38 protein-coding genes and 1 rRNA gene (1 of these 39 only partly in view) are annotated in these 45,864 nt (G+C 46.5%); 10 read left to right on the top strand and 29 right to left on the bottom strand.

Going from position 1 to position 45,864, the window contains the following annotated elements; translation table 11 throughout:
* From MMB75_RS20740 to MMB75_RS20685, 12 genes are all read right to left on the bottom strand, one after another.
* Window positions 1–108, bottom strand: a 16S ribosomal RNA gene (locus MMB75_RS20740); the annotation flags it as partial.
* Window positions 109–497: 389 nt separating this feature from the next.
* Entirely contained in the window at window positions 498–2,108 is a 1,611-nt protein-coding gene (locus MMB75_RS20735) for an FAD-dependent oxidoreductase (RefSeq protein ID WP_016820252.1), read from the bottom strand.
* 25 nt (window positions 2,109–2,133) lie between these two features.
* Window positions 2,134–3,075: an ROK family protein gene (locus MMB75_RS20730; RefSeq protein ID WP_100212681.1), complete on the bottom strand. Its 942-nt coding sequence runs from the start codon at window positions 3,073–3,075 to the stop codon at window positions 2,134–2,136.
* 116 nt (window positions 3,076–3,191) lie between these two features.
* Window positions 3,192–4,031, bottom strand: a complete 840-nt coding sequence (locus MMB75_RS20725; protein WP_016820250.1) for a MurR/RpiR family transcriptional regulator — start codon at window positions 4,029–4,031, stop codon at window positions 3,192–3,194.
* Window positions 4,009–4,728, bottom strand: a complete 720-nt coding sequence (locus MMB75_RS20720) for an N-acetylmannosamine-6-phosphate 2-epimerase (RefSeq protein ID WP_029514353.1) — start codon at window positions 4,726–4,728, stop codon at window positions 4,009–4,011. The genes MMB75_RS20725 and MMB75_RS20720 overlap by 23 nt, the downstream gene beginning before the upstream one ends.
* 5 nt (window positions 4,729–4,733) lie before the next feature.
* Window positions 4,734–6,275, bottom strand: coding sequence for a DUF4127 family protein (locus MMB75_RS20715; RefSeq protein WP_016820248.1), 1,542 nt, complete (start codon window positions 6,273–6,275; stop codon window positions 4,734–4,736).
* A 95-nt stretch (window positions 6,276–6,370) separates the two neighbouring features.
* Window positions 6,371–8,197 carry a protein O-GlcNAcase gene (locus tag MMB75_RS20710; protein WP_031462672.1) on the bottom strand — a complete coding sequence of 609 codons (1,827 nt, stop codon included), beginning with the start codon at window positions 8,195–8,197 and terminating at the stop codon, window positions 6,371–6,373.
* Window positions 8,198–8,247: 50 nt separating this feature from the next.
* Window positions 8,248–9,138 (bottom strand): carbohydrate ABC transporter permease, encoded by an 891-nt coding sequence (locus tag MMB75_RS20705; RefSeq protein ID WP_025363791.1) that lies wholly within the window; start codon window positions 9,136–9,138, stop codon window positions 8,248–8,250.
* Entirely contained in the window at window positions 9,138–10,019 is an 882-nt protein-coding gene (locus MMB75_RS20700; RefSeq protein ID WP_016820245.1) for a carbohydrate ABC transporter permease, read from the bottom strand. The genes MMB75_RS20705 and MMB75_RS20700 overlap by 1 nt, the downstream gene beginning before the upstream one ends.
* 64 nt (window positions 10,020–10,083) lie before the next feature.
* On the bottom strand, window positions 10,084–11,358 hold the full coding sequence (locus MMB75_RS20695) for an ABC transporter substrate-binding protein (RefSeq protein ID WP_016820244.1): 1,275 nt from the start codon (window positions 11,356–11,358) through the stop codon (window positions 10,084–10,086).
* Window positions 11,359–11,542: 184 nt separating this feature from the next.
* The gene (locus tag MMB75_RS20690; RefSeq protein ID WP_013369012.1) at window positions 11,543–12,109 is read right to left on the bottom strand and encodes a DUF420 domain-containing protein; all 567 of its coding nucleotides are present in this window, start codon (window positions 12,107–12,109) and stop codon (window positions 11,543–11,545) included.
* 288 nt (window positions 12,110–12,397) lie between these two features.
* Window positions 12,398–12,673, bottom strand: coding sequence for a GNAT family N-acetyltransferase (locus tag MMB75_RS20685; RefSeq protein ID WP_013369011.1), 276 nt, complete (start codon window positions 12,671–12,673; stop codon window positions 12,398–12,400).
* Window positions 12,674–12,865: 192 nt separating this feature from the next.
* Here MMB75_RS20685 and MMB75_RS20680 point away from each other — a divergent pair, with 192 nt between their 5' ends.
* The 3 genes from MMB75_RS20680 (at window position 12,866) to MMB75_RS20670 (ending at window position 15,398) form a co-directional block, all read left to right on the top strand.
* On the top strand, window positions 12,866–13,828 hold the full coding sequence (locus tag MMB75_RS20680) for an ATP-dependent DNA ligase (protein ID WP_019685886.1): 963 nt from the start codon (window positions 12,866–12,868) through the stop codon (window positions 13,826–13,828).
* Window positions 13,829–13,938: 110 nt separating this feature from the next.
* Complete coding sequence (locus tag MMB75_RS20675; RefSeq protein ID WP_016820242.1) at window positions 13,939–14,490, top strand: MarR family winged helix-turn-helix transcriptional regulator; 552 nt, start codon at window positions 13,939–13,941, stop codon at window positions 14,488–14,490.
* The gene (locus MMB75_RS20670; protein WP_019685885.1) at window positions 14,475–15,398 is read left to right on the top strand and encodes an alpha/beta hydrolase; all 924 of its coding nucleotides are present in this window, start codon (window positions 14,475–14,477) and stop codon (window positions 15,396–15,398) included. Before MMB75_RS20675 ends, MMB75_RS20670 begins: the two co-directional genes overlap by 16 nt.
* A gap of 74 nt (window positions 15,399–15,472) precedes the next feature.
* Here MMB75_RS20670 and MMB75_RS20665 read toward each other — a convergent pair whose 3' ends face one another.
* Window positions 15,473–16,408, bottom strand: coding sequence for a manganese-dependent inorganic pyrophosphatase (locus MMB75_RS20665; protein WP_016820240.1), 936 nt, complete (start codon window positions 16,406–16,408; stop codon window positions 15,473–15,475).
* Window positions 16,409–16,770: 362 nt separating this feature from the next.
* Between MMB75_RS20665 and MMB75_RS20660 the strand changes: the two genes are divergently transcribed.
* Window positions 16,771–21,063 (top strand): S8 family serine peptidase, encoded by a 4,293-nt coding sequence (locus tag MMB75_RS20660; RefSeq protein WP_019685884.1) that lies wholly within the window; start codon window positions 16,771–16,773, stop codon window positions 21,061–21,063.
* Window positions 21,064–21,147: 84 nt separating this feature from the next.
* Here MMB75_RS20660 and MMB75_RS20655 read toward each other — a convergent pair whose 3' ends face one another.
* On the bottom strand, window positions 21,148–22,644 hold the full coding sequence (locus MMB75_RS20655; protein ID WP_019685883.1) for a sensor histidine kinase: 1,497 nt from the start codon (window positions 22,642–22,644) through the stop codon (window positions 21,148–21,150).
* Window positions 22,641–23,327 (bottom strand): response regulator transcription factor, encoded by a 687-nt coding sequence (locus MMB75_RS20650; RefSeq protein WP_016820237.1) that lies wholly within the window; start codon window positions 23,325–23,327, stop codon window positions 22,641–22,643. The genes MMB75_RS20655 and MMB75_RS20650 overlap by 4 nt, the downstream gene beginning before the upstream one ends.
* A gap of 289 nt (window positions 23,328–23,616) precedes the next feature.
* On the opposite strand from MMB75_RS20650, the gene MMB75_RS20645 reads away from it, so the two are divergent.
* The 5 genes from MMB75_RS20645 (at window position 23,617) to MMB75_RS20625 (ending at window position 29,341) form a co-directional block, all read left to right on the top strand.
* Window positions 23,617–25,959, top strand: coding sequence for a glycosyltransferase family 39 protein (locus MMB75_RS20645; protein WP_019685882.1), 2,343 nt, complete (start codon window positions 23,617–23,619; stop codon window positions 25,957–25,959).
* 17 nt (window positions 25,960–25,976) lie between these two features.
* The gene (locus MMB75_RS20640; RefSeq protein ID WP_016820235.1) at window positions 25,977–27,068 is read left to right on the top strand and encodes a glycosyltransferase family 2 protein; all 1,092 of its coding nucleotides are present in this window, start codon (window positions 25,977–25,979) and stop codon (window positions 27,066–27,068) included.
* Window positions 27,069–27,071: 3 nt separating this feature from the next.
* On the top strand, window positions 27,072–27,473 hold the full coding sequence (locus MMB75_RS20635; RefSeq protein WP_019685881.1) for a GtrA family protein: 402 nt from the start codon (window positions 27,072–27,074) through the stop codon (window positions 27,471–27,473).
* Window positions 27,474–27,490: 17 nt separating this feature from the next.
* Entirely contained in the window at window positions 27,491–28,372 is an 882-nt protein-coding gene (galU, locus tag MMB75_RS20630) for a UTP--glucose-1-phosphate uridylyltransferase GalU (RefSeq protein ID WP_017425700.1), read from the top strand.
* Window positions 28,373–28,513: 141 nt separating this feature from the next.
* Window positions 28,514–29,341, top strand: a complete 828-nt coding sequence (locus MMB75_RS20625; RefSeq protein WP_016820232.1) for a class I SAM-dependent methyltransferase — start codon at window positions 28,514–28,516, stop codon at window positions 29,339–29,341.
* A 167-nt stretch (window positions 29,342–29,508) separates the two neighbouring features.
* Here the strand turns inward: MMB75_RS20625 and MMB75_RS20620 are convergent, their stop codons facing one another.
* The 11 genes from MMB75_RS20620 to MMB75_RS20570 all read right to left on the bottom strand — a co-directional run bounded on the left by MMB75_RS20620 (window position 29,509) and on the right by MMB75_RS20570 (window position 43,034).
* Window positions 29,509–30,255: a glycerophosphodiester phosphodiesterase gene (locus MMB75_RS20620; RefSeq protein WP_045244966.1), complete on the bottom strand. Its 747-nt coding sequence runs from the start codon at window positions 30,253–30,255 to the stop codon at window positions 29,509–29,511.
* 90 nt (window positions 30,256–30,345) lie between these two features.
* Complete coding sequence (locus MMB75_RS20615; RefSeq protein WP_045244965.1) at window positions 30,346–31,407, bottom strand: hypothetical protein; 1,062 nt, start codon at window positions 31,405–31,407, stop codon at window positions 30,346–30,348.
* 23 nt (window positions 31,408–31,430) lie between these two features.
* Window positions 31,431–33,326, bottom strand: coding sequence for an HSP90 family protein (locus MMB75_RS20610; RefSeq protein WP_019685878.1), 1,896 nt, complete (start codon window positions 33,324–33,326; stop codon window positions 31,431–31,433).
* A gap of 413 nt (window positions 33,327–33,739) precedes the next feature.
* Complete coding sequence (gene arfA / locus MMB75_RS20605; RefSeq protein ID WP_031462658.1) at window positions 33,740–35,254, bottom strand: arabinosylfuranosidase ArfA; 1,515 nt, start codon at window positions 35,252–35,254, stop codon at window positions 33,740–33,742.
* A gap of 182 nt (window positions 35,255–35,436) precedes the next feature.
* Window positions 35,437–37,020: a S8 family serine peptidase gene (locus tag MMB75_RS20600; RefSeq protein WP_257126573.1), complete on the bottom strand. Its 1,584-nt coding sequence runs from the start codon at window positions 37,018–37,020 to the stop codon at window positions 35,437–35,439.
* Window positions 37,021–37,166: 146 nt separating this feature from the next.
* On the bottom strand, window positions 37,167–37,949 hold the full coding sequence (locus MMB75_RS20595) for a muscle M-line assembly protein unc-89 Uncoordinated protein 89 (protein WP_117290289.1): 783 nt from the start codon (window positions 37,947–37,949) through the stop codon (window positions 37,167–37,169).
* Between the two features lie 97 nt (window positions 37,950–38,046).
* Window positions 38,047–38,322, bottom strand: a complete 276-nt coding sequence (locus tag MMB75_RS20590) for a peptide maturation system acyl carrier-related protein (RefSeq protein WP_257126572.1) — start codon at window positions 38,320–38,322, stop codon at window positions 38,047–38,049.
* Between the two features lie 13 nt (window positions 38,323–38,335).
* Window positions 38,336–39,460, bottom strand: a complete 1,125-nt coding sequence (locus tag MMB75_RS20585; RefSeq protein WP_019685873.1) for a TIGR04066 family peptide maturation system protein — start codon at window positions 39,458–39,460, stop codon at window positions 38,336–38,338.
* 11 nt (window positions 39,461–39,471) lie between these two features.
* A complete protein-coding gene (gene ccpM, locus MMB75_RS20580; RefSeq protein WP_257126571.1) occupies window positions 39,472–40,926 on the bottom strand; it encodes a Cys-rich peptide radical SAM maturase CcpM in 1,455 nt (484 codons plus the stop codon).
* A 73-nt stretch (window positions 40,927–40,999) separates the two neighbouring features.
* Window positions 41,000–41,185 carry a CLI_3235 family bacteriocin precursor gene (locus MMB75_RS20575; protein WP_080561119.1) on the bottom strand — a complete coding sequence of 62 codons (186 nt, stop codon included), beginning with the start codon at window positions 41,183–41,185 and terminating at the stop codon, window positions 41,000–41,002.
* A gap of 106 nt (window positions 41,186–41,291) precedes the next feature.
* Complete coding sequence (locus MMB75_RS20570; protein WP_019685871.1) at window positions 41,292–43,034, bottom strand: ABC transporter ATP-binding protein; 1,743 nt, start codon at window positions 43,032–43,034, stop codon at window positions 41,292–41,294.
* A 216-nt stretch (window positions 43,035–43,250) separates the two neighbouring features.
* Here MMB75_RS20570 and MMB75_RS20565 point away from each other — a divergent pair, with 216 nt between their 5' ends.
* Entirely contained in the window at window positions 43,251–43,838 is a 588-nt protein-coding gene (locus MMB75_RS20565) for an RNA polymerase sigma factor (protein ID WP_045244963.1), read from the top strand.
* 94 nt (window positions 43,839–43,932) lie between these two features.
* On the opposite strand, the gene MMB75_RS20560 is transcribed toward MMB75_RS20565, so the two are convergent.
* The 3 genes in view from MMB75_RS20560 to MMB75_RS20550 are tightly spaced (at most 36 nt apart) and all read right to left on the bottom strand, a layout consistent with a single transcriptional unit that may run on beyond the window.
* Window positions 43,933–44,787 (bottom strand): carbohydrate ABC transporter permease, encoded by an 855-nt coding sequence (locus tag MMB75_RS20560; protein WP_013368987.1) that lies wholly within the window; start codon window positions 44,785–44,787, stop codon window positions 43,933–43,935.
* Window positions 44,788–44,805: 18 nt separating this feature from the next.
* Window positions 44,806–45,690 (bottom strand): carbohydrate ABC transporter permease, encoded by an 885-nt coding sequence (locus MMB75_RS20555; RefSeq protein ID WP_025363776.1) that lies wholly within the window; start codon window positions 45,688–45,690, stop codon window positions 44,806–44,808.
* 36 nt (window positions 45,691–45,726) lie between these two features.
* Window positions 45,727–45,864 carry the final stretch of a sugar ABC transporter substrate-binding protein gene (locus tag MMB75_RS20550; protein WP_045244962.1) on the bottom strand. The gene runs 1,116 nt beyond the window's last position, so 138 of the gene's 1,254 nt are visible here — the last part of the coding sequence; its start codon lies beyond the right edge, outside the window; it ends in the stop codon at window positions 45,727–45,729.

The raw sequence follows: 45,864 nt of genomic DNA, 5'->3' as shown, positions 1-45,864 counted from the left end.
CCGCCGCTAGGTTAGTTAGAAGCAAGCTTCTAACTAACCCCGCTCGACTTGCATGTATTAGGCACGCCGCCAGCGTTCGTCCTGAGCCAGGATCAAACTCTCCATTAAAGACCAACCGAAGCTGGTTATAGAAAGAGCGATTAGCTCATTTTGAAACTGACGAGATAAAATATCTCATTGTTTTATTTTGCGAACAAAATCAATTTACTCACTCGTTGTTCAGTTTTCAAAGATCAAATTCTTTTTCACTGCGTTTTTCAGCAGCTATAAGATCATATCATGTTCATTCCAAAATTGCAAGGGTTATTTTTTTCTTTTTTTCGAAGATCATTTCACCCTGCTTATTCTCTTTTGAAACGGCTGTTTTGTTGTCAGCCCAAATAATATATCACATTTCCAAGCAACTTAGCAAGCACTTTCTTCATTTTTTTATTTTATGGATAAATCCACTCATTTTCTGCTCCGTTAAATCAGTCAAGGGGCTAGCTGCCCCCTCACTAGCTGGTGACTCCCTCTGGTTCGAACACCTCTGCTGGCCAGTGCAGCTCCACACCTTGGCGAAGAAGAATATTTTGAAAACGTCCAAGATGTTCTTCTGACCGACTCACTTCAAAAGGATATACTCCGTTGGAGACACAGTAAGCCGCCAAGCTTCCCGACGCTTCTCCTATATTCCATTCAGTAGGATGTAGCCGATAGCAACCATTGGCTATTTGAGTCATCCCTATATTTTTGCAAGCAGGAAGCAAATTACGTACTCTCACAGGAATCAGTGAACCCAATGGAATTTCATAAGGATAGTTAGGGATATAAAAGGTTCGCTGAGATACCGTAGTCGGATGAAGATCTAAATGGTAGCTGCCCACACCTACACTGTCTGAATAACGTTTGGGTCCCTCCTTACCCCGAAGCTCACGACTTACATCAAACTCTGAGATCGTATACTTGGCCTTAATCCTACGCGACTCGCGAATATAAGCCGTTTTAGCCAGCCCGTCAGAAGTCCCAAGAAAATCACCCCTTGGTCGAATTCCTGGATAGCCGAAACCTCCATCTAAGCGGGGAGCTTCAGTTTGAAGCCAATATATTAATGAACGGGTCAACTCACGCGCTCCTTCGCGATGTTTTGCCTGCTCCTGAGCGGTGACGCCGATCAATGGTCCTAGGTAATAATCATTTTGCGCCCAGTTTAAAAGAGTAACCTCGCCATCGTTTAGCGGTTCGCTCCATATGGAGGGATCTACGATACGACGATAATCCCATAAGGATACAATACCCTGATCGTTAGGGAATAATGTGAACTGTTTTAGCTTACTGGTATCATCTGCATCTGTAGCAAACCAGCTCAAAATCGGAAAACGGGAAAATGACGGGATATAATTTCTCCAGAAATCGTATTGCTGCGGTCGCTCTATAATGAAGCTTTCCTGGGGGATATAGTCTACAGCAGCCACATGTGTGATAGATTGCATATCAAGAGGATTAGCACACTCCAGTGCGTGAGGCTCCCCCGTTGCAGCCCGTGACTCCGCTCCACTCGTATGCTCCACACCCGCCATGGGAAGGAGATCACCACACTCTGTGGCATCCAGATAAAACGTTCCATGCAGCACTCTGAGGCCACTCTTATGATCAGGGTTATGCGAGGTACGGACGGTAACAGAAGTAATACAATCTCCATCTGTCTGAGCAGCAATAGGCACGGTGTGATAATATACACGAACGCGTCCCGTATTTAAGTAAGGAGCAAGCATATCCTCAAGCACCTGTAGAGCTACCCGTGGTTCATGGGCCAGACGACTTACCCAGCCGTTCCCAGGATTAAGAATCGGATCATTGTAGGCTTCTTCGGTTAACGGATAGTTCTGACGGTAATACTCGCGTACACGATTACGGAACTGACGATATGTTGCTGTGCAACCAAACTGTTCGATCCATCGGTGCTCATCTGGGGGAACAGCCTGTGAAGTTAATTGCCCTCCCAGCCAGTCCGTCTCCTCTGTCATGATGACTCTCATACCAGCTTTCGCCGCCGCAAGGGCTGCCGATGTCCCTCCCAGACCTCCGCCAATCACAACAACATCGGCATCAAGCCGTTTTTGCGTCATGGTTCGTTCCCCTTTCATTTTTGTACTAAGATTCCATCACTTCAAAAGCTAGTCTAGCAGCGCCGATGAATCCAGCGCGATTGCCCAACATTGCCCGACTTACTTCTGTTTGAACTCCCAGTTGGTACAAATGCTTTTCCAGCAAGGGCCACCATACCTCTCCCGCATCCGCTACTCCTCCCCCAACAATGATCAACTCAGGATCAAGGGTCACCGAAATATTAGCCAGAAGCAAAGCTAAATCTGCCGTGTAGTCATCCAGTGCCTGAATAGTCTTCAGATTGCCGTGAGCGGCCTCTGTCACAATCTCGTTCCCCGAACGGTACAGTTTTCCGGTGTATTCACTGCCTCGACGTAACAGGGCACTACCTGATACGTATTGCTCGGCACATCCCTTTTTCCCGCAATTACAAGAGTGACCTCCGGGAAATAAAATACTGTGCCCCCAATCGCCGCCGCTCCAGTGAGCCCCTCTACACAAGAGGCCATTTTCCATATACGCGCCTCCGACCCCTGTTCCCAAGGTGAGCATGACCAAGCACTGTTTGCCCTTCCCAGCTCCCTGCCACGCTTCTCCTAGTAACGCAGCGTTCGCATCATTATCTGCAACCGCACGTAGCGCCAACTTTTCTTTAGCCCACTCCACCAAGGATGTACCCTGCCAGCCAGGCAGGTTATCTGTGGCGTACACAACTTCACCGCTCTCCACGTTCACTCTGCCAGCAGTAGCAATGCCTAAAGCGCCTATGCCTATAGATGTACTCACACTGGTATCTCCAAAAGAACGCATCAGTCCGAATACAGCCTCAGACACACGCGACAACACCCATTCACGCCCACGTGAGGCATCTGTATCCATTCGAATTTCATCAAGTACCGATCCATCCCGCGCCACTATGGCGGCCTTTACGGAAGTTCCTCCAATGTCGATCCCAATGACTTTGTTCAATGCAACTGCCACCACCATATCCTCCTTGTTCCCCCACATAAAACCTTACGAGCTCTTAGCACAAACCTTCTATGGATAGAAAAACATGATGAACTGTCGGAGCGTGCCCTATTCCAATCCGCAATCGCAGAATTTCAATAACTTCGTTCAATCACCGCTCTCGCTGTTTTTTCCTTCATCTGTTTGGTGTGACTTGTGTGCTTGCGAGCAAGTCCTTCGCAGATGAGATCAATCACGAATAGCTGCGAGATTTTGGCGCCGATTGAACCGCCTTCTATCGGAGCTTCCTTCCCTGCGGTCAGTAAAACAATATCTGCAATGGAGGTAATAGGTGATTTTGCATAATTCGTAATTGCGATAACTGTTGCTCCGTTCTGCTTGGCCTTGTGCAGCATGTCGTTGGTATCCAGTGTACTTCCTGATACACTGATGCCAATAGCGACATCACCAGGACTCATGGACACGGCCATCATCGACTGAATATGTCCGTCTGCCACAGCCTCGGCGCGCCGCCCAATCCGCAAGAATCGGTTTTTAGCATCCTGTGCGGAAATTCCCGATGCACCTACACCGAAAAATTGAACATAACCCGCTTGATCGAGACACGCTATCGCACGACTAAGCTCCGAACGGTCCAAGAGCCCCATACTGGAGTGCAAAATATCGAGCATATTGTGATACACCGTGCGGGTAATATCATGTTCGTGATCTGGGTCGATGTTCTCCTCGCTCATATCGGTTTTTCGATAAGTCTGGTTTTGTGCCAGCGACAGTCGGAAATCCTGATACCCTTTAAAACCAATTTTCCGGCAAAAACGCATAACCGTCGTTTCGCCTGTACCTGCGAAGTCAGCTAGCTCCGTCACGGAGAAATATATGATGTCAGCGGGGCACTCCAGTACGCACAAAGCGACTTTTTGCTCCGATTTCGTTAATGAAGGATAATACGTGTTAATTCGGTCGTTCATCTCCATAGATGCATTTCACTGCCTTCCTTGCGGCATCGGCAAACCGCTGCGTAATCAATTGGGGTCTAGTAATCGCCGAGCCTACAACCACTGCATGTGCACCCAGCCGAAATGCTTCCTCTACTTGTGCCGGATCATGGATTCTGCCCTCTGCAATGACAGGAACAGGAACCAGCTCTGACGCTCTCCGCACCAATTCCAGATCCGGACCCTCTATCTGAGTAGAATATGACGTATAACCGGATAACGTCGTGGACACGCAGCCCACACCAAGGGAAGCCGCATGAAGCGCCTCCTCCAGTGTCGATATATCCGCCATGGAGGTGACTCCGTGCTCATGAGCGTAATCTATGAGTTGCTTCAGCTTGCCCCCCTCTGGGCGCGGTCGTAATGTGGCATCCAGCGCAATGATATCCGCACCTGCCTCCACTAGTTCCTCCATTTCACGGAGGGTAGGCGTAATGTAAATATCAGAATCATCATAATTCCGTTTAATCAAACCAATGACTGGTAGAGGGATCGCCTGTTTAATCGCACGTACATCCGATGCACCATTGGCACGAATCGCTACAGCTCCACCCTCCTGTGCAGCACGTGCCATTTTGACCATAAAATCTGTTCCATGCAACGGTTCGCCAGGTAGCGCCTGACAGGAAACGATTAGTCCATGCCGAACCTTGGATAATATAGCTTCCATCTCCATAGGAATCACTCCCTCTCCTCAGCATAATGCCGAACGGTCAATCCAACTTCAAAGGTACGGTTCCACGGCATGTAGCAATCTGTAATTTCCACGCGACCCTCCGGCCCGTTCACATATTCATCGAGCGCCTGCTCCAGCCGTCCGCGAATGACCGCAGCTACCGATCCTCTAGAGCCATCGAGCATAAACTTGTTAAAACCCATCTGCTCCACAATTCCATTATTCATAGCTGTACGTACCACAGCACAATAACAGGCATCCTCAGCGTAGCGCAGCCCCAGAAAATCCAGGTGTTCCTCCGTAGGACCATAGCGGACATAAAGCATGGACTGGGCAATGACGGTACCGAGCGTATTAGAACTGGTATTCCAGCCTGCATAGCCTGCCAGCTTAAAAAGCAGTCCTTTTTGCTTCAATAGTCTAAGCAGCTTGAGATCGGCGCCGTTGGCGTAAGCTACATCAGCAATTGCAATATGTTTATTGGCATCATGCTGCATATGAGCACCGTACTCCACCAGTTCTACCAGATTCCGATGTACATCATATCCGGCCATCGCATGCTGCTGGGATGAAGCTTCTGCCATCGTGTCACCAGGTGTGTTGGCCAGCAAAATCAAATCAGCCTCCGCTGCTGAGGAAGCAATCAGCCCACCTGCCGCTATAATCTGATACTTTAACGTTTCGTAAAAATAACGATCCTCAAAAAGCGGGACTACGAACGCCCCCTGCAAAGCAGATAATCGAGGATATACCAGTGGAACTACATGATTCGTCCGATTCACCCAACGAGCTAGCAACGTACAACCCACTTCGTCTGCCCCCGGATACATGTATACTTTCAAATCCAGCCCAAGCTCGGAAATACGACTTCTTAGTCGCTGTTGATCCTTGGCGGTATAGCCGTAGGGAGCCGAATCATCCTGTGGAATGATCAGAAAATCAATCACGCCTTCTGCTACCAGTTCCAGTGCTACTTGATTAGCTTCCAAATTCACACGGCGACGCCCTAGATAATCGTCCAAAATCTCTATAGGCAAACGCTTGTTGATGTCCGCTAATTCCAGCAACTCTTCTGCGGTAGCGATCGCTAGCTCCTGACGATGCTCAATGAAGCCTTTTCTAAATATTTCACGACCCCAATCAGCATAGTAGTCTGGTTCCTCATCAGCCAAAGAGTATTGCGGACAACGCATAATCAATTGAAAGGCATACAAAGTCAGTTGCGGGTATAGCTGCTTCAACCTGCGAAGACGATTAGCCCTGTCCCTGACCTGCTCACTCGACATTCCGTGTAGCCGGGAGGGTACGATTCCCCCGTACAGCAGCGTATCCATCGCAATAATCGCTCCATCAGCAGTCGCCGCACGTTCTTCGAGCCACGTCCATAGCCTGGTCGTATCGCCAGGGATTTTCTTTTGTCCCATCCATTCTAAAGGAGGGCGCTCCATTTCAAGGTCTGTGCCCTGTGCTAGTAAGTAAGGAAATTGATAATTGCAGGGCCGCTCATCCAGCGGTACAAAAAGTAATCGGGTATTTGGCTTCACCATACGCTCCACCTCTCCTGGAAATTACCGTTATTCTAACGGCAAATGGTAATTTTCAAGGCAGCTATGCTGTCTTGTTTCTTAACCATCACCAATTCTCACAAGATCAGTCGATATTTGCCTTGTTCATCCTGATCGACATAGCCCCACTGCACGGCGGCACGGATCGCTGGATTGCTCCCCAGTCGAGTCTCTGCTTCTAGGCAAGCCGTGATACCGCGTCGTAGTTCGTCCACGTCCTCGTCCGTCAGAGGCGGCGGCTTTTGTCCGCCAGTTGCTTCGCTCTGCATGAGGTTTCCTAGCGACTGCACATCGTTCTGGCGCTCGTTGCCTAGCGCAGCTTGGCGCAGCACTTGCCACAGGTCCACATCCAACTTGGCACGTTCCAGCCAAGGCGTAGCCTGTGCCACGAAGCCTGCCGCCGCATCATTGGCAGATATATTCTGTAGGACGCTCACAACGTGAAGCAGCCGCTCGAAGTAGATATCCAGCGCAGGGATATCGCGCATTTGCAAGGCAAGGTCCACGTCCTCATACGTGCTGCTGCCCAGTCGGCTGTTCTTGTTTTGGCGACAGAAAAACATCAGTTCATCTGCATGCTCCCCCGCTAACTCCCGCACAGCCCATTCCCAGGACAGCTCCGGCATATAACGCTCACTGTTCCACATATAGTGGGACATCGTAATAAGCGTCACCTTGGAGCACTCCCATTGGTTCATTGGGTTGGCCACCATGCCGGTATGTCCGCAAGCTGGAAGCCCGGAATACCGTCCGCGCAGCGGATCGAGGAATAACCGATCATGGTCACAATCATTCACCGGGATGTTATCCCATAACCACAGCTCATGCCCATAGAATGCATGGTTATCGGCAGCATGCTGGCGACCAATCTGTGGAGCAAATACAAAGTATCCCGTCCAGAATACCTTAATATCTGGATGCAATCGCTCCCGGAAATCCTTTTTGTATTCGGTATCCCAATAGGACCAATATTCCGATGGACAGACTGTCAGCGTAAATTCAGGCAGCCGCTCAGCCAACCATGTATGAACCTTGTTCGTCAAGAAGACATGAGCGTGACCCGAACGGCCCAGCAAATGCCGATTTTCCCCTTTAAGGACGTAGTCAATGTCATCCATTAATACAGAAAAATGACGTACTCCTATCGTTATCATGGCTGCCAGCTTCTCCGTCAATTTGAGAAAATCTTCAGCGCTACCAAAGTTCAGGTCATTCCCTGGACTAATACAATAGTGAAAATCAATCTCGTGCCGTTCACAGGCTTCCTTTAATTCGCGGATTTGGGCAAACATCTCCTCGGGGTACGGTTCCCTCCATAGCTCGCGATGATAGGGATCGTCCTTGGGAGCGTACATAAACGTGTTCATCCGATGCGCAGCCATAAAATGAACGGCATCCAGCCGATCCGCGAAACTCCACGGTTTCCCGTAGAAGCCTTCAATGATTCCTCTGACCGGAAAGGAGGGCTCATCCCGAATAGACATCACCGGTAGCGTACATCGTTCCTGTTCTACTTGAAGCAGGAGATGCAGGGCATCCATGCCGTATTTGAGCCCTCTTTTATTGGATGCATGGATTTCAATTCTCCCTTCCTTCTGAATGTCCAAACGATATCCATCGGCAGTAAGCGTTCCGTCATATTCGAGCATCAACTGCACGCTTCCCCTTGTTTCAGTCGGAACACCGGGCCCCGGAGGTGCAATGAGTCGGATCGGTCCCTCGGGGTCAAGCACACCTTCATACTCCTGATTCATTGCAAAGCGAGAGGACAGTTCACAGATCAGGTTCGGTTCAGCGATAACCAGTTTGTCCCCACTGTCATACACATCACGAAAATAATATTGAACCTCCTGTGGTATTAGCCCTACATCCGAATTAGGTCTCATTCTTTTGGACAGTTCCATGCTAATCGTCTCCTTCCATTTACGGGCTCTCCGTAGCCGAGACTTCTGACTTAGCCTTTTACGGCTCCCGCCAAGCCTTCCATATAATAGCGCTGTGTGAACAGGAACAATATAATGATCGGCAATACCGAAATCATTGTGCCTGCAGCAATCCAGCCAAAATTATAGGCAAACTGACCATTGAGATACGTAAGCGCAGCTGCCAGCGGGTAAAGCTCCGTATCGTTCAGAATAACGATAGGCCACAGGAAGCTGTTCCAGAACGACATGGCCTCCAACAGAGAAATCACAGCAAGCGCCGGCTTGACCAGTGGAAGCACCAGCTGCCACCAAATTCGAAACTCCGAAGCGCCATCCATTTTACCTGAATCACGCACATCGGCGGGGATATGAATAAACGTCTGCCGCATTAGAAAAATGTTGAACACAGAGACTGCCCCAGGCAACACCACACCCATATATGTATTGCCCAGATGAAGCCCTTGAATGGTCAGATAATGCACAATAAATGCCGTGTAAGAAGGAATAATCATTGTAGCAATCAGCAGCGTAAACACCACATTTTTACCCTTAAAACGAAATACAGCCAAGGGATATCCCGTCAAACTGGCCAGTACCACATTGAGCACAACGCCCAACACCGTAATGATGACTGTATTCAGCATATATTTAGGGAAATCCATGAACTGCCACACCTGAACATAGTTGTCGAAATCAATAAAGGTCGGGAAGATCGCAGGCGGCGTTGAAAAAATATTACGGCCTGGCATGAGGGATACACTAAGCAGCCATAGAAACGGTCCCATCAAAAAGAGGGCTAGCAGCACTAAAAGCACATACATTACCGTCATTCTGATCACTCGACCAAGACTACGCATGATGCGACTGCTTTCTTTTTTAGGAAGAGACGAGCGCAGCATTTTATCATTCTGTAGATTCATCAATAGGGATTGACACCGCCTTTCCTATTGAATCGGAATACAATAATACTAAGTACCGCAATCATTGCACCGACAATTAAGCCAAGTGCCGAAGCGTACCCAAAATTAAACTGCTCCATCCCCTTTTGAAAAATATACAAGCTGGATGTCAACGTGGCCGTTCCCGGTCCACCCTTGGTTAACACATATACCTCATCAAATACGCGAATAGCTGACATGAGCGATATGAGGGTACAAAACAGAACGTATGGCTTCAGCAGCGGAAGTGTAATATGAACAATCAGACGCCATCGACTGGCTCCATCCACCCTAGCGGCTTCGTACAGATCTTGAGGAATGTTTTGTAATCCTGCCAGATAGAGCATCATATAATACCCGAGTCCCTTCCACATCGTGATGAACATCAGTACATACAAGGCTAAATTGCTGTCCGATAACCAGTGTATGTCTTTGCTAATCAAACCGACTTGTATAAGCAAATAGTTCACTACGCTGTTATTGCCCAACAGCCAGCTCCAAATTAAGGCCACAGCTACCATCGAAGTCACAACAGGGATGTAGTAGGTCGTACGAAATATTTTAATTCCGGGGATACGACTGTTCACCAGCACAGCCATCAGGATAGAGAATATTTGAAGAAAGGGAACAATGAGCACGTACAACAATGAGTTCCAAATCGAAATAAGAAAGTTACGGTCCTTAAACGCTGCTTCAAAATTATCCAGGCCGACAAAATGGGTATCTGATATGACAGAGTAGTCCGTCAATGCCAGCGGAATGCTGTAAATAATAGGCCAAAATACAAAGACGGCAAGCAATAACAGTCCCGGCGTCATAAAGGCCCAGGCCGTAAAGGACTCCGACCTCAACCATTTGATCATGCTGCATCACCACCTGATTTTGATAAATGAACAGGGGAGTATTCGCATTACTCCCCTGTCATACCTATTGCTTTAAAATATCATTCACTTCCTGCTCCAAGGCAGTAAGCGTCTCCTTCGTATTACTTCCGTTCAATAAAATATTTTGCAAGGCTCGCGCGATCGCGCTGTTCACATCCTTGGCATTAGGCACACCGACCATATAATCTGTCGCCTTATCCAAGCTTTGTGCAGATACTACCTTGGCTTGTGCCTCTAATGATTGGTCAGACTGAGTAAAATACGGGTCTTTAATCGATTCTTTCGTGGAAGGTAGTGTATTGGCCTCTTTAGAAAATGCCGTTTGACTCTCTGCATTTGTTAAGAAAACAGCAAATTTCACCGCCTCGTCTATATGTGCAGACTTGGTAGGTACGACCAGGTCCATAGAGTTGGAAAGCCGCAAATCAGCTTTGCCGGTTGGGACGGGAACAGCAATCGTATTTTTATATACGTCCGGCGCTGCCGTTTTGATAAAATTAATGAACGTTGGGCCAGCCAGCTCGAAGGCAACCTGCTCTCCGGCATAATATTTCACTTGCTGTGAGAAGTCAGCATCTTCCTTGAGCACGACACCATCTTCCATCTGTTTTTTTAGATTATCAATCATGGTGACTGCGTCTGGTGTGTTGAATGCAGCTGCTGTCTTTTCTTTATTTAAGATAGGAATACCGTCAACCGCAAAAAGCTTGGATACAAGCTGCTGAGCATAGCCGGCCTTACCGATTTTTCTATTGATTTGGCGGCCCCATTCTGACAATTCCTCCCGCGTTTTGGGCGGATGGGCAGGGTCCAATCCAGCTGCTTTAACCAACTTAGTATTCATGTAAAGCACTTCCGTGCCTGTATACCAGGGGAGTGCATAAGCTTTACCGTTAATAACAGTCGAATTATAAATACCTTCGAAATAAGCAGCCTTTTCCTCAGGCGACAAGTGTTCATTCATATCAACAACAGCGCCCTTAGAGCCCATTTGGCTAGCAAATTCCGTATTGAGATTCACTACATCCGGACTGCTGTTGCTAGCGATACTCGTCAACAACTTATTGGTCACTGCATCATACGGGTAATCCTTCCAATCAATTTTGACATTAGGGTTCTTCTGCTCATAATCGGCAATGACCCGATTAAAATACGGGGTAAATGTAGGTTGTAGCGCAATGGTCCAAAATTGGAGTGTCACTTTCCCTCCGTCTACCTTTTCCGGCTTTGAGCCTCCGCCACCGCAGCCGCTCAGCAGTACAACCAGCGCCAGCATAGATACAAGCAACCGTAACCTGCCTTTCGCTTTCTTTGTCACATGGTGACCCCCTTGTTCTTAGTTGATTAAGGTAAATTATAACAGAAATACCGTTATAGAAGGAACATTTTTTCAATAAAATAAATTTAGAAGGAATAATTTTTCTTTTATTGGATACAAAAAAGACGCCTCTTCAATAGAGACGCCATGTTTGCCAAATCAACCCACAGAGGATTCATATCTATTAATAATATGGAGCCATGAAAACGTACACCAAAACTCCAGTCAAGCTCACATATAGCCAAATAGGCATCGTCCAACGGGCAATTTTACGATGTTTTGCTACCTGCATCGTCCATCCCCATACAACTGTGAATAGCGCCAACGGTACGATAATCGCCGCGAGTATACTATGCGAAATCAACAGCGTAAAGTAAATCGGCCGAAGGATACCCACACCGCCATATTTTGCAGTTTCCGGTGAAATGTAATGGAAGGTCAGATAGGAAAATAAAAACAAAACGGTACTGGCGAAGGCCAGCAGAATAAAGGTTTTATGCACCTTAATGTTTTTCTTGAAAATCGCAACCAATGCAGCCACCAAGAAAATAAATGTGAAGCTGTTAAAAATCGCATTCAACCTTGGGAAAATAGTGAGATCAAAACTAACACTCCCCTGGTATCCGATCGGCGAAAAGAACAACAGCAAAATAATCACATTGGCTATAATGGAAACGGTGATAATCAAGGCTGTAAAATTACGATTGCTCGTTGGAACGTACTGCTTGTCCTCACTCGCTTTATTCATCATGAGCGTCTCCTTCGTTTAAATTCAGGTTTTCGTTATTTTTGCGGTCATAACCATAATATATTATATAGAACTCATGGATAGCCTGTGAAGTGACAACAGTATGAACAATTTCACAGCCATTCTCCAGAAAATATGCTTCATCGATTTGGGAACCACTCTTACTTCCCAATATCAACGGTAGAATGCATTCATTTTACAAGCTTTATGCACACAAAAAACACCGGGAAGGGATCGTTCCCCACTCCGGTGTTGTGTCGGCTATGCAATAACGCGCCTTGATAGCAATATTCATTGCTGCCAGACGTCACTGTATTCCTGATGGCGCTTGAACAGAGCCAGCGCATACGAGCAAGCCGGGATCACCTTTTTATGCTGTTCCCTCGCCATAGCAACAACTTTGTCGATGAGCTCCTTGCCAATTTTTTGACCCCGTAACTGTTCAGATACAAATGTATGGTCAATGACCAGAGAGTGGTCATCTACAGATTTATAACCTACTTCTGCAACTACCTGTCCATCATCCACCATGACTACTGCATGGTCCTCCTCGCGAATTTGTCTCATGAGACCAATCCCCTTTCTGACTGAAGAAATGCCGTAACGACTCCATGCGAACGAACGCTGCATTCACTTGATACCCACGCTAGATATCCTTATCATTCCCCTATTTAGGGAACAGCGAAACATCACATACATAAAAAAGGAACTATCGTCGACACTATATTTATTCCAATTAAGGTAAAGGGAGGTGCTGTATTGGGTACGGAAATGAAACCTGTCATCCCGTTTGAACCAGAACTGAGTGAAAAAGTCCCTATAGATGCAGGCCCTTGGCGTTACGAAATAAAATGGGACGGTACAAGAATTTTAACGTATCACGACCAGGGCAACACGCGTCTGTTCAATCGTAAGCAGCATGAACGAACGCTGTTGTACCCGGAGCTTGCTCGCTTCTCCTCCTACTGTAGGGCAGATTCAGTCATACTGGACGGGGAGATGATCGCACTTGGTGCCGACGGTAAACCGTCGTTCCATGAAATTATGCGCCGGGATCTGATTCGCCGAACGGAGCGAATTCAGGCAGCCTATGAAGCCGTACCCGCTACTTACATGTTGTTTGACATTGTATATCTAAATGGGGAATGGGTTCATCGCAAACCGTTACAGGAAAGGCTTGAACTGCTGCATCAGATCATCATACCGAATGAACGGATCCAACTGGCTCCTGCTCATCCTGATGGACAGGCTCTTTTTCAGGTTATGTGCAGCCAAGGAATGGAAGGTATTGTGTGCAAAAAACTGGATAGTCCCTACACATTGGGCGGACAGGACAGACGATGGGTCAAGGTCAAAAATTATGGCGATATCATTGCCGTTATCGGTGGCTATACCCTGAACGGAGGTGTGATCAACGCTGTATTGCTGGGCCAGTATGATAAGCAAGGAATGCTGCGCTATATCGGGCACGTGGGTACAGGTAAGCTGACTCGTGGAGATTGGCGTCAGCTTACCGAGCGCCTGATGCCACATACTCTATCGGAGCGACCTTTTATTAACAAACCGGATCGGCATCAAGACGCATTTTGGGTGAAGCCCATGTTTACCGCCAAAATTCAATATAGTGAGTGGCGGTGGCAAGAAGGACGTACCTTGCGTCAGCCCTCCATCCAAGCTCTTGTGGATCAAGGTATTGAACAGTGCATCGGACCCTGGAAGTGACGTTTTGCCGATACTTTTTCAAAAAATGCAGAACAAAGTTTGTATAAATCATTGCAACCAGTGGTTAATTAAATTACAGTTAACTAATTAACTACATCGAGGTGGATCGCATGTTCTTTTTTTTGGACTCCGAAATTCGTCAACTGGCCTATAACCTATTTCCAGGTGGCAATAAACCGATTGGTGTTTTGGTAGATTTATTTTCTATAACATACGAAATAAGAAAAAATATGGAAAAACGTTCACGTGAGTTTGGTCTCTCCTATGGGCAATATATTGCACTTTGTGTACTTTCTGCGCAAAGAGATGAAATGTCATCTCCTTCAGCGTTGGCTGAAAAGATGGGTGTCAGCCGGGCAGCCATCAGTTCTATGGTCATTTCTCTTGAGCAAGAAGGATTCATAAATAAATACGACGATCCCAATGACAAGCGGGGAGTTTTTGTTTCTCTGAATGATAAAGGAAGAAGTAAAATCCAGCAGATGGACCCTTTTTTCATAGGGCTGGCTTCACGTCTGATGTCAGACTTTACTGAATCGGAACTCTGCCAGTTTCAGACCTATTTGTCACGCGTACGAGATGCTTTTGAAGATGTTAAAGGTTCGCGTCTAACCACCCCCAGCGCCCTCAGAGAGGAGAAAGACAAATGGTGCGAAGACTAAGACAAAATCTGTTCGTCAAACTTGCCCGCAGATCGGCTGGTCGAATGATAACAGCATCCGATTTTAAGCCTTCGCATGCTCCCAAAGTACATCGGACTGAGAGAATGATCCCCACCTCTGTAGGTGATTCCAGGGTAATTGTATATGAACCTTCCCTCCGGTCTGCTGATCCACTCCCTGTATTCGTCAATTTTCATGGTAGCGGATTCATAATGGGCAGCGCTGAAATGGATGACCCCTGGTGCCCGGTCATTTCCGAACGAGCGAATTGTGTCGTCGTTAATGTCGATTATCGCTTGGCCCCGGAGCATAAATTCCCTATTCCGCTACAGGAAAGTTATGATGTGACCCAATGGGTGTACAAGCATCCTGACGTACTAAACATCGATCCCCAACGCATTGCGGTCGGCGGACATAGTGCAGGAGGTAATCTTGCAGCAGCGCTGTGTCTTATGGCCCGGGATCGCAAAGAATTCCCAATTGTGTATCAGGTGCTGGATTACCCATCACTGGATATTGCTACAGATCCCAAGCTGAAGCCCCAATTTGAGAAGGCGATCCCGCCTCGCGTGGCAAAAATCTTCAATGAAAGCTATTTGCGCTCGCCAGATGAGGCACGAAATCCGTTGGTTTCTCCTATTTATGCAGAATCGCTGCATGATCTTCCTCCTGCGCTGATCATAACGGCCGAGTTGGACTCCTTGGCTGAGGAAGCTGAGCTGTACGCCAAGCGGCTGATTGAAGCGGATGTGCCCGTAACGTATAAGAAATATATGGGCGCCGCACATGCTTTTACTCATAGCGGGGATCTCGCTGTAGCTGAAAGTGCCTGGCACCTGATGAGCGATCAGTTGAAGTTAGCATTTGAATTTCGTATCGAGGACACTCTGGCAGAGCTGAAGAAATAAAAATAAAAATAAAAATAAGCCTCCTGCTTCCACTGCCCTCATGCAGTCGGGTTCAGGAGGCTTATTTTTTATCATTACAAACTGTTAAAAGCTTCAGTCAATACAGGTACAATTTGCGATTTGCGCGATACGACGCCTTTCAGAACAGCCTTGTTGTCATCCAACTGTACATTGTAGGCTTTTTCAACTGCCTGAGCCTGGCTTCCCAGCGCAATACCAATGGAATCACTGTTCACAATGTCTGTTACGACGAACAAGAACAGATCAAGATTTTTGGCTGCAATGGTTTGGGACAAAGCAGCTTCCAGATCAGCTTGACGGGACAATACGTCGTTTACGTCTACTGCGTTCACTTGTGCGATTTCCACTTTGCGTCCATTCATCTGGAATTCTTTGGCGTCCAAGCTTACTAACTGCTCAATCGTGTGGCCACTCAAATCAGCACCCGCTTTAAGCAAGTCAAAACCGTAACGGTCTGCATCCACACCAGCAATTTCAGCCAGTTCGCGGGCAGCGGCTACATCCTGATCTGTGCAAGTCGGGGACTTGAACAACAGGGAATCAGAAATAATCGCGGACAACATCAGACCTGCGATTTCTTTGGGAATGGCTACACCATTTTCCTTGTAGAGCTTGTTCAAAATGGTGGCTGTGCAACCTACTGGCTCAGCGCGGAAGTACAGCGGCTGGCTTGTTTCAAAGTTAGCGATCCGGTGGTGATCAATGACTTCAGTTACGCGCACCTTGTCAATGTCAGTTGCGCTTTGCTGGCGTTCATTATGATCGACCAGAATGACGCTGTCTGTTTCGGCAGCAACCTGCTCAACCAGACGCGGCGCGCTCACTTTGAAATAATCCAGCGCATACTGCGTTTCCCCGTTAACCTCGCCCAGACGAACCGGCTCTACGTCCGCGCCCAGTTTGGTTTTCAAGTCTGCATAAGCAATAGCTGAGCAAATGGTATCCGTATCCGGATTTTTATGCCCAAAAATCAATGTTTTTGCCAACATAATCGACTCCTTCACCTTAAGCATTTTACGTGATTGTGTAACCTCTACAATTCCAATGCAGATTATATCATTAAATCTTGCATTCTCCCATTCCTCTTCGATTGATTTCAAAAATAATCTAGTAAATTCATAACATTTCCATGGAATCTATATGTGAAGTTAACCTTATTTTTTCTAAAAATATAAAAAACATATAGTAATATATCCCACCAATATGGTAAGATATGCCTCAAAACTGGCAAGTTAGTCACCAGTGGTCAATTCTATTATTTTAGATATTAAGGGAGGCGTGAGAACAACGGCAGTGGCTTCAAATCCTAGTATGTAGAGATATCATATTTTGATTGAAAAGAGGGAAATCTTTGAAAAAGCCGATCATTTTGCAAAAAATACCTGTCGTATCACTCGCTCTTGCCTTGACGGTAAGCTTATCTCTACCGTCTTTCAGTTCTGCCGCTACTGCAGATCTGCCAATCGACTCATTTTTAAAAGCTCAGGAAGCATTAACTATTGAGTCGGCTCCAGCCTTTATCTCACCTGAGCTGAGCACAGACTCCTCTCGTCAGGTCAGAGTCATCGTACAGCTTGATGGCGAGCCCCTAGCTGTGGACAAATATGCCGCACGTTCAAGCGCCAAAGCTTTCACCGCTCAATCCGAGCAAAAAGCCGAATCTGCGATCGCCACCGAGCAAACAACGTTCGTAGACCAAGCCGCTGAGCACGGCATTTCCCTTCAAGTGAATTACCAGTACAATACGGTGCTTAACGGACTGGAGGTTACAGTGCCAGCCAATAAAATTCCAGAATTGGCTAAACTACCAGGCGTTAAATCCATTCACGAAAACAAAACATATTATTCCATCCCCGTGCAGGACCCACCAACACTTACAGCCAATGAAGCCACTTATGACAATGCACCACTGGACCAAATTGGTGTGCCTGAAGCCTGGGCCAAAGGATTGCATGGCGAGGGAATCAAGGTCGGGGTTATTGATACCGGTATTGATTATGAGCATCCAGATTTGAAAGAAGCCTACAAAGGCGGATATGACTCTTTTGAACAGGACAACGACCCTTACGAGGAACCGTTCCTTGAAAAAGAGAATGATCCGTACGGCACAGGTTTTAGTGGAACGACACATGGTACTCATGTCTCCGGTACAATTGCCGGGAAAGCTGCAAATAAATCCTCGGATATTGTACAAAAAGGCATTGCCTATAAATCGGACTTATACGTGTATAAGGTGCTTGGACGCAATACCAAGACCGGTCGTTCCTCCGGTTCCTCGGCTCAGGTCATTGACGGTATTGAACGTGCTGTCAAGGATGGCATGAATGTCATCAACCTGTCGCTAGGTTCAGATTCTGAAAAGGATCCCAACTCCCCGGATGCCATCGCCATCAATAATGCGGTACTTTCCGGGGTAGTCGCGGTCATCGCGAACGGTAACGCTGCACAACAAGGACCCTATTTTTATTCCATGGGTTCTCCCGCAACATCCCAGCTAGCGATTTCCGTTGGTGCAGCCACTTCACCAAGCAAGAGCTTCTCAGGCACAGCCTCAGTGACACGCGACTCCTATTGGGAGGACAACGGTGAATTAAAGAAAACCGTAACTACTGATACCTATGCACATTACGACTTTAATTTGATGGGCTGGGAGACAGGCAGAGAGGACTTTGCCTCCGTTATGGGAACTGCCCCTTATGAGCTTGTATATGCTAATTTGGGACAAGCTGATGATTTTGAAGGAAAAGACGTAGCCGGTAAAATTGTCCTCGTATCACGGGGCAACCTGGCGTTCGTGGATAAAATCGCAAATGCGAAAGAAAACGGCGCGAAAGCCGTCATTGTTTTCAATGGAAATACGAAACCTGGTGACATCACCAAGGCTGATTTAGGGGAAAGCATTTCAGGTCGCGATGACTACGTAAATTCCAATTTGGGTGACAGCTTTGACTTTATTCCGACCTTTGACATGAAAGGTAAGGAAGGTCGCGCGCTGGCTAAACAAATCGTAGACAACGCTGGAGAGAAGTTCTCCGTTTCCTTTGGTGCAGACTATATTCGCACAGATCATTCAGGTAATACCATGGCCGATTTTAGCTCCCGTGGACCCAATGGAGATGAACTGCTGAGCATCAAGCCAGACGTAAGCGCACCGGGTGTTGGCATTTTGTCGACGTACCCTGCCTTCGCCAAGTTCTATCCAGATGCATCCTATGAGCAAGCTTACAAACGCAGCAACGGAACGAGTATGGCATCTCCTCATGTGGCTGGACTTGCGGTGCTGCTGAAGCAGCAGCATCCGAACTGGACACCGTTTGATATCCGCGCTGCTCTGGCAAACACTTCGGTTACACTCTTTGATGAGGATAAAATCCAATATGATGTGTATTCCCAAGGTGCAGGTCTTGTAAACATTGCAAATGCGATTCAGACTCCAGCCCTGCTGGAAACCGTTGAAAAGATTACGATTCTTGACAAGAACTTTAATCGGCAGGAAGTTGTGAATTACAATCCTTCCGCCAGCTTCGGGGTGTTACGACCGGGTAGTGATGCGAAGCAGATCCAGCTTCAGCTCAAAAACTTATCCGCAAACCCTGTGCAGTATGAAGCCAGCTACGTTTTACATGATAATGTCACCTCTGATCCAACTAAGCCTATTGCAACACCTGACGTGAGCAACATTACCGTTCAGTTGCAGGGGGTTGGCACGAATGGATCTATCTCGGCAGAACCAGGCAAATCGCAACCGTTCTTCCTGTCTGTACAACCAAGTGCGAATGCAGCTACAGGTGTATATGAAGGAGAGGTTATTCTAAAAAGCGCTGGACAGCCGACACTTCATCTTCCGTTCGTTGTGCATGTCGGCAAAGAAAACCCAACGACAGGTTTCGGCTTGCAGGATCTAAGTTTCACGAACCCGATTATTTATCCAAGTCGTACAGGTGCGGAGCGCACAACAGATTTGGCTTTCCGTCTGACCACAGATAAAACCAATCAGATCGCGCTCTATGTATACGGATTAGATGATAAGCTAATCGGTCTGATTGATGGGATTGCCACTACCAAAGAACAAGGAGCTAACGCTCGCCTCAAACAAGGCGCATATTCCTTTAAGGGGATTAACGGAAGTTATGTTGAATTTGATGACAATGGCAAGCCTGTTCTGGATGCTAACGGTCAGCCGGTTATTCAACACTTGAAGGATGGCGTGTACAAGCTGGAAGTCAGCTCTCCAGAACTGAATGAAAAGGGAGAAGTTGAACGTAATACCGATGGTCCTAAACTGTTCACTGCCACGAAATCGATCCGTGTGGATAATAGTGCCGCATCCGGTGGTAGTAGCGGCGGCGGAGGTGGTGGAGGTGGCGGCAGAAGCAATACTACACCTTCTGCTGCAACGAAAACATCCACCCCTGTCGCTACATCTGCACCTTCACTGCAAAGCGTAGTGAAGCAAGGACAAGCTGTAAAAACTGTGCCTACAGCCGTTGCGTTAAACAATAATGTACAGTCACTGACAGTAGCTGATGCAGACCTGCAGGCTGCCGTGACAGCAGCTGGCTCCAGTCCGACAGCTATCGTATTGTCGGCTACTAGCCAAGCAGGCCAAACGACTAAGGCATCACTCACTTCGTCACAGCTGGCAACACTGGGCAAAGCCGCAGCAGGAAGCAGCCTGATTGTGAGCAATACAGGTTCTTCCCTGGCATTGCCGGTATCTGCTCTAAAAAATGCACCTGAAGGTGCAGGCATTGAAGTGGTCATCAGTAGCCAGGCAGAGGCGAGCGGCACATTTACAAGCAAGCTTAAAGGCTCGAATGTGATCGGCACCCCGGTAGGGTTTGAGGTCAACGTTGTCACTGGTGGCAAGAATCAACCGCTTAAAGTGGTCCCAGGACAGTTCATTAGCCGATCCTTTACCGTACCTGGTCAAATTGATCCTAATACAGCCGGTGTGCTCTATACGGCGAATGGAAATGTCTATCCCGTTCCATCCGTTTTCACCAAGCAAGCTGATGGATCTACCATCGTTAAGGTAAGTCGTCCAGGCTTCTCCACGTATGCAGCGGCGACACGTCCTGTTAGCTTTGAAGATATTTCATCGTCGTATGCCCAATCCGAAATTCGATCGCTAGCGAATAAGTTGCTAATTAACGGCACAACCGATACAACATTCTCACCGAAGCAAAACGTGACGCGTGCAGAATTTGCAGCCTTGATCACCCGGGCACTTGGCCTGACACCAGGTACTGCTGCACCATTCAGTGATATTCCGGCAGGTAGCTGGTATTCCGGGGATGTGGCAGCCGCATATGAGGCCGGATTGATTACAGGTCGCAATAACGACAAGTTTGATCCGCAAGCAAATATCAGTCGTCAAGAAATTGCTGTTGTGCTGGGCAAAGCAGTGGACTTGCTTCAAATCAAAACAGCAACCGATGGTCCTGCACGCACACCGTACCATGATACTTCATCCTTTGCAGGCTATGCCAAGGACAGTATTGAAAAAGTAAGTGCAGCAGGTATTATTAACGGAGCCACGATCAAAGGCTCTTCCTACTTCCAGCCGAATGCGCCTACAACACGTGAGGCATCTGCCAAGGTGCTGCATGTACTTTTAAAAAAAGCTGCGCTGATTAACTAACAATTAAAAAAGCCCCCCAAGCCGTTATTTAACCAAAGTCGCGGTTTGGGGGGCTATTCTTATGTTAGACCATAATCTGCGATACTATACTGTTCCTGCTAAAGGCAACGTTACTTTAAATATACTCCCCGTTCCAAGTGTGCTTTCAGCTGTAATGCTCCCACCGTGAGCTTCCACGATCGATTGTGTAATAGCCAGACCAAGGCCCGCTCCGCCTGAGCTGCGTGTACGCGATTCATCTCCACGATAAAATCGCTCAAATATCCGCTCCAGCTGTTCCTTCTCCATGCCGGGTCCATTATCACGAATTTGAATATCTGCCAGTTTCTTACCAGCCGATAGGTTGACATGGATCACGCCCTTCTCCATATCGGTATGTTGAACAGCATTGTGAAACAGGTTAAGCACGACTTGTTTGATCTTATCGCCTTCTGCCAATACCCGTACACCTGCTGTCATATCAAAAACTACCTTACGTGTGCCTGCCAGCATAAGGAGCTGCGGTTTCATTTCCAGCAGCAATGCATCTAGTGATATGTCTTCCAGCTTCAACTCCGGTGTTCGATCCAGCTTAGCCAACAATAGCAAATCAGAGACAAGCTTATTCATCCGCTTGGATTCACCATACATACTCTCTAGTGCTGATTGGAGCTGCTTTGGATTGGAGGCTGCTCCACGAAGCAGCACTTCCAAGAAACCGTGAATGGATGTGAGCGGGGTACGCAGTTCATGGGAGGCATCCGCAATAAATCGTCGCATTTGCATCTGCAATTCCCGCTCGGCAGCAAAAGAATGCTCCAACCGCTCCAGCATTCCATTAAATGAAACTGCCAAGCGATCTACCTCATACTGACCCTGCTCTGCGTCAAAGCGCTCGTCCAAATTGCCCGCATCAATACGTTTGACTGCCTCGACCATTCTGGAAAGAGGAACCAATGTGCGGCGAAGCACAGGAAGCATAAGTGCTAAACCAATCGCAAGTGCAATCAGGGACAATAAAATAAAGGTGCGGAGTTGATTGATCAACTGCGCCTGCATAGAATTCGTGGATACGCCCATTTGAAGTAACCCTGACGAACGGTCTGGTGGTCCGAGTGGGCGAAACACAACCAGCTGTTCTTTTCCCTGAGCATCCGTAATTAATTGATAGCCGTGACGCATGCGCTTGCTCTGCTGCATTGCTCGATACTGCTGAGTGGTGAGGCGCGGCGGTTTAAGTCCATTTTCATTGGACAAGCTCTGGAAGGTGCCGTCTATACCTATAGAAGCAAGCGACATATCCGGCCAAAACAGAAATGGTCCCGGTCGATTACTTCTCCGATTGGTCTCATCTTGAGGAACAGTGACCCCAGCCCCGCTCTTTTCCTGCGAATCCTTAATCAATAAGTCGGCAGGTATTGAATTCAGCTGTGTATCCATAGCTTCCGCCCGACTGCGATACAAAAAATCTTTCATTAAAAAGTATTGGAGAAAACCGATCAATACGAGCAATAAAGCCAAAATGAGTAAGGTTCTGGCCAAAAGCTGGGACCGGAGAGAACGAAGCGCATATTTTCTCCGACTTTTCCCTCCCGCCTTCATAACAAATCCACTCGGTACCCAACACCACGCAGCGTCCGAATGACCCGATGCTCCTTATCTTTGAGTTTTTCACGCAAGGAGCGAATATACACTTCCACAATATTATCCTCGCCCCCAAAATCATACCCCCAGACTCGGTCCAAAATACGACTTTTACTCAGCACAATTCCGTGGTTCAACACCAGAAACTTCAATAGTTCGTATTCGGTAGGCGATAACTCCAGCACCTGGTTCTGATAGCGAATCTCCTTCCGTCGGTCATCCACTTGAAAGGGTCCGTGAACCACTTCCCCCAACAGGTCTGGGAACTGATTTCGCAAACGCGCTTCGATGCGAGCCAGCAGTTCATTAAAACTGAAGGGCTTTACGATATAATCATCCGCGCCGAGCTTGAGCCCTTTTACCCGATCGTCCACATCATCCTTGGCTGTCAGCATAATAACTGCGATGTTATCCTCTGTCTCCTTAAGACTTTGGCATACCTCAAAACCGTTCATTTCAGGCATCATAACATCCAGCACCGCTACATGCGGACGAAACTCTCTAGCCAGATCGAGCGCTGCACTCCCGTTCTCGGCGGTTCTGACTTCATACCCTTCATTAATCAGTCCAAGCTCTAAAAATTGCAAAATATGAGGCTCATCGTCCGCCAGCATAATCTTAACTCCGTGTATTGGATTCATCATTAATCTTCCCTTTCATATTGGCGCATTTTTCTCACATTAAAAGTCGGTTCATTTCTTACCTGTATCTAATATACCTGAATCCTGCCGTAAAAAAAGCACCTCATCTCAGCTTTCAGCTAACGTTCAGGGAGCGCTCAGAACTCATTAAGGTACGTATGGCATGATAATAGCAAGCCGGTAGTTCACCGGGCCAAGATCGGAAGCGACTGGTCATTCCGCAGTCCTGAAGATAGCGGCTAGAACAACGGAATAAAAACAAAGAATTTTCACAGGGAGTGGAATGAACATGATTAAGAAATGGTTCAAGACCAGGGCGGACATCCCCCTGATCATCATTATGCTGATATCCGCATTTTTGAACGGATACAACATCTGGCAAGACAAATACGTAAACACCTACTACACGACGGCAGTAGCAAGCATGCTGCAGAGCTTTCATAATTTCTTTTTCGCCTCACTTGATTCTGCAGGATCGGTAACGGTAGACAAACCGCCAGTGGTGTTCTGGATTCAGACGTTGAGCACCTATATATTCGGGCTTCACGGATGGAGCGTAATCTTGCCGCAGGCGCTGGCTCAGGTCGGATCGGTCTTGCTCGTTTACTTACTCGTTAAACCGAGCTTTGGTACACTGGCCGCACGCTTGGCTGCCTTCGCCATGGCAACAACACCGATAGCCGTAGCGGTTAGCCGCACGAATAACATTGACGCTATGTTGGTCTTCACATTATTGCTCGCAACCTGGCTGTTGTTCAGAGGCCTTAAAAATAGCAAAACCGGGTTGATCCTGGCTGCTTTTGCAGTCGTCGGCATCGCCTTTAACGAAAAAATGTTGCAAGCCTATATGATCGTTCCGGCGTTGGGCCTGTTCTATCTGCTGGCTTCCAAGTTTAACTGGAAACGTAAAGCAATTACGTTGGCAGGCTCGGCAGTAGTCCTCTTGATTGTATCGCTCTCTTGGGCAGTCATAGTGGACTCCACTCCAGCCGATGAACGTCCTTATATGGGGAGTAGCGGCACCAACTCTGTACTGAATTTGGCCTTCGGTTATAACGGCCTGTCCCGCCTGACAGGAGATCAGGGAACAGGTGGAAATCGTGGTGGTCAACGCTCAGAGCAGAACAACAACGCTGCAACCAATAGCAACAATACGAACACGGATCAGATCCAGACAACTCCATCATCCGACAGCACTACCACTACAGATGATTCTGGTGCCAACAACATGACAGCAGGCGGACCTGGTGCAGGTGGTCAAATGCCACCGGGCGGATTCGGTGGGAACGGACAAGGCGCTCCTGGTGGAGACGGACAGGGTGGTCCTGGTGGTGGCCCGGGTGGAAATTCCGGTGGCGGCATGTTCGGTACTGGTGAAAAGGGGCCTTTGCGGTTGTTCCAATCTTCCCTATCAGGCCAAGCCAGCTGGCTACTTCCGTTCGTAATCATTGCTTCTATCGGCTTGCTTGCCGGTATTCGACGCCGTAATATCACACAGAAATATAAAGAGGTTATCTTCTGGCTCGCCTGGTTGATTCCCGTAGCTGCATTTTTCAGCGTAGCAGGTTTCTTCCATCATTATTACCTGATTATGCTTGCACCACCGATTGCAGCGCTCTTTGGAGCAGGGTTCGTAGAATTGTGGCAGCAGTATCGTGAGCGTTCCAACTGGCTCTCCTGGCTATTACCCGTGGCAGTATTGGCAACATCGGTATTTAGCTGGTTCATTCTGCAAAATTACAACGACACCATCGGTAGCGGCTGGTCCATCGCGGTATTGATCGTAGGGATCATCGGCACAGCACTTCTGGTAGTAGCACGAATGAAATCCGAGAAGTTCACAAGATATGCCATTATTGCAAGTGTACTCGCTATGTTTATCGGTCCTGTGTACTGGGCATTGACACCAATCGTCTACGGGGGGAACAGCATGATTCCACAAGCTGGACCGACTCAATTTGGCGGCGGTGGTGGAATGCCAGGCCGCAATGATGGCAACAGAGGTTCAGGCTTCAATGGACAACAAGCTGAAGGAATTCAAGCGAATAACCAGACCAATAATGCAGACAATCCCAGCTCTGACGGAAATACTTCAAACACACAAACAAGTACTACCACGGAACAGAGATCTTCTACCCGCTCCAGAGGAATGGGAGGACCGAATGGCAGTCAAAGTTTAGATCAAAAAACGTTGAGCTACTTGCAAAAAAACAACACAGGGGAAACCTATCTTTTCGCAGCAAGTAATTATTCAACAGCCGCTCCTTACCTGATCGAAGCCGGACAAAAGGTAATTATTATGAACGGTTTTGTGTCTTCCGATCCGGTCTATACCGTCGATAAAATCAAGGCGCTGGTTGAAAGTGGGCAAGTGAAATACTTTATGATTTCTGGTGGCGGCGGTGGACCGGATGGCGGCAACTCCGAAGTCACTGCATGGATCAAGGAACACGGCAAAGTAATCCCTACAGATGAATGGAAAACAACAACAGGGGAAACAAGTACAGCAGCGAAAGCAACCGACAGCGGAAACGACACCACAAACAGCAATGCGAGCGCTCAGAATGGCCAAGGTGGACCTGGCGGAGACGAGCGTGGCGGAAGCGGTACTTTATACGAAATCACATTATAAATGAGGAGGAACTACGAATGAGTGAACCCATCCGTTATTCCATAGTTATTCCAATGTACAACGAGGAAGCCGTTATTACGGAAACCTATCGGAGGCTGAAACAAGTCATGGGCTCAATGGGAGAGCCCTACGAGCTAATCTTCGTCAATGATGGAAGTTCGGACCGCAGCGTCCAGCTTATTAAGGAATTCAGTCTCAGAGATGATACGATTGTATTGATTGATTTCTCTCGCAACTTTGGTCATCAGCTAGCTATTACCGCCGGGATGGATTATGCGGTGGGAGAGGCGGTCGTCGTCATTGACGCCGACCTCCAGGACCCGCCGGAACTGATCGTTGAGATGGCTAACAAGTGGAAGGAAGGCTATGAAGTCGTCTACGCCAAACGGCTCAAACGCAATGGCGAAACTCGCTTCAAGAAATGGTCTGCCAGCCTCTTCTACCGCGTTCTTAAAGCATCAACGGATATTAATATCCCGGTTGACACCGGGGACTTCCGCCTAATGGATCGCAAGGTCATAGATGAATTGAAACGACTGCCGGAAAATAACCGATTCGTACGCGGCCTGGTCAGTTGGATCGGTTTTAAACAAACCGCTGTTGAATATGAGCGCGATGAGCGGCTCGCAGGCGAAACCAAGTATCCGCTAAAACGCATGATCAAGCTCAGTCTCGACGGGATCACATCCTTTTCGATTAAGCCGCTCAAGCTGGCAGGGTATATCGGCGCACTTCTATCCATGTCCGGCTTCCTGTATCTGATGTATGTATTGTTTCTTAACCTTTTCACCGATTCCTATGTGATGAAAGGCTGGTCATCCATGATTAGCATCAGCCTGATCTTCGACGGGGTGATTCTGATTATCCTCGGTATTATGGGTGAATATATTGGACGGATTTATGACGAAACCAAAGCGCGTCCACTCTACATTGTCCGTGAGCGTCTGGGTGGACAATACGATAACGGTCCGACGCATGCTATGAAGGTTCCTGAACAACGCGACTCCCTGTACATGCAAGGAGCCCGTGACAGTCTGATTTCGGGTGCACGTACAGTACGCGGCAACAGCGCGGTATATACTGAACCCAAATCCGGCCATGGAGCCTAACCCATGAAAAGTCACATGGCCCAGCTGCTTCCTATGATCCGATTTGGCATCGTAGGTCTGGTGAATACGGGTGTAGATTATATCATTTTCATGCTGCTGGCTTGGACTGGAGTGCCGGTCGTGGTGGCGCAGATCATTTCGTACAGCTGCGGCACAGCCAACAGTTATATTTTGAACAGCAAATGGACATTCAGCAAACAACAAGCAAACAACACAAGCAAAGGTCAGTTACTCAGATTTATCGTCATCAACCTCATCGTATTGGGGATAACCTCCTTATTACTCCAAGTGCTTCACACTAAAACCGAGCTGCCGCTTGCTTTAGGCAAGCTGATCGCCACTGCAGCCGGAATGATCATCAATTATATCGGGAGCCGATACTGGGTGTTCGGTTCCCCATCCTGAAAGGAAAGTGAGTCCCTATGAGAAAAATTACAAAAGCCGTTATTCCTGCCGCCGGTTTAGGTACCCGTTTCTTGCCAGCTACGAAAGCTTTGCCAAAAGAAATGCTTCCCATCGTAGACAAACCAGCGATTCAATATATCGTAGAAGAAGCCATCAAATCCGGAATTGAGAGCATCATTATCGTTACGGGGCGTAATAAAAAAGCCATCGAAGACCATTTTGACAAGTCCGTAGAGCTGGAGCAAGTACTGGAGAGCAAGGGTAAATATGATCTCCTGCGTGAAGTACAAAGCATCGGGGGCAAAGCAGTCATTCATTATATCCGTCAAAAAGAACCCCTAGGGTTGGGGCACGCGGTACGCTGCGCCCGTCAGTTCATTGGCGATGAGCCCTTCGCCGTGTTACTGGGCGATGATATTATGAATTCCTCCACTCCGGCGATTCGTCAAATGATGGATGTATACGAAGCCACTGGCAAGCAAGTGGTCGGCGTGCGTACAGTGGAAGAACAGGATGTAAGTAAATACGGCATTATTGACTCTATCCGCCAGAATGGTCTTATTCATGAAGTCGGCGGGCTTGTTGAAAAACCCGCTCCAGCAGATGCTCCTTCGCGACAGGCCGTCATTGGTCGCTATGTATTGGAGCCTTCTATTTTCTCCATATTAGAGAACATGTCGACTGGAGCGGGCGGTGAATACCAATTGACAGATGCTCTGCATCAAGTAGCATTGCAGAACCAACTGCTCGCATTGGAGCTGGAGGGCACACGCTATGATATTGGTGATAAAGCCGGCTATCTGGAAGCGGTGCTCCACATGGGCATGCAGCGCGAAGATTTACGTCCAATGCTTGACTCTATGATGCGTGAGTGGGCGCTTGCTTCAATGATAAAATAGGAGACTTTCCTCCACCGAAATCCGATGATGTTGTGAAAACACAAAAGTAGCTGGTTAAGCACATAAACTTGTACAATGTAAGAGTACAGAACATCGGAATTTGTTCGGTCGCCCGGCCGAAGCTAAGGAGGAAAAGACCCTATGATTCCTGAGGGAAATCTGCAAAGTAATGTGGATCGTTTCAATGGCTTTGCCGACAACTACGATCAGCACCGTCCAGAAGCGCCATCACTCGTGGTGGAAATCATCAGCCGCTATCTGGATCGGAACGTAGAGCTAGTTGCCGATATTGGCTGCGGTACCGGACTTTCAACTTTCATATGGAAAGACAGCGCTCAGCGAATCGTCGGCATCGAGCCTAACCCGGACATGAGAGGAATAGCGCAGCGCAAGCTGGAGAGAGCAGGAACGACAATGGCAGGAGCTATTTCCTTCGAGAGCGGGTTCTCCAACAACCTGCCCTTTGAGGACAGCACTGTAGACGTCATTACCTGCTCTCAATCCTTTCACTGGATGGACCCCGAGAGCACGCTTCAGGAAGCAGGCAGGGTCTTGGCTCAAGGCGGTGTGTTTGCGGCCTTTGACTGTGACTGGCCTCCAGTGCTGCAATGGCAGATAGAGCAAGCTTATACAGAGCTTATCACCAAAGCAGATGCCACTTTGGAACAGGAAGCGCCAGTAGAGCAACGAGCTCATAAATGGAGTAAAGATCAGCATCTAGCTAATCTGCACCGCAGCGGACAATTTCGCTATACTCGGGAGATTGTCTTCCACAATCGTGAGCAATGTGACGCTGCTCGTTATACTGGGCTCGCTCTTAGCCAAGGGGGGATTCAGAGTCTTTTCAAACTTGGCAATCGAACACTTGATGACGATATAGCTCGCTTCGTGAAGCTGGTAGAGAATCATTTTGAAGGCAGAACACTGGATATCCTGTTCAGCTATCGTATGAGACTTGGCATCAAATAGAACGGGATCAAAATTGTCGTGATCATATTCTCTTCGGCTCAAGCAAAAAAAGACTCTCCTTGTCTCGTGAAAGCGAGTACGTAGGAGAGTCTTTTTTCATTCAATACATTTCTACTACTATTTCCGTACAATCTCTAGTAGTAGTGTAGTTTTGCTGCGCCTTCCTCTTAAGAAGAGTGGACAGCTAGAATGTGCGCCAATCGATCTGGGTAGTCTGTAATGATGCCGTTCACTCCAGCCTCCAGCAGACGTTCCATTTCTTCCGGCTCATTCACCGTCCATGGGTGGTAGACGACACCTAATGCCAAGGCCTCAGACACAGCTTCTGGTGTAACCACTTGCTTATAGGCATGAAGTGCTGTAACCCCGAATTGGGTTGCATATTCCGATGGGCGAACCATAATTTCAATATATAGCGCTCCCGTCTTGATCTCAGGGGCTATCTGCGCACAGAGCGCGAGCGATTCGTGATTGAAGCTGGATAAGATCACCCGCTCTTCCAATCCGAAACGCTTCACAGCGGCAATAACCTCTTCCTCCATCCCTGGATAGAGATGAACGCTATTTTTCAATTCCAGATTAATAATGGTATCCGAGGACTGGGCCAGTTCCAATAACTCATCCAGCATCGGTACCCGCTCGCCTCGGAATTTCTCATCAAACCAACTGCCTGCGTCCAGTTTATTTAATTCTTCCAGCGTGATATCTCTTACATCTAGTGGACAGCCTGTCGTGCGCTCCAGCGACTCATCGTGAATTAGCACCAAATGCCCATCTTGGGTACGCTGCACATCCGTTTCAATACCCGTTGCTCCCAGTTCTAACGCATGGCGGAAAGCCACCATCGTATTTTCAGGACATACCCCTGAAGCTCCGCGATGTGCAAAATTAATCACCTTCTGGGTCATAGTCACGATCTAATCCCTCCTGTCATTTCAAACAAGAACATTGTACTCGTTCATTGTTTGGGCTGTATAAAATATTCATCCCAGATGCCTGTTCTTCTACGCTGGTTGAACAATCTTCCCGATCCAATCCGAATAAAATGTATTCCCATTCCGTCGATCAAATTCGGCTGCTGCTGACTCTGCCAGAGGTTTAAAATATGCGATGATCTCTTCTAATGTACGTTCCTGTTTGCCCCATTCAAAAGACGCAGGCATCCGAATCAAACGAAGTTTGCTCGAAGTATCCAGCTTTTGCAGCAACCCCACCATCGCTGCGTAAAAATACATTTGCTCCAATCCGCTCTCATAGTCCAGTGCGATGTGCAAATGACGTTCCACCACTCCGATGCCTTCAATCGGATTTGCAACTGTCAAATACTCAATATGCTCTGCGATCGTTTTCAGGAAGTCTCGGTCATCACGAACCAGGCGATAGCCTTTGCGATACTGCTCCTTCGCCTGATCAACCTCGCCTTGACGATACAGCGGCAATAGCACCTGCGAGAGCGTCACATGCGGTACTTCTGCACATCTCATCCGTCCCGATAAAATCGGTTTTGCCACGGCAAGCGCCTGCTCGTCTTCTCCGGTCAAGTAATAGAACCGCACCATCTGGCTCTGCTCACAGGCTTCACAATCGCTCATACTGTCTGGCTCAATCACGCGGAACATATCCAGATACCGCCGTGCTTCATCCAGTTCCCCCATGTCCATCGCGATGCGGAACTTATAATAGTAATATGGACGCTCATTATACCCGTATTCGGCATAACGTCTGCGCATATCCTCCACCAAATCTTCGATTTGAGTCTTCGATATATTGGAAAAGCTGCACACCTTCCCGAGTATCCATTTGTAGTTCCACAACAGCTCAACGGGGTCGTACTCCTCTGGATTTTGGTCAAATTGACCCAGCTGCCATGAAAAAGCAATCAGTGATTTCAATGGATATCCGTTAAAAATAGCACAGTCTACAATCTCTCCCCGAATTTCATAAGCGAGCTCCTTCAAACCTGAAGTATCCGCCAAGCGAACAGCCTCTTCCAGAATCGCCAGCTTCGCCGCCCCTCCGGGCATATCCTGCGCCTGCTCCATCAATTCATATATCGTCTCTTCCATTTGAATCCTCCTTTATTACGCAATTACGTATTCTGTCCGTTCCCTAATCCCCAATTGATAAAATGCAGCACACTCCGGTTCATCAGCTCCAGCTCACTGCGGTTCATCGGATAGTGACCCATCATAAGTGCATTCACATACATCATTTCTGTGGCAGCCGTAATCATCTGTGTATCAGTAGCTTCAAAAATTCGCGCCACTACCGGGTTGTTGAAATTAAAATACAAGGTCGAGTAGCCCGCGTTCTGCTGGACTCCCGCTTTTAGACTATCTAGCACATTGGAAAAAAGTGAAGTTGTCTCTTCAACTGTGTGTTCCATGGAGCGCAAGGTTAGTGCATCCTGTGAAATGGTGTAAAGCACAGGCAAGCTCGCAGGCTCAAAACGCTTCAACTCAGCACGGCAACGCATTGGCTGCAATGCAGCATCCATCACACGCAGCACACCGTAATACTTTGTGTGCTCTTCCTGCGTCAGTCCGGTAAATGATAAAGATACATCCTCAGGGCTGAGTCGCTCTGTTTGCAGGGTAGCGTCGATCCAGTGCAGCTTATCCAAAATTTCTGCATCATAGATATATCCGCCATTGATCACCAGCATCGATTGCGCTGCCGCCACATGCGTAATCTGGCGATACTCATCCACGGTCGCCGTGTAATGGAGCGGACGTCCGCCCGCCTCTCGGATCAGTTCACTCAGCTCGCGCCGCCCAAATGTACTTTCGAAGGAAAACCAGCGATGCATAATCCGCAGAAACTCATCATCCTCAACCGCGAGCGCCTTCATGGACAGCTCATGCAAACGAATCCAGTGCTGCAAGCGGTCTGGCTCATATTCCGCCATGCGTAGCAGTTCTTCGCGAATACAGGTCCCCAATTCAGAACGAACCGCATCAAGCTGCTCATTTTCATAAAAATATTCACGTGATGCCGTTGGTTGCAATTCATCTGTCCAAATCAGGCTTTTAATGAAAAATGCCCATTCTGGCAATACATTTTCCGCTTTGTCAGACACGAGCATATGCTTCAGGTACACCCGATGCTGCCGCTTGCTGTTCAGATTAACACTGCGAGGCAAAATGAATGCAATCCCGCCTGTTCTACCCGATGCTGTCCGTAGCGGTATAAAATCACTGAAGCGCTCACCCATCAGACGATAGCCTAAATCCAGCACCTCACCGCGGCGGCTTCGTAATTGTTCCGGGTCTTGCATCCAGCTTGTCGATGGAAGATTGACCTGCTTGGTCTCCCCGTCTACAGACAGCAGGACAGGATAGGGAAGCAAGGCTCCATAATAAAATAAAGAATCTTTCACCTGAGCTGGCTCATAATAAAACTCGCTCCCTGGCTTGCAGCGCAAATAAATTTGCGTCCCTGTAGGCAGCTCAGTCTCTAATCGACGAATTGTATATGTCCCATCCGGCTTCCCTTTCCATTCCATAGAGACGCCTTCCTTCACCGAACGGGTCAGTACTACAATCTCATCACTCACCATAAAACAAGACAGTAAACCAATCCCAAAACGCCCGATAAATGAAGTCTCCGAGGTCAGCAAGTCAGCTCCCTTCTTGGAAGACTGCCCGATGATCGACAGAAACCGGTGAATGTCTTCTTCAGACAATCCAATCCCATTATCCTGAATCATCAATACCTGCTGGTCCCCGGCACCGGATAGCTCCACGATGACTTTGCCTTCATAGTCGTTACTCTCGAAAGCTGTATCTCCAAGAGTATTGTCTTCTTTCATTGGTTTACTTTCAGCAGCAGCCTTCCCCAGCTCCTTGCGAGCTGTGATCGCATCTGTTGCATTTTGCAGTATTTCACGTATAAACACTCGTGGACTGCTATATAAATGATTGGCCAAAATATCAATCATGCCGCCCAAATTCACTTGAAAACGATATTCGTCCGTTTGACTCATAGAGATCATTCCTTTCTCGAAATGCTACAGCCATCTTTTTTTAAAATAGCTATCTTTTAAAGTATAACGTGGATTCAAGTCGGATTACACACCCTCGTTTCAGATATCAATTCATTGACAACGGTATAACAGGGTCTTTTTTCACCCGGGAATGTCGGACCTGGGTCTAATTAACTTCACAAAAATGAATGAAGCACGAACACTTAGTGAATAAGGATCATCTTTGCCTAGTTAAATTTAGGAATAAACATAATATTTATTAAAATTATCCCTTCCTTTCGGGCACTAGATCGATGGAGGGACAAATGACTCATTTTATACAAAAAGCCCGCATTCCTGCTCTTGTAGTAGCCTTACAAGAGAGAATGCGGGCTGATTAGGCATAGCCTAGTGCGTTCCTTTTAGAAAGAGAATTAATGAGACTTAGCAAGACGGATCACGTTCCACGAGGCTTTACCCAAATGGGCTTTTATAATTCCGTCTTCAAGCTTGGCATTGCCACCGTTATGAGGTGTAACCTTTTCACCAGCTGGGCTGTTGGTCGCTTTGAGATCATCATGCTCCAGCACAGTATGCTCGACAATGCGGTAACCCTCAAAACTGCGTACATCTACCGTCAGCTCCAGCGATTCAGACAAGTGACGGTTTACTGCAAAGACCGTCAGCGCATCTCCCTCTTCATCATAAACCACAGCACTATCCAGATAAGGAATATCTGTAAAGTCCTTGGAGTCGTATTTTTCGGAGTCCACTACAGGCATCAGCGATATCCCACGACCATAACGGGAGGCATGCAGATACGGATAGAAGATCGTTTGCTTCCACGCTTTTCCGTTATTTTCGGTCATGATTGGTGCAATAACGTTGACCAGTTGAGCCATACAAGCCATTTTTACACGGTCTGCGTGACGCAGGAACGTAATCAACATGCTGCCGACCAACAATGCATCTTCAAAATTGTAAATATCCTCAAGCTGCGGTGGTGCCACAGACCATGGATCAATTTTTTTGTCCGCATCATTGGAGTGGTACCACACATTCCATTCGTCAAAGCTGAGCATCATTTTTTTCTTGCTGCGTTTCTTCGCTTTGATATAATCACAAGTCGAAATGACTGTACGAATAAAATGATCCATGTCCATAGAACGTGCCAGATAATTAGCCGTATCATTGTCATGGTTGCCGTAGTATTGGTGCAGGGAAATATAGTCAGCTACCTCATACGTATGATCCAGTGTGGTTGCCTCCCATTCCGGGAACGTCGGCATCGTGGAACTGGAACTCCCACAGGATACAAGTTCAATGTCAGGGTCAATCAGCCTCATAGCTTTTGCAGATTCTACAGCCAGACGACCATATTCCTCTGCTGTCTTGTGACCAATCTGCCATGGACCGTCCATCTCATTGCCAAGACACCAGGTTTTAATCTTATGTGGCTGCTCTACACCGTGACTACGACGTAAATCACTCCAATAGGAGCCACCTGGATGGTTACAATATTCCACCAGATTACGTGCCGCATCAATACCACGCGTACCCAGATTCACCGCCATCATTACTTCGGAGCCAACATCCTGGGCCCATTTAAAAAATTCATTCGTCCCTACTTCATTCGGTTCGACCGTTCTCCACGCCAGCTCTAACTGTCTAGGTCTGGATGCGACAGGGCCAACGCCGTCCTCCCAATTGTAACCGGATACAAAATTACCGCCCGGATAGCGTATAATAGGAACATCTAGTTCTTTTACCAGTTCTTTAACATCATTACGGAAACCGCTTTCATCACTAGTTGAATGAGTAGGCTCATAAATACCACCATATACAGCACGCCCGAGGTGCTCTACAAAAGAACCATAAATGCGTTTATCGACTTCAGCAATACGAAAAGACTTGTCTACGATCATCTTTGCTTTTACAGCTGCTGCCACCTAAACCATCCTCTCTGAATACGAAAATAAAATTTGTTGTACCTAAAACTAACAAGCCATTTTATTAACGCTTTCAATATAACACACCATAATTAACATAGTCAATATTATTATTAAATACTTAATATATATATTAATCAAATAATATTAAACGATAAGTATTTGGTTACGTATTTTATATATCAGTTTACCAGTAGCTGCTCTAAACTTGTATAAAAACGACCTATATCTCCCTCGTTTAACTCCGGAAAAACCCATTCTTGCGAATATCGCTGCTCTCTCTGTATAGAGATTTGAATGCTGTCAGCCTCTGCTACAGATATCACAGAAAGCTCAATATCAACCCCTGATACATCTTGCTCTTTGCTCCAATTTGAAATATGCTGAGCCTCTACGCAGAAAATGGCAATATCCGTATACGCACTATAAGCCATTGCCCCGGCAGCGATTATTAATGCCTGTAATCCATGGATTGCAGCTTTAAGAGGCAAATACTCCATATCATGCAGCATAGCGGTAGGCTGGTCTACCACGATCCAGCTTTGATATCCATCTCGGGCAAAGAAATCTCTCAGCACATGCAAAAAATATAGGATATCAAACTCCTTGCTATAATACATGCAAATAAGCGGAATGTGAGAAGCTTCTATCGCAATCGTCTCCTCCTGCTTTATAAAGAAATGATCCTCTTGCTGCCACCAGCGCAAATGGTCAGATAAAAAAGGCGGGGCAGGAGTGTGGCGTTGACTTGTAGAGATATAAACGACATGTTTTCTATAACGCACAGCCAATTGCTCCACTTCCTGCAACTCTTCTGGTTCCATTGTGCCCAGCAAGACAATCGTATCTGTCAGATCCCCACTCCATTTTCCCGTCCTAAAGGCTGAATCCGGCTGCTGCTCCCGGAGGATCGCTTGTTCGATGAATGCAGCTACTTTTGTGCGAGGAATTTGGGCTTCATATGGGGTCTGAAAATAATAAGGTGCTACCGAGCCAACTACGCCCTCCCCCTTAAACACATGTGCACGTCGTATCCAATCTGGATGTTTGTATTGGATTACAGGTAAATCCGTATCCTGTATCGGACGGTAGCTATTCTCATACAGTATATATTTTAGCTTCTCTATAGAAGGAACATGCTTGGACTGCTGCAAAGCTTTACACACCTGGGCCGTAACGAATGGAGTGGCATAGCTATTGCAATTGGAGCAGCGCACAATCCCTCCCGTTGAATCTACCAGTTCATGTCTGGCAAAAGCGGTAAATTCAATACCACTTGAATAAGCTTTTTCAGCATCATATGTATATTGCCCTACCATAAGTATGCCGCTTCGGTCACAGCGTACTCCAATCACATTAGCAAAAGAAGCCGGATAAGTAAGAAGCCCCCCGTTTTGTGCAGCACATACCATAATCAGTCCTGCTCTAGCTGCATCATTTACAGCTTCTCGCAGCATTTCTCGATCCCGATACTTTATGCTTCCCAGGCTCATATTCGCTACCTGTACCCCATGCTTTACACACCAATCCAGTGCGGCACAAAGCTGCACCGCATTTCCTTTTCTATCGTTCATTATTTTCACACTGCTAATCATCGCATCCGGGAAATACGTTTGTACAATAGCAGCACACAGCGTACCGTGATTTAAGCTACGCCCATCTTCTGCGCCCCCATGCGCTATTTCGACGTCGTATAATAAATGAGAGTTCAGGAAGTCAGCATTCACTCCATCGTCAATGATGGCTACATGGATCTTGGCATTCATTGTTTCTCCCCCTCCTCCTTCGGATCGCGAAATGGTTCTCACTGCTCTGTTCCATTTCATTAAGTAAGAGGAGGGTGCCTCTACGAACGTTAGCGTTCGTCTATAAGCACCCTCCTAGTTCGTGTACTATACGCAAAATAACTGGATCAGACTGCAATATTTACGTTCGTACCTGCAGCCTTCTCCTCTTTTTTAGCCGAATCCTGGTAGGCATTGATTTCTTGTTCAGTCCACACTCTGCCGGCCTCTGGACTTACCTCCTTCTCATCCTTTGGCTCATCCCGTTCAGTCATCGTCGGTGCATTATTCGCGGCTTCACTGATGCGCTCATTAATACTCGCAGCGATTCCCATAATTTTTCCGTCAAGCCCTTCTGCCTTCTCACGCAAAGCCGCTGATTTTGCAGGGTTAGTGCTTTCCCAGCCCTTAGCCTCGCTTCCCAATGTGATTTGTGCCATTTTAGCTATTTTGGCATTCTTCAACTCATTGTTTGCAGATACTATACCATGCATGGTATAGGTGATCAGATTCTGTCTCTGTTCCTCAGCAGTCTTGGGTATATATTGTTCCTTTTTACCTTCCTGAGCCTCTTTTTTACTGTCCTTATCCATGCCTAAGGCCTTTTTTTGTTCTTCCAGTGACTGTTTTTGAATGTTCTCATCAATTTGCTGAATCTGCTTATCGATCTCCTCCATTTCAGCCTTTACAGCTTCTGGACCGAGACCACGCTTGAGGGCATTACTTACATAGTCCGAACGCCTCTCCATTAAATTTTGCTTTTGCTCTGTCAATTGTTGAATAATCTTGTTTTGCGGCTTGCCTATACTCTTTCTTTCAGCCTGCGCGGAAAGTGGATGCCGTAGTTCAAGTCGGTTGTTATCTGCGGTGCGGAACGGCGATTGGTGAGATGATGTAAAAGATACATTCATCCTAAAACCTCCAATTCTCTTCTAATAAGTGATTCTAGAGGTATATCGGATTTTTTTGTATGTTTTTGTATGTTTTATCATCATTTTCACAAATCCTTCATTCCTTTTCCACTGCCAAGCAATCCTTTATCGTCTCATACAAGCTGTTATATGTAAGCAACCCCCCTTCCAATATACGCTCCTCCGGAATTTGGATGGCGAATCTTTTTTCCACCTCAAATAATAGATATACCAGATCTCGGGGAAACAACCTCATTTCTGGCCCTAATAAAGTAGCCTCTTTATTGATCTCGCTCGCTTTGATGTTAAAAAGTTCCCCAAATATATTTTCCAGCTTAGCTCGTGTTTCTGTTACATCCTGAGTAAAGTTCATATTCTTCCCTCCATTAGAACTGAGCTACATGATGATCGACCGAAAAATAGTGTAAAATGTCCTCCGTCAGCTTGCCCATATCCTCATCGCTAGACAGATTGAGTATAGGCACGGGATAACTGGAAAACTCTTGTTTTTTCTCTTCCACAAAACGAGGATTAACAGAAGCATATTGCAAATTCACTGAGGAAGAAGAATAGCTATCGAATACATTGTTACTCAAGGCGTATCCCAGCAATGAAGAGGAAAAGCGATTTTCCATGTATTGTTTGACATGCTCCAGGTATTTTAGATTATATTCATCATAATGAAGACAACAGATCAGCCCATCGGGTCTAACTGCACGGGATGCCAAAAATGAGGTTACTCCAAAATAATTCGTGAATGTGTTATTAAAAGGAACAATCCCGCCTGGGATACCTACGAGTATCAAATCCGGCTTTTCACTCTGCTCTATTTTTTTCAAATATCGATTAAACATAATAATCTTTTGCGTCTCGGTCATCCCGCCCTCAAACATAAACTGCGGGAAAGAATGCGCACCTATCAGCTCTCCGCATCCGTTAGATGTCACTTGCGATACCTGATATCCTTGTGCTTCAAGCTTCTGCCGGATGTTAAGCTGCAAATTAAGCTTATGGGTTCGCTCGTTCAGACCTATTACAAACAAAACCGGTGTAAAAAAATCATGTATGGCGGAAGACGGGTCCGGTGGTGAAATATGCTCCGTGCGCACATCAAATGTATTTTTTAAAATCAGCTTGTAGCCATGCTCCTCACCGGGCTGAATGAGTTCCATACATGAGTCTGGCAAAGTGAAATTAAACATAACTTTTTTTCCAAGTTGTCCAGCCTTCTTGATCACTGGGAGATACACCTCAGCTACATCCAGCTTGAAGTTAGATTGTACCAGTAAAATGTCATCACAGCTCTCTAATTCCTGTTCCAAGCAAGACACCGGCTTCACGATAAGGCCTGTTACTTGTCCCTTGTCCACCACACAGGCATCTTTCCCGATCATACCCGACCCTTGAAAAGAAATAAGTACAACTTCCCCATAACTTCCTAATAAGTTCAAGTTTCTAACCAGAGCTATCGTTTCATAATCAAATGGAAAAATGATTAATTTATTCGTCATGGAGACACCCCTCATGCTTTTTCAAAATCAAGGATCGTATCCTCAGAGAAATCATATCCCAGCTCATTCATCATGCAAAAATCAAGTAAGGTATGCCTGATATCATTCTTAACTACAGAGCAGTGACTCAGCTTCTTTTCTTTAGACAAGGTGTGCAGATCATCTGCTACAGCCACACATAGCGTACAAAAACGGAAGTTCCAGCAGTCTTTACATGCATCCTCCGTAACCGTCCCTACATTTAAAATTTGGCTGATTTTATCTATTTCAAAGCCAGTGTCCACCTTTCCAATCTGCACGACCTCCGACTGCTCACTCACCCGTTCGCATGGAAACAAGTTTCCATGTACATCAGCAAACAGGCGTTGAACACCGGGCACACAGGGTCCGCCATGATGTGCTTCTATAGGCATCCCCGCCGAAGGCTTTCTATAATGAAACATTCGGAAATAAATCTGAATATAATAGTCTTTAATCAGTTTGGAGACATGGCTTTCATCTACTCTTCCAAACTTGGAGAGCATCATTTTAAAAACCTCATAACCCCTCTGCTCAATAAATTCATTCCTGTACAAGATTTCATCCTTCACATAAGCATCATTAATGTAGGAAGACCTCACACTGTACAGACTTTCGAACGTTTCATAGTTCGTATAAAAGTCGTTAATGCAACCAAAATCATTGCGAGTATCCAGCACCACATTAAAATTAATCCATTCAAAGAGAGCAGGGTAATTCCTTTTAATTGTGTCTACATTGGCAATGATCGTATCGAACGAGCCCCGCCCGTTAACAGCAAACCGTCTGTTTCTGTCATGATTCTCCTGATCTCCGTCCAGACTGATCGTCAGCACAAAATGATGCTCATCCAAAAAGTCCAAAATCTCTTCATTAAGCAGCGTACCATTGGTCGTTAAGTGAAAACCCACATCTCTGTATGCTACCTGCTCCTTGATATATTCAACACATTGCTTGATCAAAGGGAAATTAATAAGCGGTTCTCCCCCATAAAAACCAAAGTCCAAGCGGTCACTGTCCACTGACCGATCAATGACAAAATCTATACACTTGCGCGCTGTCTCAAAATCCATCATCAGACTGGTATGACCCCGATTCTCATATCCTCCTGAATACACGCAATAAGAGCATCTAAGATTGCAATTTTGAGTGACCTGCAAAGTTAGGGTCTTCAACTGATGCTGAAGCATATGCTCCAAGTGCTTCGTCTTCGGATGCATCATAATCTGTGGACGCTGCGAAGATAAAAATCCGTTATCCAACAAGTCACGGATATACTGCTGCAACTCCGGTGTAGCATCCATCTCATCCAGGTCGAAACTGGAATGCGAATTCAGAAAATGATAAGCCTCCTCTTTAATCCGTAAGATTAAATTGGTATTTACATCATATACATAATGGTGGAGTCTCGTCTGAAACGTGTATATAAAAGGTTGGCACATGTTCATGATTCACACCTACTCTGTTTTGATGTGGACAGAAGAGCCTGCAATTTCCAGGCTCCTCCATACAAATATAAACTTAATAATTACCAATTCCCGTTCCATTATCTCTGCGATAAGAACCGTCACTTTCTCGCGATGTATTGGAGCTTCGAGTCAAACTGCCAGCACAATAACAGGAGCAAGGACAATAACAGGAACAACCACAGCCAAATGCCTCAATCGTGTCGCCTACATTCGTACTTCTTTTCACAAGCTTGCGCATGTAAAACTACTCCTCTCATTTTTTAATATGATTAAAACGGGTGTTCACCCATACTAATTCCTTACATAGTGTTAAATCACACGATGAAAGCGTTTGTTTTTTTTCATCATTTTATGGGGACCTCTTCTTTCTCTGATATCCATCCTCTGTATTCCGTATGACAGGTCATAAAATGTGAATGTGTTCCGATTTGGAGTGGTTTGCCACGTTCCAACAAAATAACTCTATCGACATGCGCTAATATCTCACTGTGATGGGTAACGATCATTACGGTCTTGTCACGCAATCGGGTCTTCAACAATTGTTGGACATTTAGCCTGCCTGCCACATCCAAATGGGAAGTCGCCTCATCGAGAATATACAATGGCGCTTCTCTGACCAATGCCCGGGCCATGGCTATTTTCTGTCTTTGCCCTCCCGACAGCTTGGAGCCATTCGAGCCTATTGGGAAGTCATCTGCGAAGCTGTGAACCAAATCTTTCAGACCAACCTCCGCGATAATTCCCTCTATCGCTTCATTACTGACTTCTGTGCCTAAGAGGATATTTTCAAAAAGAGTAGTATCAAATAAATATAAATGCTGGCTGACCAAGGCTATCTGACTTCGATACTCATCTATTTCATAGCTTTGAACGTCCATGCCGTCATAAGTGATCATCCCCTGATCAGGCTGGCTGAACCTCATCATCAAATCCAAGAGCGTAGACTTTCCTGCCCCGTTTGCTCCTATGATAGCTATCTTTTCCCCCCGGGCAATCCTAAAGTTCACGTCGGATAGGATCGGCTCATCCTTGGTATATGAAAAAGAAACATGATGAAACGAAATGTGGTCCTCAGGAGGCGGCTCAGGGAGAACAGACGCAACAGGGACTGAATTAGATGTCTCTTCCTCTGCCCAATCCAAAAACTGATAGTATCGCACGGCAGAAGGAACAACTTCGGCCAGCATGTAGCCAATGTTTAAAATAGCGAAAATGGGAGTGGTAACATAAGCACTGTAAGTAACAAAGGCAAAAATACCACCTACAGTGAGCTGTAAACGAAAAATAAGATCAGCTCCAACAACATACACAAGCATCATCAGAAGTTGAATTACAATCGATTCTGAAGCGATATTCCAAGCATCCAGAAGAGACAGTTTCCGTTCCGAATCTACAATTCGCCGCTGTTTGGATGAGAATTGCTGATGCTTACCAGGGATAAGACCAAACATCCGCTGCTCCTTCATACCCCCGACAGATTCCCCAAACCACTGGGCAAAATTACTGCTGCCTTCAATCAAATCCCCCACCAGTCTTTTTCTGCGCTTCACAAAATACTTCACTACAACATATTTGATAGGCAAAAAGCACAGCACAATTACAGTCATTTTCCAACTAATAAGCAGCAGACCACATAAACCACCAATCATACTGAACGCCTGCATAATAGTAAAAAACACTCCACTATCTGTGATCCTTGAAACATTACCTACATCTGTACTAATCTGGTTCAACAGTTCAGCTTCGTTGGTTCGTTTAAAATAGCTCATTCGGACTCTTGTCAGATGCAGATACGCCTTTTCAAATAAGGAAAAAGTAACCTGTGCGCTTAAGCCTGCCCGAAAGAATTCTTTACACACATTCAGCAGCTTGTCCAAGCAAACGATGAAGAACGCAGCAGAAGTGTACAGGACTACAGCCCGCATATCTCCTTTCAAGAGACCTTGATCTACAATAGTCTTGCTTGTCAAAGGCAACAATATATTCAAGCCCGCTGATACGATGAGACATGTCACAATGATCACGACTGTCTTCAAATGAGGTTTAAAGGTTGCTGCCAAGTGTTTGTATACTACAGAATCCTTCATCCTTTTCCCCCTTCAGCTGGTGCGCCCTCTCCCCCTATTAACTAATTCCGTATCGGAATCAAAATCACCTTAAAATATCTCTTAACTGTTCTAGTAATTCCACATTTGCGAGATTAAATATGATTTTTGTCATTCTTCAAAATTGGTATTAATGTATACGATTGGAACATGTAAAAGTCATTTATCTTTTTATCCGTCCAAAGGGGGCTTGAACAAATGCCGACCATGATGGTTACTGACTGTTGCAAAGAGGATCAATGCAGAGGTAGTTCCAGATGCTTTTACAAAAAAATTTGTGAACTGTATCTGAGTGAGGTATATCGGTTCTGTATGCATTTAATCAAGAATCAATCTTGTTTTAAATTTATGGCAGAAGAATGTACACAAGATACTTTTGTAGCGGCAAGACAGCAATTGGTCAAGCTCAAGCATCACCCCAATGTTAAGGGATGGCTGTACCTTACGGCTAGGAATCTCATATATAAATCATTTAGGTGCTACTATACGCAAAGAAAGCATGAAACTACGCTTGAATGTGAGAAAATATGTGGTTTTTCGAATTCGGTAGAGGAGGAGTGGGAGAATCAAAAGCTGGAAGATGTGGATACGGTGATTGTTAGCATACTGACGCAGCTTTCCAACATTGAATATACGCTCTATCAGGATTACTTTTGTCAACAACTGCCTGTTTCCTTCCTCGCTGAAAAATATAATATTTCAGTTACGGCGACAACGACCCGGATTTACAGACTAAAACGAAAAATTCGTACATTATCCCATCAATATTGTCTAACTCATATATAAATATATCCATGTAAAGCAAAAAAACGGAGCTTCTCTCCTAAAGAGAAGCTCCGCTACTCGTTCTGGTGACTAAACTTGCTTTCACCCTATACCCCTACTTAATTCCCGAAATTGTATAATTCTCGATAATATACTTTTGGAAAATAATGAAGATAATCATAATCGGAACGACCATAAAGGTCGAACCCGCCATTTGCAGGGCAAATTGACTTTCGTTCTGTCCCTTGAGCAGTGATAAACCTACGGACAAGGTGTACAGCTTCTCATCGTTCGCAATAATGAGCGGCCATAAGAAGCTGTTCCATCCACCGATGAAGGTCAGGATCGCCTGTACCGCAATAATCGGCGTCGAAATGGGCAGCACGATTTGTAAAAAAGTGCGGAACTCCCCTGCTCCATCAAGTCGTGTCGCCTCCAGCAGTTCTTCCGGGATATCGGACATGAACTGCCGGAAGAGGAAGATTGCGAACGCGCCCACCAATCCAGGAAGCACAATCCCCAGCATGGAATTGGTCAACCCCATCTGGTTTAGAATCAAATAGACGGGAATCATCGTCACTTGACCTGGAATCATCATGGTTGCCAGCACCAGATAGAACAGGAAACCTTTGCCCTTAAACTGAAATTTGGCAAAACCATAACCCGCCATAGCGTTAAGGAATAATCCGAAGAAGGAAGCTAGGACAATGATCAGCGTATTCGTCAGGTAGGTTCCAAACGCCATGCTATCGAATAGGATTTTAAAATTATCCAGTGTAAAATGCTCCGGCCAGATGGTTGGAGGAATTTTGGTTACCTCGCCCTCTGTCTTAAAGGAGGATAAAATCATCCACGCAAAAGGCAGCACCATCAACAGACCTCCCACAGTCAGGAGAATCGCCACGAACCATTGAAATGTTTTTTCACCACTGCGCGTATTGGCGCGGGCTTGCTGAACAGCTGTTTTCACGCTCATCACCTCTCTCTATCAGGACTCCGCTTTATTTTGCAAACGGAACTGAATCAGCGTTACCGCGATGATCGCGAAGAACAGAATGAACGATCCCGCCGCGGCATACCCGAATTTACTAAATTGGAAGCCGTTATTGTAAATGAACAAGGATGCCGTCAGCGTACCGTCCAGCGGTTTCCCTTTGGTCATGACAAAAGGTTCCTCGAAAAATTGCAGCCAGCCAATCATCGTCGTAATGGATACGAAGAAAATAGCGTAACGAAGCTGCGGCAGCGTAATATAACGAATTTGCTGCCATGTATTGGCCCCGTCAAGCTGGGCCGCTTCATAATAAGAGCCTGGAATGCCTTTAATAGCCGCAATAAAAATAATCATGTTTAAACCGATGCCCCGCCAAACCGCTAACACAATCAGCGAAATTTTCGCTACTGTTGGATCGGTCAGCCATGGGACGGGACCCAAATTCGCCAGACCAAGTACGTAGTTGAATAATCCAAGCGTCGGATTATACAGATAGCTCCAAACCACTGCCACCGCAACCACATTCGTTACGGACGGCAGATAGAACACGACGCGGAATACTTTGAAAGCACGTGATTTACCCATGTTAATCAGAATCGCGATGCTGAGTGAAAATATCAGCACCAGCGGAACGCCAATGATAACAAAGAACAACGTATTCCCAATGGACTTCAAAAAGGAAGGGTCCAAAAGCACGTTCGTGTAATTTTCCAATCCTATAAAGCGAATACTTTCATAATTAACGAGTCCGGACAGATCCATATCCGTGAAGCTGATCACGAGCGCCAGTAGTATCGGCAATAACGAAAACAGCGTTAACAGGATGATGGAGGGACCGATAAACAAGTATGGCGCAAGCTTCTGCGAGCTTCCTTTCATGCCTTCACTCCCTTTGACAATGACGGATATGGATCATTATTTTTTCATTATACTTGCAGCCTGCTGATTAAAGTCATCCATTTCCTTCTGTACATCGGCATGACCGCGGTAAATACGCTCAAAGCTCTTGATGAATTGTTGAGAAACCTCTTCCCATGCAGCCAGTTGCGGCAA

It is taken from the genome of Paenibacillus sp. P2(2022) (genome assembly GCF_029522175.1).
GTDB lineage: Bacteria > Bacillota > Bacilli > Paenibacillales > Paenibacillaceae > Paenibacillus > Paenibacillus polymyxa.
The sequence above is the reverse complement of the archived record's forward strand: the minus strand, read 5'-3'. Positions and strand labels throughout refer to the sequence as shown.

Coding starts and splice junctions, on each gene's coding strand:
- MMB75_RS20635 (WP_019685881.1), top strand. CDS start 27,072: ATGAAAAGTCACATGGCCCAGCTGCTTCCTATGATCCGATTTGGCATC.
- MMB75_RS20700 (WP_016820245.1), bottom strand. CDS start 10,019: ATGATCAAATGGTTGAGGTCGGAGTCCTTTACGGCCTGGGCCTTTATG.
- MMB75_RS20720 (WP_029514353.1), bottom strand. CDS start 4,728: ATGGAGATGGAAGCTATATTATCCAAGGTTCGGCATGGACTAATCGTT.
- MMB75_RS20735 (WP_016820252.1), bottom strand. CDS start 2,108: ATGACGCAAAAACGGCTTGATGCCGATGTTGTTGTGATTGGCGGAGGT.
- MMB75_RS20565 (WP_045244963.1), top strand. CDS start 43,251: ATGCCGACCATGATGGTTACTGACTGTTGCAAAGAGGATCAATGCAGA.
- MMB75_RS20585 (WP_019685873.1), bottom strand. CDS start 39,460: ATGACGAATAAATTAATCATTTTTCCATTTGATTATGAAACGATAGCT.
- MMB75_RS20705 (WP_025363791.1), bottom strand. CDS start 9,138: ATGAATCTACAGAATGATAAAATGCTGCGCTCGTCTCTTCCTAAAAAA.
- MMB75_RS20650 (WP_016820237.1), bottom strand. CDS start 23,327: ATGAATCCAATACACGGAGTTAAGATTATGCTGGCGGACGATGAGCCT.
- MMB75_RS20570 (WP_019685871.1), bottom strand. CDS start 43,034: ATGAAGGATTCTGTAGTATACAAACACTTGGCAGCAACCTTTAAACCT.
- MMB75_RS20675 (WP_016820242.1), top strand. CDS start 13,939: ATGTTCTTTTTTTTGGACTCCGAAATTCGTCAACTGGCCTATAACCTA.
- MMB75_RS20555 (WP_025363776.1), bottom strand. CDS start 45,690: ATGAAAGGAAGCTCGCAGAAGCTTGCGCCATACTTGTTTATCGGTCCC.
- MMB75_RS20595 (WP_117290289.1), bottom strand. CDS start 37,949: ATGAATGTATCTTTTACATCATCTCACCAATCGCCGTTCCGCACCGCA.
- ccpM (WP_257126571.1), bottom strand. CDS start 40,926: ATGAACATGTGCCAACCTTTTATATACACGTTTCAGACGAGACTCCAC.
- MMB75_RS20600 (WP_257126573.1), bottom strand. CDS start 37,020: ATGAATGCCAAGATCCATGTAGCCATCATTGACGATGGAGTGAATGCT.
- MMB75_RS20615 (WP_045244965.1), bottom strand. CDS start 31,407: ATGGAAGAGACGATATATGAATTGATGGAGCAGGCGCAGGATATGCCC.
- MMB75_RS20625 (WP_016820232.1), top strand. CDS start 28,514: ATGATTCCTGAGGGAAATCTGCAAAGTAATGTGGATCGTTTCAATGGC.
- MMB75_RS20730 (WP_100212681.1), bottom strand. CDS start 3,075: ATGGTGGTGGCAGTTGCATTGAACAAAGTCATTGGGATCGACATTGGA.
- MMB75_RS20685 (WP_013369011.1), bottom strand. CDS start 12,673: ATGAGACAAATTCGCGAGGAGGACCATGCAGTAGTCATGGTGGATGAT.
- MMB75_RS20690 (WP_013369012.1), bottom strand. CDS start 12,109: ATGATGAATAAAGCGAGTGAGGACAAGCAGTACGTTCCAACGAGCAAT.
- MMB75_RS20590 (WP_257126572.1), bottom strand. CDS start 38,322: ATGAACTTTACTCAGGATGTAACAGAAACACGAGCTAAGCTGGAAAAT.
- MMB75_RS20640 (WP_016820235.1), top strand. CDS start 25,977: ATGAGTGAACCCATCCGTTATTCCATAGTTATTCCAATGTACAACGAG.
- MMB75_RS20710 (WP_031462672.1), bottom strand. CDS start 8,197: ATGGAACTGTCCAAAAGAATGAGACCTAATTCGGATGTAGGGCTAATA.
- MMB75_RS20715 (WP_016820248.1), bottom strand. CDS start 6,275: ATGGTGAAGCCAAATACCCGATTACTTTTTGTACCGCTGGATGAGCGG.
- MMB75_RS20725 (WP_016820250.1), bottom strand. CDS start 4,031: ATGGAGATGAACGACCGAATTAACACGTATTATCCTTCATTAACGAAA.
- MMB75_RS20610 (WP_019685878.1), bottom strand. CDS start 33,326: ATGAGTCAAACGGACGAATATCGTTTTCAAGTGAATTTGGGCGGCATG.
- MMB75_RS20575 (WP_080561119.1), bottom strand. CDS start 41,185: ATGCGCAAGCTTGTGAAAAGAAGTACGAATGTAGGCGACACGATTGAG.
- MMB75_RS20655 (WP_019685883.1), bottom strand. CDS start 22,644: ATGAAGGCGGGAGGGAAAAGTCGGAGAAAATATGCGCTTCGTTCTCTC.
- galU (WP_017425700.1), top strand. CDS start 27,491: ATGAGAAAAATTACAAAAGCCGTTATTCCTGCCGCCGGTTTAGGTACC.
- MMB75_RS20645 (WP_019685882.1), top strand. CDS start 23,617: ATGATTAAGAAATGGTTCAAGACCAGGGCGGACATCCCCCTGATCATC.
- MMB75_RS20670 (WP_019685885.1), top strand. CDS start 14,475: ATGGTGCGAAGACTAAGACAAAATCTGTTCGTCAAACTTGCCCGCAGA.
- MMB75_RS20665 (WP_016820240.1), bottom strand. CDS start 16,408: ATGTTGGCAAAAACATTGATTTTTGGGCATAAAAATCCGGATACGGAT.